Annotated in this window: 48 protein-coding genes (1 of these 48 running past the window's edge); 29 read left to right on the top strand and 19 right to left on the bottom strand. The window is 43.6% G+C overall.

The genetic code is table 11. The features are described from left to right. The 14 genes from C3B73_RS00605 to rho all read left to right on the top strand — a co-directional run. Positions 1-731, top strand: the 3' end of a protein-coding gene (locus C3B73_RS00605; RefSeq protein ID WP_103663693.1) for a RagB/SusD family nutrient uptake outer membrane protein. The gene continues 1,171 nt to the left of window position 1, outside the view; only the last 731 of its 1,902 coding nucleotides appear in the window; the start codon falls outside the window, past its left edge; it ends in the stop codon at positions 729-731. A gap of 26 nt (positions 732-757) precedes the next feature. Then, positions 758-1,819, top strand: a complete 1,062-nt coding sequence (locus C3B73_RS00600; RefSeq protein WP_103663692.1) for a SusE domain-containing protein — start codon at positions 758-760, stop codon at positions 1,817-1,819. Positions 1,820-2,010: 191 nt separating this feature from the next. Further along, entirely contained in the window at positions 2,011-3,024 is a 1,014-nt protein-coding gene (locus C3B73_RS00595; protein ID WP_103663691.1) for a LacI family DNA-binding transcriptional regulator, read from the top strand. Between the two features lie 10 nt (positions 3,025-3,034). Then, positions 3,035-5,950, top strand: a complete 2,916-nt coding sequence (locus C3B73_RS00590) for an alpha-amylase family glycosyl hydrolase (RefSeq protein WP_198597243.1) — start codon at positions 3,035-3,037, stop codon at positions 5,948-5,950. 12 nt (positions 5,951-5,962) lie between these two features. Next, the gene (locus tag C3B73_RS00585; protein ID WP_103663689.1) at positions 5,963-8,335 is read left to right on the top strand and encodes an alpha-amylase family glycosyl hydrolase; all 2,373 of its coding nucleotides are present in this window, start codon (positions 5,963-5,965) and stop codon (positions 8,333-8,335) included. A gap of 173 nt (positions 8,336-8,508) precedes the next feature. After that, a complete protein-coding gene (locus tag C3B73_RS00580) occupies positions 8,509-9,882 on the top strand; it encodes an alpha-amylase family glycosyl hydrolase (RefSeq protein ID WP_103663688.1) in 1,374 nt (457 codons plus the stop codon). 171 nt (positions 9,883-10,053) lie between these two features. Continuing rightward, a complete protein-coding gene (locus C3B73_RS00575; RefSeq protein ID WP_103663687.1) occupies positions 10,054-11,598 on the top strand; it encodes an MFS transporter in 1,545 nt (514 codons plus the stop codon). Between the two features lie 68 nt (positions 11,599-11,666). Next, the gene (locus tag C3B73_RS00570) at positions 11,667-11,984 is read left to right on the top strand and encodes a hypothetical protein (RefSeq protein WP_103663686.1); all 318 of its coding nucleotides are present in this window, start codon (positions 11,667-11,669) and stop codon (positions 11,982-11,984) included. Further along, complete coding sequence (locus tag C3B73_RS13875; RefSeq protein ID WP_157939379.1) at positions 11,932-12,354, top strand: type II toxin-antitoxin system VapC family toxin; 423 nt, start codon at positions 11,932-11,934, stop codon at positions 12,352-12,354. Before C3B73_RS00570 ends, C3B73_RS13875 begins: the two co-directional genes overlap by 53 nt. Before the next feature lie 2 nt (positions 12,355-12,356). Further along, the gene (locus tag C3B73_RS00560) at positions 12,357-14,141 is read left to right on the top strand and encodes a glycoside hydrolase family 13 protein (protein ID WP_103663684.1); all 1,785 of its coding nucleotides are present in this window, start codon (positions 12,357-12,359) and stop codon (positions 14,139-14,141) included. Between the two features lie 30 nt (positions 14,142-14,171). Beyond that, positions 14,172-14,702 carry a TlpA family protein disulfide reductase gene (locus C3B73_RS00555; protein ID WP_103663683.1) on the top strand — a complete coding sequence of 177 codons (531 nt, stop codon included), beginning with the start codon at positions 14,172-14,174 and terminating at the stop codon, positions 14,700-14,702. Further along, positions 14,692-15,546 (top strand): aminotransferase class IV, encoded by an 855-nt coding sequence (locus tag C3B73_RS00550; RefSeq protein WP_103663682.1) that lies wholly within the window; start codon positions 14,692-14,694, stop codon positions 15,544-15,546. Before C3B73_RS00555 ends, C3B73_RS00550 begins: the two co-directional genes overlap by 11 nt. Continuing rightward, the gene (locus C3B73_RS00545) at positions 15,543-16,796 is read left to right on the top strand and encodes a bifunctional folylpolyglutamate synthase/dihydrofolate synthase (protein WP_103663681.1); all 1,254 of its coding nucleotides are present in this window, start codon (positions 15,543-15,545) and stop codon (positions 16,794-16,796) included. The genes C3B73_RS00550 and C3B73_RS00545 overlap by 4 nt, the downstream gene beginning before the upstream one ends. 120 nt (positions 16,797-16,916) lie before the next feature. Beyond that, a complete protein-coding gene (gene rho / locus C3B73_RS00540; RefSeq protein WP_103663680.1) occupies positions 16,917-18,458 on the top strand; it encodes a transcription termination factor Rho in 1,542 nt (513 codons plus the stop codon). Between the two features lie 147 nt (positions 18,459-18,605). Here rho and C3B73_RS00535 read toward each other — a convergent pair whose 3' ends face one another. The 5 genes from C3B73_RS00535 to sppA form a co-directional block, all read right to left on the bottom strand. Further along, positions 18,606-18,836: a hypothetical protein gene (locus C3B73_RS00535; protein ID WP_103663679.1), complete on the bottom strand. Its 231-nt coding sequence runs from the start codon at positions 18,834-18,836 to the stop codon at positions 18,606-18,608. Positions 18,837-18,861: 25 nt separating this feature from the next. Next, positions 18,862-19,290, bottom strand: a complete 429-nt coding sequence (locus C3B73_RS00530) for a copper resistance protein NlpE (RefSeq protein ID WP_103663678.1) — start codon at positions 19,288-19,290, stop codon at positions 18,862-18,864. 21 nt (positions 19,291-19,311) lie between these two features. After that, positions 19,312-21,654, bottom strand: a complete 2,343-nt coding sequence (locus C3B73_RS00525; RefSeq protein WP_232802877.1) for a TonB-dependent receptor — start codon at positions 21,652-21,654, stop codon at positions 19,312-19,314. A gap of 172 nt (positions 21,655-21,826) precedes the next feature. Further along, complete coding sequence (locus C3B73_RS00520) at positions 21,827-22,675, bottom strand: MBL fold metallo-hydrolase (protein WP_103663676.1); 849 nt, start codon at positions 22,673-22,675, stop codon at positions 21,827-21,829. A 7-nt stretch (positions 22,676-22,682) separates the two neighbouring features. Beyond that, positions 22,683-24,473: a signal peptide peptidase SppA gene (gene sppA, locus C3B73_RS00515; protein WP_103663675.1), complete on the bottom strand. Its 1,791-nt coding sequence runs from the start codon at positions 24,471-24,473 to the stop codon at positions 22,683-22,685. 118 nt (positions 24,474-24,591) lie between these two features. Between sppA and C3B73_RS00510 the strand changes: the two genes are divergently transcribed. Both C3B73_RS00510 and alr read left to right on the top strand, forming a co-directional pair. After that, positions 24,592-26,196 (top strand): phytoene desaturase family protein, encoded by a 1,605-nt coding sequence (locus tag C3B73_RS00510; RefSeq protein ID WP_103663674.1) that lies wholly within the window; start codon positions 24,592-24,594, stop codon positions 26,194-26,196. A gap of 9 nt (positions 26,197-26,205) precedes the next feature. Beyond that, positions 26,206-27,267 (top strand): alanine racemase, encoded by a 1,062-nt coding sequence (gene alr / locus C3B73_RS00505; protein WP_103663673.1) that lies wholly within the window; start codon positions 26,206-26,208, stop codon positions 27,265-27,267. A gap of 9 nt (positions 27,268-27,276) precedes the next feature. On the opposite strand, the gene C3B73_RS00500 is transcribed toward alr, so the two are convergent. From C3B73_RS00500 to rpiB, 4 genes are all read right to left on the bottom strand, one after another. Beyond that, positions 27,277-27,762 carry an FKBP-type peptidyl-prolyl cis-trans isomerase gene (locus C3B73_RS00500; protein ID WP_103663672.1) on the bottom strand — a complete coding sequence of 162 codons (486 nt, stop codon included), beginning with the start codon at positions 27,760-27,762 and terminating at the stop codon, positions 27,277-27,279. Between the two features lie 125 nt (positions 27,763-27,887). After that, on the bottom strand, positions 27,888-28,718 hold the full coding sequence (tatC, locus tag C3B73_RS00495; RefSeq protein WP_103663729.1) for a twin-arginine translocase subunit TatC: 831 nt from the start codon (positions 28,716-28,718) through the stop codon (positions 27,888-27,890). Between the two features lie 34 nt (positions 28,719-28,752). Beyond that, entirely contained in the window at positions 28,753-30,051 is a 1,299-nt protein-coding gene (glyA, locus tag C3B73_RS00490; protein ID WP_103663671.1) for a serine hydroxymethyltransferase, read from the bottom strand. A 9-nt stretch (positions 30,052-30,060) separates the two neighbouring features. Further along, positions 30,061-30,498 carry a ribose 5-phosphate isomerase B gene (gene rpiB / locus C3B73_RS00485; RefSeq protein ID WP_103663670.1) on the bottom strand — a complete coding sequence of 146 codons (438 nt, stop codon included), beginning with the start codon at positions 30,496-30,498 and terminating at the stop codon, positions 30,061-30,063. 149 nt (positions 30,499-30,647) lie between these two features. Here rpiB and C3B73_RS00480 point away from each other — a divergent pair, with 149 nt between their 5' ends. The 3 genes from C3B73_RS00480 to C3B73_RS00475 all read left to right on the top strand — a co-directional run bounded on the left by C3B73_RS00480 (position 30,648) and on the right by C3B73_RS00475 (position 33,537). After that, the gene (locus C3B73_RS00480) at positions 30,648-31,178 is read left to right on the top strand and encodes an inositol monophosphatase family protein (RefSeq protein ID WP_269800967.1); all 531 of its coding nucleotides are present in this window, start codon (positions 30,648-30,650) and stop codon (positions 31,176-31,178) included. Continuing rightward, on the top strand, positions 31,178-31,459 hold the full coding sequence (locus C3B73_RS14125) for an inositol monophosphatase family protein (protein ID WP_269800966.1): 282 nt from the start codon (positions 31,178-31,180) through the stop codon (positions 31,457-31,459). Before C3B73_RS00480 ends, C3B73_RS14125 begins: the two co-directional genes overlap by 1 nt. 92 nt (positions 31,460-31,551) lie before the next feature. After that, positions 31,552-33,537, top strand: a complete 1,986-nt coding sequence (locus tag C3B73_RS00475; RefSeq protein WP_103663669.1) for a GNAT family N-acetyltransferase — start codon at positions 31,552-31,554, stop codon at positions 33,535-33,537. Here the strand turns inward: C3B73_RS00475 and C3B73_RS00470 are convergent. Further along, the gene (locus C3B73_RS00470) at positions 33,524-34,387 is read right to left on the bottom strand and encodes a hypothetical protein (protein ID WP_103663668.1); all 864 of its coding nucleotides are present in this window, start codon (positions 34,385-34,387) and stop codon (positions 33,524-33,526) included. The genes C3B73_RS00475 and C3B73_RS00470 overlap by 14 nt on opposite strands. A gap of 74 nt (positions 34,388-34,461) precedes the next feature. Further along, positions 34,462-35,205, bottom strand: coding sequence for a bacillithiol biosynthesis deacetylase BshB1 (gene bshB1 / locus C3B73_RS00465; RefSeq protein ID WP_103663667.1), 744 nt, complete (start codon positions 35,203-35,205; stop codon positions 34,462-34,464). Between the two features lie 137 nt (positions 35,206-35,342). On the opposite strand from bshB1, the gene C3B73_RS00460 reads away from it, so the two are divergent. From C3B73_RS00460 to C3B73_RS00425, 8 genes are all read left to right on the top strand, one after another. After that, positions 35,343-36,572: an ABC transporter permease gene (locus tag C3B73_RS00460; protein ID WP_103663666.1), complete on the top strand. Its 1,230-nt coding sequence runs from the start codon at positions 35,343-35,345 to the stop codon at positions 36,570-36,572. A gap of 1 nt (position 36,573) precedes the next feature. Then, the gene (locus C3B73_RS00455; RefSeq protein ID WP_103663665.1) at positions 36,574-37,797 is read left to right on the top strand and encodes an ABC transporter permease; all 1,224 of its coding nucleotides are present in this window, start codon (positions 36,574-36,576) and stop codon (positions 37,795-37,797) included. Positions 37,798-37,867: 70 nt separating this feature from the next. Then, positions 37,868-38,080, top strand: a complete 213-nt coding sequence (locus C3B73_RS00450; RefSeq protein ID WP_103663664.1) for a hypothetical protein — start codon at positions 37,868-37,870, stop codon at positions 38,078-38,080. A 6-nt stretch (positions 38,081-38,086) separates the two neighbouring features. Further along, complete coding sequence (locus tag C3B73_RS00445) at positions 38,087-38,506, top strand: phage holin family protein (RefSeq protein ID WP_103663663.1); 420 nt, start codon at positions 38,087-38,089, stop codon at positions 38,504-38,506. Next, the gene (locus C3B73_RS00440) at positions 38,499-38,882 is read left to right on the top strand and encodes a hypothetical protein (RefSeq protein ID WP_103663662.1); all 384 of its coding nucleotides are present in this window, start codon (positions 38,499-38,501) and stop codon (positions 38,880-38,882) included. Before C3B73_RS00445 ends, C3B73_RS00440 begins: the two co-directional genes overlap by 8 nt. A gap of 123 nt (positions 38,883-39,005) precedes the next feature. Beyond that, positions 39,006-40,385: a TolC family protein gene (locus tag C3B73_RS00435; protein ID WP_103663661.1), complete on the top strand. Its 1,380-nt coding sequence runs from the start codon at positions 39,006-39,008 to the stop codon at positions 40,383-40,385. Between the two features lie 34 nt (positions 40,386-40,419). Beyond that, positions 40,420-41,793 (top strand): efflux RND transporter periplasmic adaptor subunit, encoded by a 1,374-nt coding sequence (locus tag C3B73_RS00430; RefSeq protein WP_103663660.1) that lies wholly within the window; start codon positions 40,420-40,422, stop codon positions 41,791-41,793. A 12-nt stretch (positions 41,794-41,805) separates the two neighbouring features. Further along, positions 41,806-42,531 (top strand): ABC transporter ATP-binding protein, encoded by a 726-nt coding sequence (locus tag C3B73_RS00425; RefSeq protein ID WP_103663659.1) that lies wholly within the window; start codon positions 41,806-41,808, stop codon positions 42,529-42,531. A 96-nt stretch (positions 42,532-42,627) separates the two neighbouring features. Here the strand turns inward: C3B73_RS00425 and C3B73_RS00420 are convergent, their stop codons facing one another. Together C3B73_RS00420 and rsgA are read right to left on the bottom strand one after the other, a co-directional pair. After that, positions 42,628-43,719, bottom strand: a complete 1,092-nt coding sequence (locus tag C3B73_RS00420; protein ID WP_103663658.1) for a DUF6588 family protein — start codon at positions 43,717-43,719, stop codon at positions 42,628-42,630. A gap of 98 nt (positions 43,720-43,817) precedes the next feature. Continuing rightward, positions 43,818-44,723, bottom strand: a complete 906-nt coding sequence (gene rsgA, locus C3B73_RS00415; protein WP_103663657.1) for a ribosome small subunit-dependent GTPase A — start codon at positions 44,721-44,723, stop codon at positions 43,818-43,820. A gap of 106 nt (positions 44,724-44,829) precedes the next feature. Here rsgA and C3B73_RS00410 point away from each other — a divergent pair, with 106 nt between their 5' ends. Further along, positions 44,830-45,174, top strand: coding sequence for a DUF6122 family protein (locus C3B73_RS00410; protein ID WP_103663656.1), 345 nt, complete (start codon positions 44,830-44,832; stop codon positions 45,172-45,174). Positions 45,175-45,252: 78 nt separating this feature from the next. On the opposite strand, the gene lon is transcribed toward C3B73_RS00410, so the two are convergent. The 6 genes from lon to rsmB all read right to left on the bottom strand — a co-directional run bounded on the left by lon (position 45,253) and on the right by rsmB (position 56,590). Beyond that, complete coding sequence (gene lon / locus C3B73_RS00405) at positions 45,253-47,802, bottom strand: endopeptidase La (protein WP_103663655.1); 2,550 nt, start codon at positions 47,800-47,802, stop codon at positions 45,253-45,255. Between the two features lie 131 nt (positions 47,803-47,933). Continuing rightward, positions 47,934-49,445: a DUF5723 family protein gene (locus C3B73_RS00400; RefSeq protein WP_157939378.1), complete on the bottom strand. Its 1,512-nt coding sequence runs from the start codon at positions 49,443-49,445 to the stop codon at positions 47,934-47,936. Positions 49,446-49,471: 26 nt separating this feature from the next. Continuing rightward, a complete protein-coding gene (locus tag C3B73_RS00395) occupies positions 49,472-51,760 on the bottom strand; it encodes an ATP-dependent helicase (protein ID WP_103663653.1) in 2,289 nt (762 codons plus the stop codon). Positions 51,761-52,049: 289 nt separating this feature from the next. Further along, complete coding sequence (locus tag C3B73_RS00390; RefSeq protein WP_103663652.1) at positions 52,050-54,746, bottom strand: valine--tRNA ligase; 2,697 nt, start codon at positions 54,744-54,746, stop codon at positions 52,050-52,052. A gap of 55 nt (positions 54,747-54,801) precedes the next feature. After that, on the bottom strand, positions 54,802-55,176 hold the full coding sequence (locus C3B73_RS00385; RefSeq protein WP_232802875.1) for a GxxExxY protein: 375 nt from the start codon (positions 55,174-55,176) through the stop codon (positions 54,802-54,804). 94 nt (positions 55,177-55,270) lie between these two features. Further along, on the bottom strand, positions 55,271-56,590 hold the full coding sequence (gene rsmB / locus C3B73_RS00380) for a 16S rRNA (cytosine(967)-C(5))-methyltransferase RsmB (protein WP_103663651.1): 1,320 nt from the start codon (positions 56,588-56,590) through the stop codon (positions 55,271-55,273). Between the two features lie 551 nt (positions 56,591-57,141). Here rsmB and C3B73_RS00375 point away from each other — a divergent pair. Beyond that, on the top strand, positions 57,142-57,671 hold a 530-nt coding region (locus C3B73_RS00375), incomplete at its 3' end, for an REP-associated tyrosine transposase (RefSeq protein WP_103663727.1).

Raw genomic sequence — 57,671 nt, 5'->3', positions numbered from 1 at the left:
CCGGATACGTTTATTTTGCTGAGGGTGCTGAATTCAAATTTACTGAAGACCGAACTTGGACAACCAATTATGGAGGCCAAGACGGTAATTTGGTCCAGAACGGAAACAACCTTTCTGTAGCAGATGGTGGAGTTTACTATATGGAAGTAAACCTGAACGACCTTACCTACTCAGTTGAAAATCAGGGAGTAAATCCACTTGATGCACGCGCGATGTTCTTTACTGATGGTCAAAACAAAGAGGTAGCTGATCCGGGTACTTTTGCGGATGGTTATACTATCACCAAATGGAAAAACATCAACAGCGATGGCAGTCCTCCCCAAGACCTTGAATTTGTGGATATCGATTTTCCAATGTTCCGATTGGCTGATGCCTACTTGATGTATGCAGAAGCAACTGCTCGCGGTGCAGCCGGTGGTGATGTCAATAAAGCCGTTACTCTGGTCAACGATCTGAGATTCAGAGCTTACGGAGATAACACTGCTGATGTAACTGCACAGGAAATCACCCCAGAGTTCATTCTTGACGAACGAGCAAGAGAGTTGTATTGGGAAGGACATCGCAGAACAGATCTTATCCGTTTCGGCTTATTCACAAGCGGTGATTATGTATGGGCATGGAAAGGCGGAATTCAGGAAGGTCAGGCAGTAAGTGGTCACTTTAACATTTATCCGCTGCCTTCTTCTGACGTAAATGCGAATCCAAACCTGGTGCAAAACCCGGGTTACTAAAACCAACAATTTTTTAGGACAGAATCATGAAAAAATTAAATCTATTCATATTTGTTTTAGCAGGCCTGTTTGTCTTCACATCATGTGAAGACAGCTTTGGGCCGACCTACAGTACCAATGTTGAAGGTCCGACATTTACGACTTCTCCAGCCGGTCAATCTCTTGTTTTGACAGAAGAAAACAGTGAGGAAGTGGCCTTTGAGTTAGAATGGCGTAAACCGGGGGTAGGGTTCAGAGCTCCGGCTGAATACACCATTGAAATGGCTGAGGCAGGCACTGATTTTGCAGCTCCTGCCACATTGCTCAGAACTAATTCGAACTCAGCAACAGTAATGGTGGGCGAATTCAACAATTCATTACTTACCGCTGGATTTCCGGTAAATGTTGAAAGTGCAATTGACCTGCGAGTGGTAGCAGACATCAATGATAATGTTGAGGTGCTTCACTCAGCAGCCGTTTCATTTGCAGTAACTCCATACTATGTGGATATATCTTATCCTCAGATCTTTGTTCCAGGTGGTTATCAGGCTGCCAGTGGTTATGGCAATGACTGGACTCCGGGTGATGCTCCACCGTTGACCTCACTACAGGATAATGACCGTTATGAGGGCTATGTTTATATGGCCAATGGTAATAATTACTTTAAGTTCACAGCCGAAAGAAGCTGGGATCTCAACTGGGGAACTCCTGATAATAATGGGAACCTTGAAGAAGGCGGGATCGGTAACGACCTGTATCTCGAAAATCCGGGTTATTACAAAATGAACGTAAACCTGAATACCCTCACTTATACTCTTATGAATACACAGTGGGGTGTTATCGGAGATGCCACACCGGGTGGTTGGAGTACAGACACCGACATGACCTACGATCCGGCTGAAAAAACCTGGTCCGTGGATATTACATTATCTGCCGGCGAGATGAAGTTTAGGGCAAATGATGACTGGGCTCTTAACTACGGCGACGCTGAAGGTGATGGCTTCCTTGATCAGGATGGAGCCAATATCCCAGTTCCTGCATCGGGTAACTATACAGTGATACTGGATCTTAGTGAAGCTCCGTATACCTACGAGTTGATCCAGAACTAAAAGATTGAATAAACTGCCTGGGGTTCACTCAGCATAGAGAGACCCCAGGTTGGTTTATAATTTTCAAGGTTACAACACATGTTTCCAAAAGAAAGAATGTGTTTTATCTGGCAAATACGTAAAGTGCATCTTTTATAATAACTTAAAGATACTCCAACAAACTGATCCGGTAATACTTAAAGAGATTTGATTTGGCAGCTACAATTTACGATATCGCAAAAAAGGCCGGAGTAAGTATAGCCACCGTTTCCCGCGTTTTTAACAACAGCGGTAACGTATCCGACAAGGCCCGTAAAAAAGTATTAACCGTGGCAGACGAAATGGGATATCACCCACAGGCATTTGCCCAGGGTTTGGCTAGTCGTAAGAATAACACGGTAATGATCGTGGTACCCGTTATCTCCAACTATTTTTTCATGGAGATCCTCGGTGGGGTACAAGATAAGTTGAGTGAGGTGAACTACGAGTTGAGTATATTCAATATTTCACCCAATAAAGACCTTAAAAAACAAGTAGAACACGTACTCAAGCGTAGATGGGCAGAGGGTTATTTATTTGTCTCTATACATCTCGAAGATAAAGATTGGGAAAGTCTTCAAAAATATAACGTCCCCATTACCTTGGTGGATGAGTATTTTGGAGGATTTGACTCTGTAAGTGTGGATAATGCGCAAGGAGCATACAGAGCCGTAAAGGCACTTCATGACTGCGGACATCGGCGAATTGCGATGTTATCGGCCATGGAAACTTCCAAACCCATAAAAGATCGTTTACGAGGATATAAAAAAGCTCTTGGAGAACTTGACATCCCTTTCGACAAGCAACTGGTTGTTAAGGGAGACACCATGAACAGGGATGGTTTTACTGAAAGAGCCGGCTATGAGGCAATGATAAAGATGCTAAAGATGGATCCGATTCCGGATGCCTGTTTTTGTGCATCTGATATTCAGGCTGTAGGAGCATTAAAAGCCATGCAGGATACCGGCAAGTCAATTCCTATCATTGGCTATGATGATATTGAACTGGCCGAATATATGGGATTGTCAACGATTCGTCAGCCCATGAGGGAAATGGGATTTTTTGCTACTCAAAATCTTATCGACAGGATGAATAACCCGGATAAAACTATATCACAAACCATTTATACCCCAGAACTTATTACTCGGTCTTCTACAAAAGTAAACGGAAGAGCGGTTGATGTTTAAAGATATTACAATGAAAGTAGTTAGATCCCTGTTAGTTTTTTTACTGATCCAATGTTTAGGGTCGGCAGTGCTTGCGCAAATCATCGTCACCGATCCTATTTTTCCAACAGAGTCAGGTCAAGTTACTATTACCTATGACGCAACAGAAGGTAATGGTGGTCTGGCCGGATTTACCGGTGATGTCTATCTTCATACCGGAGTTATTACCAGTGAAAGTACCAGCAGCAGTGATTGGAGATACGTGCCGTTTGACTGGAATACTCATGATGAGTCCATGAAAGCAACACCGCTCGGCAATGATAAATGGGAATTCACTTATGGGCCTTCTGTACGGGAATTTTTTGGAGTTACCGATGCAGGAGAAGTAATTGAGCAAATCGCGATTGTATTTAAGGGTGTTGAAGGCGGAAGCGTTACTGCAGAAGGAAAGGATACCGGAAATTCAGACATATTTGTAGATCTTTATTCCGGTGAGACCAATGCCCAGTTCATTACTCCTGCTGATGATGTTGTAATTCTTAACAGAAACGAAACCTTTGAAATTGAAGGCGCGGGTTCAACTACATCAGGAACAATAAGCTTAACGCTTCAAAAGAATGGGGATGAAGTGCAATCGGTTTCAACCGAAAGCCTTACCTACAGTTACACACCGGAGGCTAATGATACCGATGTAACGTTTGAGCTGATCGCAGACGATAATCAGGGGACCAAAGATACAGCTTCCGTATTCTTCACGATCAAAGATAATAACGGGCAGATATTAGACCGTCCCGCAGGGCTTGAGGATGGGATCACCAGAAATCCCGATGGTTCGGTAACGCTTTCACTTTTTGCTCCTTCTAAAGAATATGTATATGTGATAGGAAGTTTCAACGACTGGACTCCCAGTTCTGATTATTTGATGAATGTAGAACATCAGGGGACCGACAGTACCTGGTTTTGGATCGAATTAAACGACGGCAGTCTGAGTTCCGGTGATCACGCATTTCAATATCTTGTTGATGGTAACCTCAGGATCTCAGATCCTTATTCTTCGTTGGTACTTGATCCGTACAATGATCAATATATCAGCAACACTACTTTCCCGAACCTCATGCCATATCCTTCTGAAGAAACCGAAGGATGGGTTACCTACCTGAGACAAGAGCAAGAATATACCTGGGAAGCCACGAATTATCAGCGTCCGGCCAAAGAAGAGCTCGTTATCTACGAATTACTGATCCGTGATTTCCTTGAGGAGGGTAATTTCCAGACACTGACAGATACCCTCAATTACCTGGAAAATCTTGGAGTGAACGCTATTGAATTAATGCCCGTAAATGAATTTGACGGAAATCTAAGCTGGGGGTATAATCCCAATCATCACCTGGCACTCGATAAAGCTTACGGCACTCCGGAAGCCTTCAAGAAATTTGTGGATGAGGCCCATAAACGGAATATCGCAGTGATCCTCGATGTGGTAATGAATCACGCTACGGATCCGAACCCACTTTACCGGCTCTATGGAAATGATGATAACTATTATTTCAACTCTGTGGCCCGGCACGCCTATAATGTTTTCAATGACTTTGATCATTCATATTCTGGCACTCAATACTACAACAAACGTATGATCGAGCATTGGATCGAAGAGTATAAGATCGATGGTTTTCGGTGGGATCTGACCAAAGGATTTACTCAGAATTGTGCGGGAGACGGTGGAAGTTGTACCGGAAGCTTTCAGCAAGACAGAGTTGATGTCTTAAAAAAATATTCCGATTACCAATGGGCCGCAGATCCTGAGTTTATTGTAATTTTTGAGCATCTGGGAGGTGAACAGGAGGAAGCCGAATGGGCTAATTACCGTGTAGATGAAGGCAAAGGAGTTATGTTATGGGGGAACATGAATGGGAACTACAGTGAAGCCACCATGGGTTATCATGACGGGGGGAAATCGAATTTGTATCGTGTACTTTCCGAATCTCGCAGCAGTTTTCAGAAGCGACACCTCGTTGGATACATGGAAAGCCATGATGAGCAATGGCTGATGTTCAAGAATCTGAACTACGGTAATTCTTCCGGAAATTATGATATCACTGAGCTTGGAACAGCACTTCAGCGTCAAAAACTGGCCGGAGCATTTTTCTTTACACTGCCCGGGCCGAAAATGATATGGCAATTTGGGGAACTTGGTTATGGAGGAGGTCCCGGAGAGTGCCTTAAGCCAAGTGGTGATGGAAGTAATGGAGATTGTCTTTCTTCTGACCCGATCAGAGTAGGTGAAAAACCCATTCGCTGGGATTATTATGATGACACTGAACGGAAGAAACTGTATAAAGCCTGGAGTGCATTGATCTATCTAAGAAAAAGCTCTCCCGTCTTCACAAACCCTGATATGCTTGAGCACAGCTTATCAGGTTCGGTCAAAACAGTCACTTTACAGCATTCTGATTCAGATGTTGTAATTGTAGGTAATTTCGGTGTAGAAACGGCAACTCCTACGGTTTCTTTTCCATCTACCGGTACGTGGTATAATTATTTTGGCGGGACTTCGGAAACCATCTCCAATACAGAGCAGCAGATTCCTTTAGGTCCGGGTGTATTTGAGATCTTTACAACCAAAGAATTTGCTACTCCGGATGGCGATATCGTAACCTCAAAGGAAGAGGGGGAAGAGGTGCCTTCTTCCTATAAGTTAGGACAGAACTATCCGAACCCGTTCAATCCAACTACTTCATTTACCTATAACGTGCCTCAAACAGCGGAAGTCAAACTCGAAGTGTTCGATATGCTGGGCAGAAAAGTGAAGGAATTGGTAAATGAGCGTAAAGCAGCCGGCAGCTACACCGTATCATTCGATGCCAGCGATCTTAGCAGTGGTATGTATATCTACCGATTACAGGCAGCCGAAACCGTTCTCTCCAAGAAAATGACGCTCATTAAATAAACAAGTTTAAGTATGATCTCAGTTATAAAAAGACTTTCAGTAGCACTCTTAGTAACCTTTGTTATTGCCGGGTGTACGGCTCCGATCGACGCTCCCCATAATTCAGAGATCATTGGATTGGCTTCTCCGGTAACCCTGGGGCATGATACCACTCAAATCATTACGGCAGATTATTTCAAATCTCACTCACTCATCGATTCCATTCATGCTCCAGCCGGCCTGGACGCGAAATTAAGCCGTGATAAAAGCACCGTTACTCTCACCGGCTCAATCCAGGACCCGTTGGATGTATTGAAGATATGGGCCGATGGGTATGCCTACGATATGCTGTTGAAAGCATCAAACAAGAAGCAGGTAACCATTACCTTCGATCCTGAGGGAAAGAACGTCAGCTCTGTAAAGCTGAAAGGCGAAATGAATAACTGGAATCCCAATGCGGCCATTCTTGAAAGGAAAGGAGAGATTTGGGAAACAAGTATGATCGTGAATGAAGGCGTGTATCAATATGTGTTTGTGGTGGATGGGGTAGAAATGCCTGATCCCGATAATCCGAATACGGTATCAAATGGAATGGGTGGAACCAATTCGGTTCTCACGGCAGGTAATCCCGATGCTGAAAGACTTTATCTTGAAACTTATGATCATTCAGGTCCTTCGGTATATCTGAAGACGGAGTCGCCTGAAAATACCATTGTATTCTGGGAAAACTACCAGCTTGAAACCCGCCATCAGGACAATATGGTAAGTTTTCAGATTCCCGGTAACGCCAGAAGCATGCAACGTTCAAGTATCAGGGCCTGGACCTTTGATGAAAATGGACGGGTTTCAAACGATGTACTGATACCGCTAAATAACGGATGGGTAGTGGAATCTGCTTCGGACCTTACCCGTAAGGACTATCACAACTGGAATATGTATTTCGTGCTCATCGACCGGTTTAGTGATGGCAATCCTTCCAACACCAGAAAAGTGGATGACCCTGATATACACCCCAAAGCAAATTACTACGGCGGTGATTTTGCAGGGATCACACAAAAGATTGAAGATGGATATTTTGAAAGTATAGGGGTGAACACACTGTGGTTATCGCCGATCACCAAAAACCCTGAAGGTGCCTATGGACTTTGGGATAAAGGGGGAGTGACCACGAAATTTTCCGGTTATCACGGATACTGGCCGATCTCATCTTCAAAACTGGATGACCGTTTTGGAACCAAGGAAGAATTTGAAACACTGCTGGACGTAGCCCATGAAAATGGAATGAGTGTGATCCTCGATTATGTGGCAAACCATGTACACGAAGAGCATCCGGTCTATCAGAGAAACCCGGACTGGGCAACGGACCTGTATTTGCCTGACGGTTCACTGAACACTGAAAAATGGGATGAATACCGCCTTACCACCTGGTTCGATACCTTTATGCCAACCCTTGATTTCTCTAAGGAAGAAGTGATAGAGACCATGACGGATTCCGCTTTATTCTGGGTGAAGGATTTTGACCTTGATGGATTCAGGCATGATGCCACCAAACATATTCAGCTGGAATTCTGGAGGACCCTGACCCGCAAGATCAAGGATTCAGTGACCATCCCGACCGGTGAACAGATATTTCAGATCGGTGAAACTTATGGAAGCCGCGAGTTGGTGGCCAGCTATATCAATTCGGGAATGCTGGATAGTCAGTTCGATTTCAACATGTACGATACTGGCCTCAATACCTTTGGTCAGGGTAATACCTTCGAAAACCTACAAACCCAGCTACAGGAAAGTTTTAACTACTACGGCTATCACAACCTGATGGGCTACATTTCGGGTAATCACGACAAAACCCGATTCATCACTTTAACCAGTGGAGAAGTAAGCTGGGATGAAGACGGTAAGTTAGCCGGATGGACCAGGGAAATTGAAGATCCACAGGCTTTTGCTTACAAGAGACTCAGTATGTTTCATGCCTTTAACCAAACCATACCGGGCATTCCGGTTACCTATATGGGGGATGAATATGGTCAGCCCGGTGCCAATGATCCGGATAACCGACGATGGATGGAATTTGATGAAAGCGAGCTGACAGAACCTGAGATCGCAAATAGAAATATTTTCAGAAAACTCACAGAGCTCAGAAACAATGAAATGTCACTGACCTATGGTGATTTCAGATTCCACACCGTAGGTGAGGATAAGTTAGCATACTCAAGGGCATATTTTGAGGATCAGTCTATTGTGGTTTTCAATAAAGCGGACTCTGATCAGGAAATTAGCCTGCAGCTTCGGGATGAATTCGATTACACCAACCTGAAAGCCCATTTTGGCAATGATTTCCGCGTTGAAAATGGAAGATTATATGTAACCCTTCCATCCAATACATTTGAAATTTTAACCTTGTGATTGTGACTCAAGATAGGAAAGTTAGCAAACTCGAAGCGTCCGATAGGACCTGCGAGCGTTGCGAAAAACGAGGAAGATACTTTTAACCGAACGCTGCGAGGTCTTGAGGACGCTCGCAGGTTCTGCAATTTGCTTGCTAAAAAATTTATCAACAAACATTACATAAAACACTCATGAATCGATTTAAAAACCTGTTTTTAGCTTTTATAACCATTTCCACGCTGATGCTGTCATCCTGTGCTGCTCCTGAGGTTGATACCAATGAAGCACAAATTGATGCCATTACGGCTCATCCTGAATGGAGTAAGGATGCCAGTATTTATGAAGTGAATATCCGTCAGTATTCAGAGGAGGGGACCTTCAATGCATTCCGCAAAGATCTTCCTCGTTTGGAAGCTATGGGCGTTGATATCCTTTGGCTGATGCCAATTCACCCGATCGGGGAGAAAAACCGAAAAGGTCCTTTGGGAAGTTATTACTCAGTTCAAGACTACAAAGCCGTTAATCCTAATTTTGGAACAGAAGAAGATTTCAAAGCTTTGGTCAGTGAAGCCCATGATCTGGGAATGAAAGTAATTATTGACTGGGTAGCCAATCATACTGCATGGGATAGTCCATGGACCGAAAACAAGGATTGGTATGAACTGGATGAAAATGGCAATTTCATTCCTCCAAGAGGAACAGACTGGACGGATGTCATTCAACTGGATTATGAGAACCAGGAAATGAGAGCGGCTATGACCGATGCCATGGAATACTGGGTTCGTGAATTCGGTGTGGATGGTTACCGTTGTGATGTGGCCGGTATGGTTCCACTCGATTTCTGGAAGGATGTACGAACCAAACTGGATGAGATCAAGCCGGTGTTCATGCTGGCAGAAGATGAAGGACCTGAAATGCATGAGGCCTTTGATATGACCTATGCCTGGACCTATGCACATGTCATTCGCGAAATAGCTGCCGGTAACGACGATTTTGGTACGCTTGACAGCCTGATGGAAGTGGAAGAAACCAAATTCCCTGAAAGTGCTTATCGCATGTATTTTACAACCAATCATGATGAGAACTCCTGGAATGGAACAGATCCCGGAATGTATGGAGACAATTTTGAGAACTTCGCGGTACTGTCTGCAACCTTAGACGGTATGCCTTTGATCTATAATGGGCAGGAATCAAACCTTGATAAGCAACTCGAGTTCTTTGAGAAAGATGAGATCGAATGGAAGGAATACGAATATCAGGCATTTTACACCATGCTTTTTCAGCTTAAAGAAGATAACGAAGCTCTTTGGAATGGACAGTATGGCGGTGACCTGAATATCTTTGAATCACCTGAACAAACCTATGCCTACAAACGGGTTAAAGGTGATGACTGGGTATTCGTTTATTTGAATAACAGTACAGAATCTATTAATGTGCCACTTGAGGATTATGAGATCCCAGTTGATGCATCAACCTATGAGATCTATTCAGAACAGTTGCCACCAACAGAGAACTATTATTTTGAAGTGGCACCAAATTCATGGTTGCTGATCGCGAATGATTGATCGATCTCAAGTTTACGGTCCGGCGGTTAAAAAATACCGTCAGGCCGTTTTATTTTTAACAGGTACGTAATGTGACAGAACCGTTCAATTGGTCACGTTGACATTTTGATGGTTCATTCTGCACAATTTCTATAACAAATAGTTAACCAATAATTTAAAAATATTCGGCTTATGTCTGACCAACTTTTAAACAAAAGACCAAAGCTCAGTTTCTGGGAAATATGGAACATGAGCTTCGGATTTCTGGGAATTCAATTTGGCTTTGCCCTGCAAAACGCCAATGTAAGCCGGATCTTTGAGACATTGGGAGCCAATGTAGATGATATTCCAATTCTGTGGATCGCAGCACCGCTGACCGGTCTGGTTGTTCAACCCATTATCGGTTATTTCAGTGACCGAACCTGGACAAGGCTGGGCAGAAGGCGTCCTTACTTTTTATTTGGAGCGATCGCTGCATCGGCAGCATTGATCATCTTGCCTAATTCACCGGTGCTTTGGGTGGCAGCCGGTATGCTTTGGATCATGGATGCCTCCATTAATATTTCGATGGAACCATTCCGTGCCTTTGTTGGTGACATGCTGCCATCCGAACAGCGAACCAAAGGATTTGCCATGCAGAGTTTCTTTATAGGAACCGGTGCGGTAGTTGCTTCTGCCTTGCCGTGGATGCTGAACAACTGGTTTGGCGTTGCTAACACAGCTCCGGAGGGAATGATCCCGCCATCTGTGAAGTGGTCATTTTATTTAGGTGCCATTGCATTTATTGGAGCAGTTATGTGGACAGTGACCAAGACCAAAGAATACTCTCCTGAACAACTGAAGGCATTTGAAGATGCCGAAAAAGAAGAGATCGAGGATAAAAATGCCCTCAGGGAAGTACCTATTGAAGCCGGAGATGGACAGAAGAAAGTTGTAATTGGGATATTATCAGCTCTATTTGGAGCTGTGACCACCTGGTTGACCTATCACTACGGATTGGACAAGGAAGTGTATGTAGCAACCGGTGGTATAACGGTGGTTGGTTTGGTGATGATGGTAGCAGGGTTCCTGCAACGTTCAGGAAAAACCGAACAAGGCCTGGTGGTGGTTATGCACGATTTCATTCATATGCCAAAAACCATGAAACAGCTGGCTTTGGTTCAGTTCTTCTCCTGGTTTGCTTTGTTTGCTTTATGGATCTATACAACCTCAGCGGTAACTTCCCACATCTATGGAACCAGTGATACCACATCAGCTCTATACAACGAAGGGGCTGACTGGGTTGGTCTTATGTTTGGTGTTTATAACGGAATTGCAGCACTCGTTGCGTTTGGGTTGGCGCCAATGGCCAAATTGTTGAGTCGTAAATGGGTGCATGCCATTTCATTAATGCTGGGTGGAGCCGGACTTATAATGATCTACTTTATCTCTGACCCTATGATGATGATCGTATCTATGGTTGGAGTTGGTGTAGCCTGGGCATCCATTCTGGCCATGCCATATGCCATTCTGGCCGGTTCCATCCCTGCTAAAAAGATGGGGCTGTACATGGGGATCTTTAATTTCTTTATCGTACTGCCACAGCTTATTGCTGCCACCGTATTAGGTTATGTGACACGTACCTACTTTGGTGGTGAGGCCGTTTTTGCCCTCGTACTTGGAGGAATCGTACTGTTCATCGCTGCAGCCACGATGTACTTTGTGGACGATGTGGATGAGCAAGTTGACAAAGCTTAAAAGCCCGGTATTAGTAAAAGTTGCAACAAATTAGTAATTTCGTTGCAACGAGAAATAATTCGAGAGCAATGAGCAAGAAAGACAAAAATAAAAAAGACATTGTCTGGTTCGGGATGAAGCTTACCCCCGAGGAAAAGGCCAAGATCAAAATGCTGGCTAAAAGGAAAGGGGTATCTCAAAAAGAATTGATCTTAAGTCTTGTAAATGAAGAGATGATGGAGTATGAAGTTGAACCGAAACCTGGTTCGTTGCTGGATCGGATGCAACATCTCGTAGGAATTATAGAAGACGGACCAACGGATCTATCCACTAACCCAAAATATATGGAAGACTTTGGTAAAGACAGTCTATATAGACGCCGGCCCAATAGTAGCGATTCTAAGTAAAAGGGATGAACATCACTTTTGGGCTTCAGAACGAATCGGTGAAATTGAGGAAAATTTAATTACCACCTCAATTATTGTTGCTGAAGCTTTTCATATTTTGAAAAAAGTGCCGAAAGGTGTTTCCGGACTCTTTCAAACTATTGAGGAAGGATTCATTCAAGTTGAAGAGTCCTATCCGAAAAACCTTCGCTATATCCATGAAGGAGTATTAAAGTATAGTGACATTCAAGCTTCTTTGGGTGATTTAAGCCTTCTTTCAATGATTGATGATCCTAAGTATTCCAGAGTTTTTACTCTGGATTATGATTTTAATATTTATCGGGATCGCTCTGGAAACCCGTTAAACCTAATATCTCCATACAATTCTTGATAATGAAAAGAACGCTGATCGCAATAGCATGTATATTTTCATCCGTATTTCTATGGTCGTGTGCAAAACCAGACAAACCGGATGAGAAAGCAACTTATAATGCTCCCGAGTGGGCAGAAGGCATAGTCTGGTATCAAATATTTCCTGAGCGTTTCAGGGATGGGGATCCCAATAATCAGCCTAACCGGGAAAGAGCAAGAGGACCGGAGGGATGGGAGATCACCGATTGGACTCAGGATTGGTATAAACGGGATCAATGGGAAAAGGATCATACCGATGATTTCTATGACATAGTTAGGGAACGCCGATATGGGGGAGACCTTCAGGGTGTGATCGATAAGCTTGATTATTTAAAAGATCTGGGAGTTGGAGCCATCTATTTTAATCCCGTTTTTGATGCCCAGTCCATGCACAAATATGATGCATCCTATTACCATCATATAGATCGAAATTTTGGGCCGGATCCGGAAGGGGATGTGGCTCAGTTTGAATCTGAAGATCCGGGAAACCCCTCAACCTGGACATGGACTTCAGCGGATTCATTATTCCTTACACTCATTGATGAAGCGCATAAAAGAGATCTTAAAGTGGTTATTGATGGGGTTTGGAATCACACCGGTACGGAATTCTGGGCCTTTCAGGATCTGGTAAAAAATCAGAAAAATTCACAGTACAAAGACTGGTACATCGTGAATGCTTTTGACGATCCTGCAACCCCCGACACCAACGAATTTGACTACGAAGGCTGGTGGGGCTTCAAAGGACTTCCGGTATTTCAGGAGCAAAACGGAACCCTGATGGATCCGATCAGAGAGCATATTTTTGCAGTCACAAAACGTTGGATGGATCCCAATGGAGATGGCGATCCTTCGGATGGCGTGGACGGCTGGCGACTGGATGTAGCCGAAGAAGTTGGTAAGGAATTCTGGATGGAGTGGCATGGCTTAGTTCACGAGATCAATCCGGAAGCCATTACCGTGGCAGAGATATGGACAGATAAAGCCAGGGAATTCATCCATGCTGACATGTTTACTTCGGTGATGAACTACCGGTTTGCCTATGCTGCCAAGGATTTTCTGATCGATGATAAAATTACCACAGATGAATTTGTAAGACGATTGGAACAGGTTCAGAAAGATTACCCGGAAGGGGCCGGACATGTGCTACAAAACCTCATGGACAGTCACGATACCGCACGGTTGGCTTCATTCACCGTGAATCAGGGTATTGAGTATGAGGGGGAAAGTCACCCAAGGGATGGATTCAAGGTGAGAAAACCTGATGAATCTGAGCGACAAATTCAACGTTTGGTGGCGGCGTTTCAGTTTACCTGGCAGGGAGCTCCAATGATCTACTATGGAACCGAAGCCGGCATGTGGGGCGCTGATGATCCAGATGACAGAAAACCGATGGTGTGGGAGGATATGGATTATGAACCGGAAACACACCATCCTTTTGAAGAAGACCGCCCGGCTGATAACAATAATTTTGATTCAGATCTATACCGTTATTATCAGTCACTGGCTGAGCTTAGAAATTCAGAGCCGGCTTTATCGAAAGGAAGTGCCAGTATTTTAGCACACGATCCGGAGATGAAGTGGGTGTTCTTTGAACGGGTTTTTGAAGGTGGAAAGATCCTCGTTATTTTAAACCGGTCAGATAACTCAAGAGTGCTGGATATTTCTGAATGGGTCAATAAAAGCGATATCAGGGATCTTTTGTCTGGGGATAGATTCTCAGTTACTGATATTCCCATAAATCCTATTTCAGCCCGCATTTTGAAGTAGAAACTTCTCTATCTTCAAAACAAAAAATTTATGCGTCTCAAACAAGAGCAGTTTGTTCCATTTATGATCTCCATTGGTGTGATCACCATGTTGGTCATAGTGTACTCATCCTTCCATTTTAATAGCAAACAACATGAACGCTTCAGAGAGAATTTAGTACAATCTGATTCTCTGACCACCACATATATGCGACTTATTGGTGAACCGGATTCCTTATGTATCAGTGATCTGAAGGGGAAGAAATCCGTTCTGGTGTTTTGGGCCAGCTGGTCAGAGAAGTCGGAATTGATGATGGGGGAGATCGAAAAGGTTCAACTTGAATCAGAATCGTTACAGGTAGTTGCGGCATTGGTCAAAGATGCTGAGGAGTCTCTGCCGGAAGATCAGATCTACCCTGCATTTTTATACACCGATGGAACCAGGTTATTCAATGATCTAAAGGTACCGGGCTATCCCAGTTACATTGTTTTTGATGAAGAGTCTGAAGTCATTCACTCACAGGTGGGTTATCAGAAGGGTGTGGGCTACGATTCCCTGAAAGTGTATTTAAATGAAAAATGACCATTACATATCATTGAATGGGTCACTTATTAAAGGCAGTGAGGCAATTGTCACACCCGAAAACCGTGGGATAATGTATGGTGATGGCTGCTTTGAGACCCTCAAAAGTTATAAAAGCAGATTCCTGAAATGGGATGATCACATGGATAGACTGAAGGAAGGATTAGCCTACCTTGATCTTGAAATGCCGGTCAAATCAGATGAACTGAAGAAGGAGGTTTTAGAAGTCATTGATGCCAATCATTTGGTTGATGATGAGGCGATGGTTCGAATACAATTCTGGAGAGAAGGCGGGCGTGGTTATAAAAGTACTTCAAAAACATCCTCCAGGATGATACAAGTGAGTGAATATGATCGGTCAACCGCAGCCCTTGATCTAATGACAGCCCAAACGCGCTGTATTCCTTCAGAAGCACTTGAAAGAAGATACAAGCTAAGTAATGGCCTCAATTACATTAAGGCTGCTCAGGAGGCTAATAAGAGCCAAAAGGATGATGCTGTCATGTTAACAGTCAATGGCTTTGTGAGTGAAACAACCATTGCCAATCTGTTTTGGATAAAAGACGACGAGATCTATACACCATCTGATGAATGTGATATTCTTCCGGGTATTACAAGAGGGATCATCATAGATCTTCTGAATGAAATGGGTCATCTGATTAATACCGGGAAGTATGCCCCGGGACCTTTATATGAATCTACCGCCGTTTTCTTAACGAATTCACTGATCGAGATTCAGGAGGTTCAAACGATTGATGATATAAAGTTTAAAACCGGTCACTCAACCGTTGAGAACCTGCGAAAGGCCTTTCAATCGTATAAAATGGAAAACCTGAGTAAATGAGTAGATTTGACCGCATCGAGGATGTATGGGCGTTTCTGGATCAAATTCCAAAATTTCAGGAATCGGGGGCAAGCGCAGCGAATTTTTCGTTTGATAACCTGCTCGCTTTCTTTGACCTGATCGGTAATCCTCACCGGGAACTGCCGGCTGTTCATATCGCAGGTACCAATGGTAAAGGTACTACCGGATATTTGCTGGAAACGGTTTATCATGAAGCCGGTTATTCCACAGGCTTGTTTACGTCTCCCCATCTGATTCGATATAACGAACGGATCAGGGTTGATATGGAAGAGATACCAAATGAAGCATTGCTTGAATTTTTCAATGCATGGGGCAATCACCTTGAGGATATTAGGCTTAGCTATTTTGAGATAAGTACCGTTATTGCCTTTTGGTATTTCAGGAAAATGAAGGTGGATCTGGCGATCATAGAAACCGGTTTGGGAGGGAGGCTTGATTCAACAAATATCATTCAGCCTTTGCTATCTGTCATAACCAGTGTGGGGCTCGACCATCAGGACATTCTGGGAGATAGCCTCGAGGAGATCGCAGGTGAAAAGGCAGGGATCATTAAAAAATCGACTCCCGTTATCATTGGGAAAATGCCTGAAGCCGCGGAACAGGTTTGTGAAGCAGCAGCTCGGAAAAGAAAAGCTCCGATTGTTTACGCAAGATCTGCTCAACCCGAGTGGAATGAAGGTGTTATTTCGCTCAATAAACCGGAAATTTCGTTTGTCACTCACTTCAGGGAATCCATTAATATGTGGAATATAGCAACGGTTTGGGAGGCCAAAGAAATTCTGAGTGATCGATATCCCGTGAGTGATCCCTCGTTTAAAACGGCCATTGAAAACTTTAAAGGGGCACCGGGCAGGTTCGAAAAGATTCACCCGAAATATGACTGGTATTTCAGCGGTTCACATAATAAGGATGCTCTTAATTCATCGTTGAACGCGGTTAAAGAGCTGAAAGCACCTGAAGAAACCGTTCTTGTGTTCTCAGCTATGAAGGACAAGGTAACAGCGGATTTCCTTGATAATTTCAGGTATTTTGGCAAACGATATTTTGTAGAACAAAGCGGAGACAGAGCCGCTAAATTTGACGATATTAAGAAACAGATCTCTACCCTGCGGATGGATGAAAGCAACGCAGGAATTATTTTAAATGAATTGAAGTCAGAGTTAGTAATTTTTATGGGAAGTTTTTACTTTTATCCCATCGTTAGGCGATGGACACAAAACGTATCATAACTATACATCGCTAATATCCTTACCTGATTGAATATCCTTTACCGCCGCTTGGTACAACAGTTGGCACGATGTTCACCCCAAAATTCAGTAAGAATCATATATTTTTAACAGCCACATTTTATGTCAGATAATCAAACTGCCGGAATCTCGGCCGGGGAGTTGGAATCCTTAGAGGGTAAAAAGCTTCACGAGTTACAAACCATTGCAAAATCTATTGGTATTAAACGGGTTACCGGAATTCGTAAAGTTCAGCTGATCGAGAGTATTCGCGAAAAAGCTCAATCTTCTGATGAACCGAAATCCTCTGCTAAAGAGAAAAATGAAGTTGGGAGTGATTCCACTCAAAAGGATTCGGAACTGAAATCCTATGGCAGTCAAGACCATATCGTCTCATACAAGAAAAAGAATGAGAACGATGATAAAAAGTCGAAAAAGAAGCATCAGCATAAGAATAAAAAACGCAGGGCAGGGCATGAGCACAATAAATTGCCTGAGTCTGACGCAAGTACTCTGGCTGAACGCATAAAAGAGCTTGAGCCTGATCTGGGGCCGTATCTGTTTAACGAAGGAACTCTTGAAATTCTACCGGATGGCTACGGGTTCCTTCGTTCCGTGAATTATAACTACAAAGCGAGCCCGGATGATATCTATGTATCACCTTCGCAGATCAAGCGGTTTCGTTTGAAGCAGGGTGATTGCGTGATCGGTGTGATACGCCCGCCTAAAGTTGGGGAGCGTTATTTTGCGCTCTTGCGTATTGAAGGCGTCAATGGTCGTATTCCACATGATATGGATAACCGTCAGGATTTTGAGGATCTGCTTCCGGTTCACCCCGACCAGCGGTACCGCCTGGAGTTTGAGCCCACAGAACATACAACCCGATTGATCGATCTTTTTGCTCCCGTTGGTAAAGGGCAGCGAGGGTTGATCGTAGCACAACCCAAGACAGGTAAAACCACCATTCTGCGTAATATCGCAAATGCTGTGGCTGCGAATCACCCCGATACCAAGATCTTGATCGTTTTGGTGGATGAACGTCCTGAAGAGGTGACCGAAATGGAACGCACCGTTAAAAATGCAGAAGTGGTTGCGTCAACCTTCGATGAAAAGCCGGAAAACCACATTGGGTTGGCAGAGATCGTTTTTGAAAAAGCCAAACGCCTCGTTGAAAGCGGGCATGATGTGTTGATGCTCATGGATTCCATCACCAGACTTGCCAGGGCCTACAATGTCGTAGCATCCAACAAAGGCCGCACAATGAGTGGTGGTGTTGATTCAGAAGCACTGAAGGCTCCAAGACAACTATTTAGTTCTGCCAGAAATATTGAAAATGGTGGTTCTCTAACTATCATGGCTACCGCTCTCATCGACACCGGCTCACGTATGGATGACGTGATCTTTGAAGAGTTCAAGGGAACCGGTAACATGGAGATCTACCTGGATCGCCGAATCTCTGAAAGAAGACTCTATCCTGCCATCGATATTTTCAGAAGTGGAACCCGCCGCGAAGAACTGCTGGTTTCAGAGGCTGAACGTGAAAAAGTGGTATTACTACGCCGTTATTTGACGAATATGAGTCCGTATGAAGCCATGGACTTCCTGCTCGATAAGATCAAGGGCACCAAGAATAACGAGGAATTCCTGATCTCTATGAATAAGTAGTTTACAGTGATCAGTTAACAGTGAGCAGTAAACAGTAAACAGAGTTTCGTCGTATTTAGAACGGTCTGTAAGTTATAAGCCTGTCAGGCCTTTTTTCTTTTCACAGTATATTGTTGGGTGAAGCGATAGTGGAATGAATTAAAAAGACTATCTAACGGAACGGGACATCATCCACTTGATCAAACCGCCAAATAGTAGTCCGCCAAATAAGGAGAGGATGAATATCATAACGTAAACAATGAGGCGGTTTGCTAATTCAAGCGTGCTAAACTCAAAGGGATCGGTTACAATGATCAGTAAAAAGATAATGAGGGAAGGTGTACCAATTATAATGGCATTAAAGATGGCGGGATGTTCTTCCTGAAAAGATTTCAGCATGTCGGTTTAGTTTAATAGGGTACTTTTAATCTTTTTGTAAAATATACATGTTTGCAAGATCACCGGTTACACGGTTTCCTTCCATATCCAGCTTTGCGATATAATTTTCCCCCACATAATATTGATTTGGAGCTTCCTTATTTTCCAGGGTGATAGTGTTGCCGGCTTCATTCCAGCTAAAGGATCCTTGCGTTTCAAAGGTATTCGGTTCACTTTCACCGAGGTAGTTCAAGGTTAGGGAATACGAGCCATTTGCATTCAAAACAAGCGTAGTTTTGATGCCTTCACACGAGGCACAGGGTAAAAGACCTGAATAGCTGCCATACCAATCCAGAGCATTTTGTGACGTATGATCGTCAGGGATAGCCTGTGGAACTTCAGGATCATTACTCTGATTCTTTTGCACACACCCAATAAGCATCAATGAAATTAGGATCAGTATCAGTGTCTTCATATCAGGTGAGTTTTTGGGTGATCAGATATTGACACTCAGAGAGATAATGAAGTTTCTACCGGGAGCAGATACACCGGAACTGTATGGGCGATAGCGCTGATCCGTAATATTCTCAAGTCCGGCAGTGATACTATAGTTTGTTCCCACTTGATACAATGCCTTGAAGTTTAAGGTGTACCAGGCCGGGGAGTAGGTATTTCCATTATCATCCAGTGCGTAGATCTCGGTTTTACCCTGTTCACTAACGGAAAGGTCAATATGGGATTTCTCTCCCTGATATTGCGAGTTGAGTTCAAGGGTAAGTTTCGGAAGCTCATAGGTCAGTCTGCTAACACCAAACCAGGGTGCTGCATGTCTGGATGGACTGCTGCTGCCATCATCAAGCTCTTCCTCGCCTTTTTGGAAGTTTATGTCTGAGCTTAGACCCAATTCTGACGAAAGGTTAGCCTCAATACCAAACTGTACACCGTAAACATGGGCCTCAGCTGCATTTTGAAGAGCCTGAATACGACTCATGACTCCATCATACATTAAACTGTCAGACCCATTCAGGCTGTAATTTCTGCGTACGATAGCATCTTCCAGGATCGTGTAATATCCGGTTACGTCTGCTTTCAAAAAATCTCCAAAGGTATGGGCAATTCCCAGATCAGCATTGTAGGCATACTCAGGTTTTAAATCCGGATTAGGTACCACCACAGCACCTGGTTCAGAATCAAAGATCTTACCGATATCATCTACGTTAGGTGCCCGGAATGCCGTGGAAAGATTGGTACTGATGATCCAGCTGTCGGAAGGGCGAAGTACGGCACCAAGGCTTCCTGTGAGGGATCCGTTGTTTATGTTCGCTTCTTCAAAAGGGAAAGGATAAAAATCAGTGTTAAAATCGGCATCGATCATGATCTGATTGTATCTAAGTCCGCCCTGAAGGGTCAGCAGGTCTGATACTTCAAATTCATTATTTACATAGGCCGCAGCCGATTGCCAGATCGCCTGAGGATAACGTGAGGGACCGGGTTGTTTATCGCCGCTAAAGATCTCTTCATCGATCCCTTTGGAATCAACATCATTTTGGACGTACTCAAATCCATAGTACAGAGTTTTCCTTTCACTGATGATCTTTAAAAAATCAATATTAGCTGAGTAGGCATATACATCCTCAATTCTATTCTCACGGGTTGAGCTATTCAAGTCACGGCTGATCCTGCTTTCCTCAAACACCTGATGTGCCAGGCTCAGACTCAGGTTATCAAATAAAAGATTCTGATTCACATAATCTGTCTTAAGATGATTCATCAACCATTTTTGAGGCCCATAATTCCATTCTCCGTAACGCGGGAGATCATTTCTGATCCGGTTGTGGCGATCATAGCGACCATATGGAGTGGTTTCAGAAAGGTGGAATCCATAATTGAATTCGAGCTTATCAGAAGCCTTGAAGCGTATCTTTTGCATGGCATTCAACTGGGAGTAGGCCGTAGGGATCTGTATCAAAGGATCATCCTGCAGGATCACTTCATCGTTATTCAAGCCGGGTTCCACATAGTATGGTTTTATGTAATCATCAGGACCATTGCTTCCCTGACGAAGGTGACCGTAATCATAATAGGTGAGGCTGCTTAAAATAGCCCATTTCCCGGAGCCTACACTAAGGTCAATATGCCCCGTATTTTCATTATTAGCTGAAGAATACCTAATAGACGCTCCTAAATGAGTAGCTATTTTATCATTTCTGGAGAGGGCAGGAGTGAGTGTATTGAAACTCATCACCCCGCCTATGGCATCACTCCCATAGATCACCGAACCGGGACCAAAAAGGACTTCCGTACTTTGAATGGCATAAGGATCGAGAGAGATCACGTTTTGAATATTACCTCCGCGAAAGATGGCCGTGTTCATGCGCACGCCATCAATGGTATAAAGTAAACGGTTGGTAGCAAACCCGCGGATCATGGGGCTGCCTCCGCCTTGCTGACTTTTTTGTATGAAAACCTCACCCGACAAATTAAGCAGATCTGCGGCTGTTTGGGGATTCTGTAGTCTTACATCCTCAGGACTTACTGTAGAAATTTTAGATGGTACGTTTGATGAACTTTGCGACCAGCGGTTGGCGGAAACCACCATATCATTAAGATCGAAGGCCACTGCCTGCATTAAGATCTCGAAGCTGTCTGCTTCGATTTGTGAGTAACTCCGAACAATGGTTTTGTACCCAAGCATCCGAACCTGAATTCGATCAATTCCTTCAAAACGGGCAAGATCAGCTTTGCCATTTTCATCGGTAGTAACAAAATAGGTCGGGTTTTCACTGCTGAGAGTAACTGCGGGAAGGGGTTCTCCTGTTTCTGCATCTTTAACAGTCACAGTCTGTGCAATAGCAAAAAAAGGTACAACAGTAAAAATAAATAGAAGTGAAATGCGCTTCATTTGCGGTAAACTCTTAGATGATAAATTATTGACCTGATATTATTGAAAAGAAGACAGGATATTTATCAAATCTTGCAAAATAAATAGGCAGTTAATGCGATAGAATCATCTATCGGATGTCTTTAAGCGCAAACTTTTTACTCTGATTCAGTACCAGTTTACCGGCTTTGGCATGAAGTGAATGATAGAACAGTAACACCGCATTCTCTTTGAGAGCCTGACGCAGGATCAATGTTTTAGCCTTTTTCGATTCGACGGCATTCACATCCATTTTACGCATGGCATAATGGTTCAAATGAAATTCGCTTGGAATAAGGTCTCCCAGGAAATATGCGGTTTCACCTGCATCCTGAATCTTTACGATCTGATGCCCTGGCGTATGCCCACCTGTACGGATGATCTGAATACCCGGTAAAAGCTCAAACTGTTGATCGGTGATCAAAACAAGTTTGTCTTCTGCGGCCAGTTTATACAACTCATCCAGCTGATATCCGGCTCCGGGTCGCTGATGACCTCTGGCGGTTTCTTCCAGGGCAAAATACCATTCCTTTTTCTGCAAAAAGTAATTGGCATACGACATGGTGGGCTGGGTGGAAGTGTTATGATCCACATACGTGGACCCTGCTGCATGATCGTAGTGAAGGTGGCTTAAAACCACATGGGTAATGTCAGCGGGGGTGAGGCCGAAAATATCGAGGTTGGTGAGCAGGTTAGAGGTATCCGTGTAGGAACTACGGTGATCAAGGCCCCATCCGAGGCCGGTATCTACCAATACATTATGTTTGCCATCGCGTATCAGTAAAGGGTTGATCCCTATATAATGAGAGGATTCTTTTACTCCCGGTAATCCCGATTCCTCTTTGATCTCAGACAAGGTTGATTTCTGTATCAATCCATCCTCAAAGATCTCAAAAATGCCTTCACTTAACTGCTCTATTTCAAATCGGCCTATGTTCATAAAATACTTACCGGATTGAGATCTCTGTTGGCAGGATCATCCAGTTTTGGCCGGCCGGTTGATTCATCAACATTCTTAAGTTTCTCACTTCTTCATGACTCGTGAACGGGAACCAGCTGTTTAGGTAACTGTACACTTTGGCCTCGGTGCCGGACATCAGTACCTCAAATAATCCTTTCTGCTTTGGATAATTTTCAATGCGGTATTCTTCCATTCCTGCCATTTCAGCGGCAATGGCAATGGCATCATCGATCGATCCGATCTCATCCACCAAACCAACTTCCTGTGCGGCTGAACCGGTCCAAACGCGACCCTGAGCTAATTCATGTACTTCATCTCTGGTCATTCCCCGTGCTTCAGCTACGCGATTCAGAAATACCTCGTAACCATTTTCCACATTTTGCTGAATGACACGGCCTTCTGCTGGGGTGAAGGGAGTTGTGAGATCAAGCAGATCCGCATACTGATGCGTTTTTAAAATTTCGAAGTCCAGACCGATCTTGTCTTCAGTCAATTCTTTTACGTTAAATAAAAGGTTAAAGATCCCAATGGAACCAGTGATCGTATTTGCATTCGCTACAACCGTATCAGCACCCATGGCCATATAATAACCACCTGATGCTGCAACGCCACCCATTGAAGCCACAACAGGTTTTTTCTCAGAAGCGGTCTTCAGGGTGTTCCAAATGAGATCAGATGTGGTAGCTGAGCCGCCGGGGCTGTTTATATGAACCACAAGGGCTTTAACAGAGGAGCTGTTTAATGCCTCGTTGACCTGCTTTTGGATGTTTTCTGCTGTGATCGTTCCGGATGATCCTAATGGATTGTCAGTGCCCAGATCCGGCATAATGGCTCCATCAGCGTAGATCACCGCGATGCGGTCAAAGGTAGATGGACTCTCAACACCGGCAGAAGCAGCGGGTATTTGACCATATTTTTTGAATGAGATGCGGTTCAGGTCGTAATCTTTTGTTAAGCCAACTCTTTCTTTGATCAGGTGTTCCACTTCATTCTCAAATAAAAGATCGTCGATGAGTCCAAATTCATGAGCAGTTTCGAGTCGGTTGACGGGGGCACTGTTCATTAATTCTGTGATCTCTTCAACAGAACGTCCGGTTTTGGCGGCCACAGCTTCCGTAAATGTGGAAGTGGCTGCGTTCAGGATCTCAGAGATCTGTTGCCGGCTTTCAGGGGAGGCTGAAGTTTCCAGGAAGGGCTCCACAGCAGATTTATATTTACCAACTCTGAAGATCTCAGGTTCAACCCCGATCTTATCCAGCATGTCCGTATAAAAAGTGAATTGAGAGATAAAACCATCAAATTCAAAGTTAGTGTAGGGTGGGCTGAAAACACTGTCGGCCACCGTAGCCAGGTAATAGGACTGCTCATTCATTCCAATATCATCTGTACTGAAATAGAGAAACTTACCGCTCTCTTTGTATTCCTTTAGATGATCATAAGCCTGTTCAAGGTTTGCCCACGGGGCACTCATTAAATTAGCCTTGATCCAAACACCCTTGATGCGGTCATCAGCGGCGGCCTTGGCCAGGTTTTCCTTCAGGGTAACCAAAGATAGTTTATTGCCTGCAGCAGGGTCAAAGTAGGTCTCAAATGGACTGGGCAAGACACGGGCCGGCAGGTTGCCTGTCATTTCAATGGTAAGGACACTGTTATCTTTAACATCAGGCAGTGGTTGTGACGAACTGGATACCAAAAAGATGAAGAATACCAGCATCAGCAAAATAACACTTACAAAAATGCCAAGGCAGGAGGCTAAAAAGGATTTAAAAAAAGTCATGATTGTGTATTATTTAAAGTACTTTAGAATACGTGTAATGGAATGAATATAAGTTTGGTTTCTGTTAGCCCAACTTAGTAAAAGTTCCACTTCATTCCATCCAAAAACTCATAAATCTATGTCAACTTTTGATGCCATCGTTATTGGTTCCGGTCACAATGGCCTGGTAACAGCTTGCTACCTTGCAAAAAACGGTTATAAGGTCCTTGTACTTGAAAGGGATACCACTATAGGTGGTGCGGTTCGAACCGAAACCATGTTTTCATCGGATGAAAACCCTAACGGTTTCAGGATGGATGTTGGTTCTTCGGTTCATATCATGATCCATCAAACCGGCATTATTGAGGAACTTGAACTTGAAAAATATGGGCTGGAGTATATTGACATGGATCCTATCATGTCGTATCCGGTGCCAACCGGAAAAGGGGTCATACATTTCTGGAAGGATGTGGAACGCACCCTTGAATCTATTGCTAAAGTAGCACCTGAAGATGTCAAGAACTATAAGGAATTTATAGATTACTGGGGGAAGATCAACAAAGGAGTATTAAAAGCTTTCATGACCACTCCAACTACCGGTGGATTGTTTGCTGAAATGACCAAGGCACAGATCAAGGATGGAGCCATGTTCAAAAAGGGAGAGCAGGCAGCCGGATTACAGAAGATATTTTCCAGCTATGGTAAAGTGGTGGATGATGCCTTTGAAAGTCCCTATATGAAAGCTGCTATCCTTTGGTTTGCGGCTCAATCAGGGCCATTACCAGACCATTCAGCAACCGGAGATTTTGCCGGCTGGCAATCGATGTTGCATCAAAGCGGGGCCAAACACCCCAAGGGCGGTAGCGGTATGCTGACTCAGGCTATGAAGAATATGATCGAAGCACACGGTGGGGAGGTCAGAGCCGGGCATCCCGTTCAGGACATTCTGATCGAGAATGGAAAAGCCATTGGGGTTAGAACCGAAACCGGTGAAGAATTCAGAGCCAAAATCATAGTTTCAAATGCCCATGTACAAACCACCATGCTGAAAATGGTGGGAAGGAATCATCTGGATGATTCCCTTTTTACCAAGGTAGAGAATATCAATGTAGGAAACGGTTTTGGTATGGTCATACGCTGTGCGGTTGAGGAACTGCCGGATTACACAGCCGCCCCGGGTGATCCGGATATCCACAATGGAATACAGCTTTTGGCTCCCTCGGTTCAGTATATGAATAATGCCATCGGTGATTACACAAAGAAATTACCACCTGAAAAACCGGCGGTGTTGTGTATGACCTTTTCCAAAATTGACCCGGAAGTGGCAAAAGATGGAAATCACACCTTATTTGCCTGGGCACAATGGCATCCTTATGAACTTGCTAATGGATTAAATTGGGATGATATTCGTGAGCGAGAAGCACAGAAGATCTATGATGTGGTTACTGATTATGCTCCAAATATGAAGGGCAAGCTTATCGACTGGTACATTCAATCCCCTTTGGATATAGAACGAAAGCATGGATTACTGAGAGGAAACGTGATGCATGTAGAAATGAGCTTTGATCAGATGTTCATGTTTCGCCCAATTCCTGAAATGAGTAAATATGAAACCCCTATCCGTAATCTGTATCTTTCCAGTGCTTCATGCCATCCGGGAGGTGGTGTATTTGGAGCAGCCGGACATAATGCCGCTCAGGTGATCCTGAAACAACATCGAAAAAAATTCTTTTCATTTAGTTAATAACAAAGTTTGAGTTCCACTTTATACATACATCTCGGTAAGATCCTCAATAACCTGAATGCGGTTAAAAACAAAGTAGGTGAGGAGGTAATATGTATGGCTGTCGTCAAAGATGAAGCATATGGACACGGAATATTACCGGTAGCAGAGTTTTTAAAAGATAAAGTGGAATGGTTTTGTACTGCAAAGCTGGATGAAGCCGTAAGCCTTAGAGAAAACGGCATCGAAAATGAGATCCTGGTTTTTGAAATACCACCGGTCGGAAGAGAACAAGAATATAAGTCATACGATATAACGGCTTCCATTTCAGACCTATCTGTTTTTGAAAGGTTAAAACCTGACACCAAAGCTCACCTGCATTTTGATACCGGGATGTTTCGGCTGGGCATGCTTCCGGATCAGGTAAGCGAGGCTCGCCAAAAAATGGCAAATCATCCACTCAACTACACCGGTATCTATACGCATTTTGCAAATTCTGATGTTAATGATCATCCAAGAGTTAAAGAACAACTGAGTACGTTTCGAAGTATTCGGGCGGAGTTTCCTGATGCGCTCATGACACACACAGCAAACAGTGGCGCGATCTTTTATTATGGAGAGGAGGATCTATATTACGATGCCGTCCGCCCCGGTGTTTGTTTATACGGGTATGCTCCCGGTGAAGACGAGATTCCCGAACTGGAACCGGTTATAGAATGGAAGTCGAATCTGGTTCAGGTCAAAAAGATTCTGAAAGGAGAAATGGTGGGATATGGAAGTCGCTGGACGGCCTCAGAGGATGGGTGGATCGGAGTGGTTCCGGTTGGCTATGCAGATGGAATTTTCAGGGGATTAACCAACGGGTTTCAGGTTGAGCTGAATGGAACCCTGATAGATGAGGTGGGAACCATCAGCATGGATTATTTTATGGTATTTGTAACCGGTCAAAAACCGGATATCGGGGACGAAGTGGTGATCCTTAGAAACAAGGATCTGTCGGCTAATCTATGGGCAAAAAAAATGGGGACTATACCGTATGAGATCACAACGGCCTTATCCCCAAAGATAAAAAGAGTATATCTGGATCAGTAAGAAAGTACTCTAATCGCTGATGATCTGATCCAGTTCTACATCGAAGCGAAGGGTGTCATCACTTAATCTTGAAGATGGTGAGTTGCCATAACCTAATTCAGGTGGAATGATGAGTACTCTTTTACCGCCTTCTTTCATACCAATGAGACCTTCACGAAAGCCTGCAATCAAATTTTCAAGAGATGCGAAATCAGTTGGGCTTGTATTTTTGTTACGGTAAGAGCTGTCAAAGATCTCGCCGGTATTGTTGATCCGCCCGGTATAAAATACCTGTACTCGATCTCTTCTTTGAACCTGGAACTCACCGGTTCCTTCTTCAACAATATAATAGATCAGGCCGGTTTCGGTTTCAACGCGTTCTGCATTGCTGATGTCAAAAGGTTCAGGTACCTCAGAGTAATCCACTTCAAAAGGATCATCATTGTCACAGGATATAAAACCGATGGTAAAAAGAGATAGGAGAAATAAGGAAAAAATACGTTTACTGATTGTCATTGTAAGGTTTGAGTGGTTAATTGAAATGTCTTGATGATAACTTTTCGATAGCTTGTTTATTATAACTTAAGATAAGGCTTCAAATCCATAATGCCACATCAGGCTTTCATCCAGTGATTCTTACCTTAAGCTTCTTTAACTCCTGTGATAGCTTCATCCAGTTCCTTCTTTCGTTTTCTGTTGGCGTATCCGCTTACCCATATTGATATTTCGTAGAGTATGGTTAGTGGCAGGGCGATCAGAATTTGTGAAATTGGGTCGGGTGGGGTCAGCATGGCCGAAATGACCAGACATAACACAATAGCGTGTCGGCGGTAGGTTCTCAACAAAACAGGGGTTAATATTCCGATCTTGGAGAGTGAATAACTAACCACAGGGATCTGAAAGATCATGCCACAGGCCACCACCCACATGGCAACAGAACTGAAGTATTCATTGATATCAAAATCATTGCGTATGATGTCAGATATCTGAAATTGTGCAAAGAACTGTAAGGCAAAGGGCACCAGTATCAGATACCCGAAGGCCACACCGAGTAAAAAGAAAAAGGTAATGAAGAATGCACTGAAGAAGGTTTTTTTCTTTTCCTTGCGTTCAAGGGCAGGTTCTATAAATGACCACATCTGAAAGATGAAGAACGGTGAACTTATAATGAAGCCCATCACAAACAAGGTTCCCCAAAAAGTAAAAAACTGTCCGGGCAGGCGACGGCTCTGAAGCTCAAAGTTTTCGGCCTCCACCCGAAGTACATCATACATAAAGAAATCGGATCGGGTTGGACCCAGCATCACGTCTTCAACAAAGAAATCTGAAAAGGCAAAAGCAATGACAATACCAACTAATATGCCTACCAGTCCCTTTATGATCCTCCAGCGAAGTTCCTCGAGATGTTCGAGAAAAGACATGGTATCCGTGCGGTCAGCCGGTTTTTTAGCCTCAGGAGGAGTGCCTTGCATGATCTGCCGTTGTTCCAATGCGAGTGTTCCTTCCTTAAGTGGTTACGAAATCATAAAGTGGGAATTTATCGCACAGGTCTCTGACTTCCTGCTCCACCTTCTTGTGATTGTCTTCGTCTTCAGGCTTTTGCAGTACTTTATCGATCAGTACGGCGATCTGCTCAAATTCCGCTTCTTTTAGTCCACGTGTGGTCATTGCGGGTGAACCGATCCTGATCCCGGAGGTCACAAAAGGACTTTCGGTATCGAAGGGGACCATATTCTTATTAACGGTAATAGCAGCTTTGCCAAGGGCTTCTTCGGCGATCTTACCGTTCAATCCCTTGTTTCTAAGATCGATCAGGATCAGGTGGTTGTCGGTTCCGTCACTGACCAGATCATAACCCAGATCCATGAATTTATTGGCCAATGCTTTGGCATTCTTCTGAGTTTGTGTTTGATAGGCTTTGAATCCATCCTCAAGGGCTTCACCAAAAGCAACGGCTTTGGCTGCGATAACATGCATAAGTGGGCCGCCTTGCGTGCCCGGAAAAACAGCTGAGTCAAAGATCTCACCCCAGTTTTTAGTGCGACCTGATTTTCGTGCGGTTACACCTAAGGTATTTTCGCCGTCTTTGCCCACCAGAATCATACCGCCTCTTGGGCCTCGCAGGGTTTTATGAGTGGTGGTGGTGACCACGTGAGCGTGGGGAAGAGGATCCTTTAACTTCCCGGTTGCGATCAAACCGGCTGTGTGTGCCATATCCATCCAGAGCAGGGCTCCAACTTCATCAGCAATGTCACGAAAAGCTGCGTAGTCGTAATCGCGAGGATACGCTGAAGCTCCGATCGAGATCATTTTAGGTTTTACCTTTTTGGCCTTGTCCCGGATCTTGTCCATATCCAGCCGACCTGTATCCTTATCAACCCCGTAAAACTCGGCATTATAGGTTATGCCTGAGAAGTTAACAGGAGAACCATGAGTGAGATGCCCCCCATGAGAAAGATCAAATCCTAACAGGGTTTCGCCGGGCTGCATGCAAGCCAGGTAAACGGCCGCATTGGCTGTGGCACCGGAGTGTGGCTGAACATTGACCCAGTCAGCTCCAAATAGTTCTTTTGCCCGATCCCTTGCAATATCTTCAACTACATCCACGACCTCGCAACCGCCGTAATATCGTTTACCCGGATAGCCTTCGGCATATTTATTGGTCAGTACACTTCCCATGGCCGAAATAACGGCTTTGGAAGCAAAGTTTTCGGAAGCGATCAGTTCAAGGTTATAGTTCTGACGATCGGTTTCTTCTTCAAGCAGCTTAAAGATCTTTGGGTCCTGATCCTGTATTGACTTCATGTAAGGTTCTTATTTTGTTAGGGATTCAATTTTTTCAACACGGCGCTGATGTCTTCCACCTTCAAATTCTGTGGACAACCATACCGTTACAAACTCTTTTAACTGATCTTCATTCAGCTCTCTGCCAGGCATACACAAAACGTTGGCGTTGTTATGCAGACGGGTCATTTCAGCAGAATTTCGGGAATACACCAAACCGGCTCTTACCTTAGGGTACTTGTTAGCCGTCATGCACACACCCTGACCACTTCCGCAAATTAAGATGCCCTTGTCATACTCTCCTTCATTGATCTTTTCAGCTACCTGAACTGCGAAATCTGGATAATCGACGGAATCCTCAGAATGGGTGCCAAAATCCACAATATCGTGGCCCAGGTCCTTCAGTATCTGTATGACTTTTTCTTTGGCCGGATATCCGGCATGGTCGCTGGCAATTGGAATGATCATTGAAATAAGATTTGGGTAAGAAATTGGGCTGTGAATATCCTCATTTTTTGCATGATATTAAAGAAGGAATAGGGATTTACTCTTACAAATTGGTATTGACAGGCAGTGCTTGATATCTTTAATGCGATTAACTAACAAAAGGAAACATCTTGAGTTATAAAAAAGAGCTGGAAGTAACCAAAAAAGCAGCTGGGGCAGCTGCAAAGATCATACGCGATTTCACAAAGGATTCATCCTTTGAGATAAAATTGAAGGGTAAGAACGATCTGGTTACAGATGCGGATCTGGCTTCAGAGAAAAAGATCATCGAAACCATAATACATTCTTTTCCTAACGATGAGATCCTTGCGGAGGAATCCGAGCAAAAAGTAAGCTTGCCGGAGGGGAGAGTCTGGATCATTGACCCTATTGATGGAACGACAAATTTCGCACATGGATTTCCGGCTTATTGTATTTCCATTGCTCTTTGGGAGAATAAAACACCCGTGGTGGGTCTGGTTATGGAGGTTGCCAATGGTGAGGTCTTTCATGCAGTTAAAGGGGGAGGAGCATTCAGAAATGGGGATCCTATCGTGATATCAGAGGAAACGGATCCATCTGCTTCCCTTATTGGAACCGGGTTTCCATATAAAGACCTGGATCTGGTTGATAACTACCTGGTCTTATATTCAAACGAATGATGGGTAAAACACATGGGGTGCGCAGGCCGGGAACCGCTGCCTGGGATCTCTGCAATGTTGCCTGTGGACGTTTTGAAGGATTCTACGAGTATGGTTTAAGTGCCTGGGATGTCGCTGCCGGTTCATTGATCATTCAGGAGGCGGGTGGAACCGTTATGGATTGGACGGGTGGTAGTAACTGGCTGTTTGGGCAGAGGATCATCGCCGGAAATAAACCAATGTGTGATTTTTTGATCAAAGAAATTCAGGAATGCTTTAGGAAGGATGAGCTGACGGTTTAACCTCGTTTCAGGTAAAGAATTATTTTATACTGAACCGCATCAGGCAGTAAAAAAAGTACTATTATGGTGTTCTAAAACTCAATAACAGTACTATGGATCTTAATATCCGAAAGGGGACAATCTCAAACCTTGAATCGATCCTGAATATCGAGAAAAGTGTTTTTCCTTTATTTCAGCAAAGCTCAAGGCGTACACTGTTGCTTTCACTCAGAAGTAACTTTCAACAGGTATGGGTTGCAGATTGCGCCACTAAAGGGGACAAAGAGGTCTGTGGTGCACTCATTTTGTATGCCTATAAAAGAACTCTTCGGATATATTCGATCGCTACTTCAAAGAATTATCAGGGAAAGGGTATAGGGGATGCCTTGCTTAAGCATGCAGAGTCCATTGCAGGTGACAGTGGATTTGAAAGGATAAGCCTTGAAGCTGAAGCGGCCAATAAAAAACTCATCGATTGGTATAGGAAAAGAGGATTTGAGGTGGTTGAGCTAAGCAGGGATTATTACGATGACGGAATTGATGCTTATAAAATGGTCAAATTTGTATCCGTAAATACGTCTGCGAGCAGGATCAAGAATATAATCGTCACTGACGATCCCGGTTCTCTTAAACTTGATGTAGACAACCTGGACATTGTTTCTTCTAAAGATTACATCACCAATAAAGGGTTGTTTTCAGAGAGAGCCCTGCGGGTCTTTAATTTGTGTAACTCATACCGTTATCAAAGCAAAGGGTATTATGTGTCGTTACTGGCATCTGCAAGAGAACACAGAGCTATACCAAATGTGACAAACATCAGAGACTTGCAAAATATCAGTTTGGTCAGGTCACTGACGGAGGATCTTGATGGACTCATTCAATCAAGTTTGAAGGGGATGAAAGAAAAGGAGTTCACACTGAATATATACTTTAGTAAAACGTTATATGAAGAGTTTAAATTATTGGCGCACAGCCTTTATAATATTTTTCAATATCCTTTATTTCAGGTGGAATTTGAACGAAATGAGAAGTGGGAAATAAAGAAGGTCCGATCATTAAGTCTGAATAAAATTGATCAGGGTGATATTGCACTCGTTCAGGAAATGGCTACCGGATATTTTAAAGCCCGGAGGTATCTAAAGACTAAAATGAAGGCCTACAAATACTACCTGGCTATACTGACCGATCCGGAAGATGAGCATGCGCCTTCAAATCCTAAAGCCCTAAAAAAGCTTCGAAAAGTGGCTGACAAAATGGGAGTCTATACTGAACTCATCACAAAAGACGATTTCAATAAGCTGACCGAGTTCGATGCTCTTTTTATACGGGATACCACAAACGTAAACGATTACACCTATAAATTTTCCCGAAAAGCCTATGCTGAAGGTTTAGCCGTTATAGATGACCCATGGTCTATTTTGAGGTGCTCTAACAAAGTATTTCTTCACGAATCACTGAAATTGAATAAAATTCCAACGCCTGCCACCAAAGTCTTTATCAAAGGCTTGGTTACAGCCAATGACCTGGATACAACCCCAATGCCTGTTATCCTTAAGCAGCCGGACAGTTCATTTTCAGTAGGTGTAATTAAAGTTAAGACAGTCAATGAATTAAAATCATCACTTGACGATATGTTCAAAGGGTCTGATCTGGTGATCGGTCAGGAGTTTTTGACCTCTGACTTTGATTGGAGGATCGGTGTTTTAGATCAAAAACCACTTTTTGCATGCAAGTACTATATGGCCAAAGGTCACTGGCAGATCTACAATTGGAATTCAGGCACCAAGCCTATGGAGGGTAACGCTGAAACCATGTCCATTGATAAGGTACCGGAAAAGGTTATCCGTTTTGCTCTTAAAGCTTCAAAGCTGATGGGGGATGGACTATACGGAGTTGACCTTAAAGAGGTCAATGGTGAAGTCTATGTTATTGAAGTCAATGATAATCCAAATATTGACAGTGGTATCGAAGATAAGGTATTGGGCGAAGCACTGTACGAAAAGCTAATCCATTCATTCATAAAGCGAATTGAAGTTGCCCGGAATATCGATCGGTACACGAGCAGTGAACCGGATCTGATCACGATCACTGAGCCTTAAAATCTCTCAACATCAAATAGGCTCCGGTTAGGGAAAATGCCAAAAGAATCGGTATGATAAAAATGACAGGTATTATATGAAACCCATTGAACCCCATATAGATGATCTTAGATAACAGGGCCGTCATCATAATGCTGAGAAATACCAAGTACACACTTCCGTAAACATAACCTTCCGGTTTTTGCTTGTAGAGCAGGTACCCCAAAAGGAATGATAGCGGAAGCAGAAGGCTGAGATCAACGGCCTGAACTACCAACGTCGTGTAATGCTCTACTCCATCGGGATAGAGAGTTCCGTCCATCAAAGGTGGAACCACTATGCTCAGCCAAAGCAGGGTTATGGCAGCTCCGTTAAGGATCAAAAATATACCACCAAATGAGGTTTTTGCTTTTTCTGAAAAGGCGTACTGCACCTTTTTTAGATTTAACGAATGTAAAGTGAGCAGTAGAACAAAGAATGCAGAGGCGGTCAATAACACATAAGAAAGGAAGAATTCATTGTACATGGCCATCAGCTGATACATCAGGTATGAGACAAAAAAGTAAAATGTAGCACCTGAAAATATCAGTTGGGCTTTTAAAGAACCTTTCACCGCATAGAAAAAGCTGATCACTAATGCCGGTATTCCGATGAATAGGGTGATTATATCCTGTGCGATCCCCTGAATGGCTACCTCAAACGACATATGTTTATAGATGCCGAATCCATAAATAGTTACAGCCTCTCCTCGTATAGATTCATACACGAATTTGCCGGGGCCATCTGAGCTAAAGATCCCAAATAATGCAGAAATACTACTAACGATCACAATTCCTGATACGAGAACAGTAAGTAGTTTTTGATGTTTCATTTGACACCTCTTTAAGTATCATAAGGTGTTTATAGTGCATGAATAACGTATGAAGTTACTCCACCGAATAGAATTTAACGCTTTGGCGCGTGCTCAAAAAAGACATTCATGGAACGTAATGGAGTGGGCGACAGGTAATACTTAAAGGCTTCACCATGAGTAAAACCGGCAAGGTGACCAAAATATCGGGCACGTGCTTCCAGTTGTTTAAAATAATTCTCGGATGAAATGTAAGTTTCCGGTTCGTTGCCCGGTTCTTCCACATTGAATTGTGTATTGAATGCAAGAATTGCCTGTTTTTTGGTTTCCCAATGTTCTGAAATATCATACACAAAATCCGGGTCAAACGGTCTGTCTTGAATGTAATGCAGGATATGTGATGGTCGCCACGGTTCTTGTGGAGTGCCGGCTTCATCAGAAGTTGGGATCTTTTTCAACCCGGAATAAAATAACGCATCAAGTACCAGCGAGGTACCCTTACCGTGGTCAGGATGGCGGTCGAAAGGAGCCCCTGCAATACAAATATGCGGCCGGGTCTTTCGTACTTGTTCAATGATCTTGATCTGATTTTCACGGGTGTTAGGGAGGAGGGAATCTCCCAGGTCCAGGTTGACCCTGAAACTCACTCCCATAACCTCATTCGCTTTTTTAGCCTCTTTTGCGCGGGTTAACTCAGTACCCCGGCTTCCCATTTCACCCTTTGTGAGGTCAATAATGCCTACTTTCTTTCCGGATTTAGTGAGCGAAGCTATGGTACCGCCACAGCCAAGTTCAGCATCATCTGGGTGTGAGGCGAAAACAAGTACATCTAATTTCATAAACGATCAGGTTGCTTATTCTGGTTGGCAAAAAGATAACAGATATTGTTGTGAGGTTCGTAAATAAAAAATCACCTTTTTGGTGCAACGAATTGTTTTTTTATCCGTAACCTTACAACGAACCACGAATAACATATATGAGATTTCTAAATAGTTTTAGTGAGGGAGCCAAGATCGCTTATGGGGCTCTCAAAACGAATAAAATTCGATCCACGCTCACAGCTTTGTGTATCATTATCGGCATCACCATGGTAACTGTGGTGGATTCCGTAACCACAGGTATGGACATTACCTTTGAGAAAAGTATGTCTATGTTAGGGCAAAATGTGGTGTATGTAGAGAAGTGGCCCTGGGGAATGGGAGGTGAGTACAAGTGGTGGGAGTACAGAAACAGGAAAGAAATGGATCTCGATTATATTGAACAAATCCGTGAGTACAGTGAATATGCGACCAATGTGGCGGCATCAGCAAGCCGTGGGGTAAGTGTCAGATACAAAGAAAAAAGTGCGGAATCTGTAGGATTGAATGGGGCCACTGCAAATTACCTTGAAATTCAGGGTTTGAATATTGAAGACGGTCGAATGTTTGTGGATCAGGAGGTAAGGACGGGGTCAAATGTAGCGGTGATCGGTAACACTCTGAAAGAATCGTTATTTGAACTTGAAGTTCCCTTAGGTAAACAGATCCGCTTAGGGGGAAAGAGATTTACTGTGGTTGGAGTACTTGAAAAGCAAGGCAAGTTCATGGGACTGGAGGATACGGACAACCGGATCATTATTCCGATCTCAGCCTATCAAAATATATATGGGTTAAGAAGCGGTTTACAGATCGGGGTCAAATTTGAAGATCAACAAGCCATGCTGGAGGGAGAATATGAGCTTGAAGGAATTATGAGAAGAATTCGGCAACTTGATGCAGCAGAGGATAATGACTTTTCTTTGAATAAGCCTGAAGCCTTTAAGGAACAGCTGGCCGGAATGAAAGCCGGTATATATGCAGTGGGTTTTATTCTAAGTGGTTTATCCCTTTTGATTGGGGGTATCGGGGTTATGAATATTATGTTCGTATCGGTCAGGGAAAGAACCAAAGAGATCGGAATCAGGAAAGCTGTGGGGGCTAAATCATGGGAGATCCTGCTTCAGTTCCTGATGGAGGCCATAGCCATCTGTTTGCTTGGTGGTGTGATCGGTGTGGCGTTAGCAGGTGGATTAACTATTTTGATCAATCAGGCTTTTGTTGCAGTCATGAATGTTGGTGTAGTAATTCTCGGATTCAGCATCTGTACGGCTGTTGGAGTGTTATTTGGATTTATCCCGGCCTATCGTGCAGCTAAATCAGACCCAATTGAATCCTTAAGGTTCGAATAATATGCAGATAAAAGAAACGATTAGTCAGGCTTACGATTCGATCAAAGCCAATAAACTCCGCTCAGGTCTTACATTACTGGCTTTGGTCATTGGTGTATTTTCAGTGATCGTCTCTACAACAGCGGTGGCTGTGTTGGATAATTACTTCAAGAACACGATGAGTATCATGGGAAGTAATGTGATCGTCGTGACCAAAACCCCAGCTGTACAGATGGGTTCTCTGGATGAAGATGTGCGCAACCGTAAAGATATTACCTTTGAAACTGCAGAGCGACTTGAAGATCAGATGCAGCTTGGACGAGGCATGAGTCCTGATGAATATTTTGACACAGCTGAGATCTCCTTCATGGAAAACGAAACAGAGCCAAATGTCGGTGTAAGAGGGAGTAATGAGAATTACCTTGATAATAATTCATATGAGATAGATGAGGGTAGAAACTTTAACAGTGATGACATTCAATATGGCAGGAATGTGGTAATTATCGGTAAAGATGTATCCAATGTTTTGTTTGATACCCAGTACCCGATCGGGAAGGAAATCCGGTTCAAGGGAAAACCATTTCAGGTCATTGGAACCTTAAAGGCCAAAGGCCAAATATTCGGGCAATCATTTGACAACTTTGTGTTGATCCCATACACCACAGCGATGAACATGTACGGTAAAAATCGCAGTATCTCAGTTCAGGTAAAAGCACCGGAGATCGACTTGATCGAACGCACGGTTGATGAGATCACGGGTATTTTGCGAGTGATCAGAAAGGTAAATCCCGGAGAGAATAATGATTTTGAGGTTTCAACCAATGAAAGTCTGGCGGGTACTTTCGATACGTTTACCTATGCGCTCTTTGTTGGGGGTTTTGCAATAGGTTTTATAACCTTGCTGGGAGCAGGTATCGGGGTCATGAATATCATGCTGGTATCTGTATCGGAAAGAACCCGCGAGATTGGAATCAGGAAAGCTGTTGGTGCCACGCGCAGGGCCATAACCAATCAATTTTTAATGGAAGCCGTCTTCATTTGTCAGCTTGGAGGTATTATCGGTATGATATTTGGGATTGGTGTCGGGAACCTGATGGCAGTTTGGATCGAGACCGAAGTGGTAGTACCTATCTGGTCGGTAGTTGGGGGATTTGTAGGGATGCTGATCATCGGACTTTTGTTCGGGGTTTATCCGGCATTTAAGGCAGCTAAGCTGGATCCGATAGAAAGTTTACGGTATGAATAACTTTTTGCAATTGATCGATTTAAGCATCCGTTTCAATTTGTTATATTAAAAGAAAAAATAGGGCAATGATATGAACGAAGAGATCCTGCAAAATTTAAATGAACGCTTAGATAGTGCAATTGAACGGGGACGGGTTATTCTGGAAGATGAAGAGCTTCAGATGAGACTCGATGAGATCAAAAACAGGACGGAAGATACGATCCGTCGTAATCCAATTAAATCTGTAGTATTAGGGTTAGCTGTTGGATTTGTGGTTTCAAAAATTTTCACTTCTGAAGATTAAGGTATCATGGATGACCTGGGAAAACGCATCAAGCACGTGACTCACGAGCTTAAAGAATATGTAGAAAAGAGGATGGAGCTTACCATTCTGAATATCAGTGGTGAGATCACCTATTGGGTAGGAAGGTCGGTTCAAAGTTTGGTCGGATACACGATCCTTGCACTCGGATTGGTATTTGCATTGATCGCCATGTCCATTTTTATTGGGGATCTGGTTGGGGAAGAATGGGCCGGATTTGCCATTGTTTCTGCGCCTATCATACTTGCCGGATTGGTTTTGGTTATCGCCAAGCCTAAATCGATCGTTAAAAAAATTCAGGATCAGATGCTTGATGAACTTCTGACCTCTATTGAGAAAAAGGAATTGGAAGAAAAAGCAATGCTCACCGAAAAAACTTCTAACAAAGAATCCGAGAATAATGTCTGACGCTAAATTGTCAAATCTGGAAAAGAAGAAAAAAGAACTGGAAACCGAACTGGCCAACATTCAGTCCGATCTGGATAGATCTATCGACGATGTGAGGGAAGGGGTTTCATCCAATATGGATCCAAAGAATATAATTCGAAGATATCCGCTTCCAATTGTCGGAGCTTCAGTTCTTCTGGGATTTTTCCTGGGCAGAGACCGCAAGAATTCTTCGGGTTTATCATCAAACACACAAAGCGGGAGCAGTGTAACTGATTCCGGCATTTCGCGTGAGATCAAAAAGGTGCTTGCAAAAAAAGGACTAAGCTTACTCTTAGACTACCTGGATGAAAAAATTGCTGAATTAAAGCATAAAGACACATCTGACCGAAATTGATCCGGGGTTAAAATCTGTTCTCACCTGTAAAAGGATATAAATTTCGAAAATAGGGCAACTAAAGTGTAACTATTTTCGTCCATTATCGTGTACCAACCTGTCAACACAAATCGAATATTAATCATGAAAAGATTTTTACCATCATTACTGTTATTTGCTCTGCTGTTTGTTACCCACAGCGCCGTTGCGCAAGACTCGCGCACCATCACACTTCAGGAAGCCATAGATATTGCTCTTGAAAATAACTATCAGCTAAAGCAGGCTAAGAATAATCTGGACCTGGCTGAATACAGGGTAAAAAGTGAATATGCAGATTTTCTTCCGTCCGTGAACAGCAGTATCAACGGTTCACGAAGAACCGGTCAGCAGTTTATTTCCGATCGTTTTAGTGAAGGCCTTGACCCATTTGTTGATATCACTTCAAAATCGATCTCAGGTAATATGAGTGCCAATATTCCGGTATTCAGGGGATTTGAGAATATAAATTCACTTAGAGCGAGTCAGCAGTCTAAGATATCTGAAGAAGAAAGTTTTCAAAGAGCAAAAGAGCAGGTGATCTTTAATACTGCTTCTAACTATTTGCAGGTATTGTTAGCCATGGAGCTGCTGGAGATCAGAAAGGAAAATCTTGAAAATTCCCGCAAGCAATTAGAGCAGGTTCAGGCTCAGGTGGAAGTAGGATCCCGACCAACGGTTGATCTGTACAATCAAGAGGCTCAGGTAGCCAACGATGAGTTATTGCTCACCCAACAGGAAAACACCCTGAAGTTCAACAAATTATTATTGATCCGTCAGCTTCAGATCGATCCTCTGGGAGATTATGAATTTGAGATCCCGGAAATTGAAGCAGAAGTATCATCAGCCAGTATGCAAAGTTACTCTCTAAGTGAACTGATCGATCAGGCTTTACTTAGCCGTTCTGACCTGAAAAGTGCTATTGCTAATATCAGAACCTTAGATTATCAGCTAAGTATAGCCAAAGGAAGTTTATATCCATCGGTTTCCGCCAGCTTTGGACTCTCAAGTTCATATAGTGATCAATACTCAGTACTTGGCGAAAGTGTTGGGTTCAGCGATCAGTTCTTTGATCAGCGTATTAACCGTTCACTTGGCTTTTCCGTAAGTATTCCACTGTTCCAGAACTGGAACCGTATGACGAGCATTCAGTCAACCAAAGTTCAGCTCAAGAATGCTGAGTTGAATCTTGATAACTCCAGATTGCAGGTTATTCAGGAAGTAACACAGGCCTATAACGATTACAGCTCTTACGTTCAGCAGTTATCTGCATCCGAGAAATCACTGAAAGCCAGCGAACGCGCCTTCGAAACTCAGCAGGAACGCTATAATGTTGGGTCGAGCACGCTGATCGAATTAAGTCAGGCTCAGGCCAACTATGTAAGTGCTCAGTCTGACTATACACAAGCTATTTACAATCTCATCTTCCAGGAAAAACTTCTGGATTATTATCTGGGTAAACTCAGTAGTGAGACCGTAGAATTTTAATTAACGCACACGAACTGACAGGTTAGGTACACATATGTCGAATAAAAGATCATCTGCAAAGAAACCCCTTTTCTGGATACTTGGTGTTTTAGGTATTGTAATTGCGGTAGGGTTGACTCTGCGATTCACCGGTGTCATTGGAAATACCAATGAAGGTAAAGAAGTAGAAACAGCCACGGCTAAACTTAAAACGATCACACAACTGGTTTCGGCCTCCGGAAAAGTTCAGCCCGAAATTGAGGTTATCATCAGACCGGATGTATCAGGTGAGATCATAGAACTGGCGGTAAAGGAAGGTGATTTTGTGCGTCAGGGAGATCTTCTCGTTCGTATCAAACCCGATATTTACCAGGCCCAGATCGATAACCTGAATGCGGCACTGTTAACTCAGCAGGCTCGGCTTGAGCAAACCCGTGCTGCTCTCATTAGAGCTGAGGCGGCCTACGAAAGAGATAAGCAATTATATGAGAAAGAACTGATCTCTGAAATGGAATACATTCAAACCAAATCAGAGTATGATTCTCAGAAAGCCAGTCTGAAAGCAGCTGAATATCAGATCGAAAGTGCCGAAGCACAACTTCGTCAGGCTCGTGAAGAATTGGAACAAACGGTGATCAGAGCTCCACAAAATGGTACGATAACCGGTCTTGCCGTAGAAGAGGGGGAACGAGTGTTAGGAAACTCTCAGATGGCAGGTACCGAAATGATGCGTGTTTCTCTTCTTGATCGAATGGAAGTACTGGTTGAAGTGAACGAAAACGATATCGTAAACGTGAATTTTGCTGATACTGCCCGTATTGAAGTGGATGCCTATCCTGAACGCATGTTCAAAGGTGTGGTAACAGAAATTGCTAACTCCGCCAGAATTACGGGAAGCGGAACTAACGAACAGGTGACCAATTACTCGGTTAAAGTTCGAATTACAACCCCTCACAATCTGGATAGCAGTCCTGAAGAAATGGTCAGAACCGAAGCTTCGGAAGATCCTGAAGAGATGTTCGTTCCAAACTTCAGACCAGGTATGTCGGCCACCGTTGATATTGAAACACAAACCGCTGTAAATGTGGTTTCTGTACCCATCCAGTCGGTGACCGTTAGAGATTTTGCACTGGACTCCGACTCAACTGAAACTAACAGTGATGAAGCTGAAATGATCATGGCTTCTGATCAGGACAATGACATGATGATTGAACAGGAAGATATCCGAAAGGTCGTATTTGTAGTTGAAGATGGAAAAGCGGTGCGTAAAGAAGTTGAAACCGGTATCAGTGATAATACCCACATACAAATACTGGCCGGAGTGAATACCGGTGAAGAAATTGTCACGGGAAGTTACCGCATGCTATCTAATCAGTTGCAAAACGGCGATAAGGTTACAGTAAATAATTCAAAAACGATAAATAATTAACAGGATCAGATTATGTCCAAAAAGCCTGTCATACAAATTTCAGATCTAAGAAAAGTCTACCAGATGGGGCAGACTGAAGTACATGCCCTTGCCGGTGTGACCTTTGATATTCTTGAAAACGAATATATAGCTATCATGGGCCCATCGGGATCTGGGAAATCGACCCTGATGAATATGATAGGTTGCCTGGACACCCCAACATCCGGCGATTACATACTGAATGGAAGTAATGTAAGTAAGATGGATGATGCGGAGCTGGCTGAGGTCAGAAATCGTGAGATCGGCTTCGTGTTTCAGACATTTAACTTGTTGCCGAGAACGTCCTGTCTGGCCAATGCTGAACTTCCGCTAATCTATTCCGGAATGAAATCAGCTGACCGTAAAGAACGCGCCAGAGATGTATTGACCAAAGTAGGCCTTGGAGACAGGATCGATCACAAGCCAAATGAATTATCCGGTGGTCAGCGTCAGCGTGTGGCTATTGCAAGAGCCCTGGTTAATAATCCCTCTATTATTCTGGCGGATGAGCCTACCGGTAACCTTGATACCAAAACCGGGGAAGAGATCATGATGCTGTTTGAAGAATTATACCGACAGGGGAATACATTGATCGTGGTAACGCATGAGCAGGAAATAGCAGATCATGCCCGTAGAATCATTCGCTTACGCGATGGTGTGATCGAATCGGATACCAAAGTTGAAAATCCTGTTCTCGAACATATGGAGGTAGCTGTTTAACTTACTGTTGAACCGTAACTGACATAGAAATTACTTAACATAAAAAAAGGCGCTGATTCAGCGCCTTTTTTGTTATACGGAATTTATTTCATCAAATTATCTAATGCTCAATCCAATACCGGCATTTGCCGTGAAGTAATTGGCAAGGGTCGCTTCACCATAGATAGCAAGAAAGCCCAGTTTTAGTCTGAATCCTGCCAGGGCATGTACCGAAGTCTCACTGTCCATTGAAAACCCAATGGGATCTGAAACTACGATGTAATCATCACCGGGGGTAAGAGGGTTATAAGACGGAACAGGATAGTCTCCATTCATATTCAGATCAAAGGTCGCTTTCTGATATCCCAAACCACCATATACACTTACAAAAGGTAAAGATTTACCCACCAGTGCATTCAACACAAAGGTCTCGGTATCTGTAACCACTTCCTGTGAACTAAAGTCTGGGTTAGGATTTGAGGTCAGATTTGGATCATTCGGGTCGCGGGTACCGTCTGCGGGCAGTTCAAGTCCGGCATCAACACCAATTTTGTTGTAACCAAGCATCACTGAGATATCCACAGGCAGAACATTACCACCGGGTAACCATTGGGTGATATCATGCTTGATGGCTCCGCCAAATACGCTGAATTTTCCAAAATCGCTGATGTCGGTTTCAGGAAAATATCTGATACTGATATCCGTGTTCTTGATCAATCCGATGTTAGCCTGAATGGTAGGTGCAGGCACAAATGCGAAACCGGTTCCTTCCGGCATGTTGAACCGAGTGAGCTCATTCCCATTACCGTCCGAAACGATCATTTCAGGTCCCGGTGAATCATTACCGGCAATAGTGGGAGTGATAGGGCTGTTTCCCGGAGCTACCTCCATATTGGTCAACCCCAGTGTAGAAATATCAAATTCCTGATCAGAAGATGGGACAATAGCCAGTGAAGAACGGATCTGTAAACTGAACCCAAGTTTCTTTTTTGGAGCTGCTTCCTCACTCCAGCCTGCGTTCAGACCGGTACCAAATCCGGTGGGAAAAGGTTTGAGGTATTCCTTGGTCAGAATGGAAGCATCATCTGCACCCGCTCTGAGGAAAGCTCCAATATCACCCAGTTGGGCATATACCGTTCCGGTTGCAATAAAGGCCATGATCATACAAGAAAAGCCAATTTTTAGAAAACGTCTGTAGAAGTGTAGCATAGATTCACCTGATAGTTATTATTTGTTACGTGTAATATCTGTAATTATAGATAGAGACAACATTAAGAGTTGAGATAACCTGAAACGTTACGAATTTGTCATAATGAGTCCAGCATATTCAGGTATGACTGATATCTGCTGGTTGCAATTTCTCCGTTCTCAAAAGCCTCGGCCACTCCACACTTAGGTTCGTGGTTATGTGTACAGTTATGAAATTTACAATGTTCCCGGGGTTCCAGCATTTCAGGAAAGAAGAGAGACAGCTCCCACGGCTCAATGTTCACCAATCCAAATTCACGTATTCCGGGCGTATCGGCTATATATCCACCAAATGAAAGGGGGATGAGCTGAGCAAAGGTAGTGGTATGTTTGCCCTTGTTGGAGAAATCAGAGATCTCACCGGTTTTAAGCGTATAATTGGGGTCAACGGCATTGATGAGACTTGTTTTACCGACTCCGGAAGGTCCAATAAAAGCAGAGGTTTTGTCCTTCAGAAGTTCCTTAAGGGCTTCCAGTGAATTACTATCTTCAATACTTGTTAACAGAACCGTATATCCCAGACCGGTATATAGTACTTTTAATTCCTGAGCGAATTCTTTGCCACCTTGCTTAGCCAGATCCATTTTGTTGATGATGATCACAGGTTTCACCTCATATGCCTCGCAGGTAACCAGAAAGCGGTCAATGAACCCTTCTTTTAAGCGAGGTTTTTTTATGGATTGAACCACGCATGCCTGATCAAGATTTGAAACCAGTATTTGTTCACCTCGTTTACCGTGTGTGGCCTGTCGTGTAATGTAATTTTCCCGGGTATCAATGTGCTCGATGTTACCGGTGCCATCTTCATTTACAGATATTTCCACATGATCACCGACTGTGACAGGGTTAGTCACTTCCTTTTCATCCAGGCGAAAACGACCGGGTAAACGGCTTTCCACAATTTCTTCCCCGGTATCCACAAGATACCAGCTGCCGGTTGATTGTATGACTCTTCCTTTTTGCATGCGCCAAAAATACGGAACAAGAGGGGATTAACAAGAACAAATCATAAGTAATGACTAAAGAGATTATAAAATGGACTCTTGATCATATTTAGGCTAATTTTTGAGAATGATCCACATAATTCTGCACTTTATCATTCCTATCCTGATCGGATTTACTTGCTACAACAACAGATGGAAGTTTGCCTCCCTAATCATGATCATAACGATGGCGGTTGATGTGGACCATTTGCTTGCTGACCCTATTTATGACCCGACACGGTGCTCGATCGATTTTCATCCGCTACATACCTATGAAGCGATCTTTTTCTATGGCCTGATGTTTCTGATTCCTTTGTACTACAAAAAAAGATCAGATACCAAAATTACACACGACAGGTTGGAAATCGTTGAGTTGGCAGGTCTTGGACTGATCATCCATATGGTTTTGGATGCCATAGATTGCTGGGTTTGATTCATACTTTGAACTCTATCCCATAAAAAAAGGCAAGTCTGTAAAGACTCGCCTTTTGAATTTCTGTGATCAGTGTGATCACTGATCCTTTTTACTATCTCTGCTTGCTACTTCTACGTCGTCAGGTAGTTTTCCATTATTTCCGGAAACAGCAGCTTTATGTGCGTCACTTACTTTGAAGAACTCCTTCGGTTCGATCTCAGGTTTATCCTCAAGCACTACATCCAGCAGGGGATCCATGCGTTCAAGGTATTGAACCTCCAGGTCACCAAGTACATCTTCTTCTATCTCAGCTACATCTTTCTCATTTTTCTTGGGCAGAAGGACTTTTTTGATGCCGGCCCGTTTGGCTGCCAATACTTTTTCCTTGATACCTCCAACAGGTAAAACAAGTCCACGCAAGGTGATCTCACCCGTCATGGCGATCGTTCCTCTTACTTTCCTTTGTGTAAAGATAGAGGCAATAGCAGACATCAGCGAAACACCGGCAGATGGACCGTCTTTAGGTACCGCACCAGCCGGTACGTGAACGTGAAGGTCCCAATATTTAAAGGCTTCTTCCGGGATCCCGATCTCATCAGAGTGTGCTTTCAGATATGAAACCGCCAGCATGGCTGATTCCTTCATGACATCACCCAATTGACCGGTGATATTAAGTTTTCCGGAACCTTTTGAGACACTTGCCTCAATGAACAGGATGTCACCACCATAAGGGGTCCATGCCATACCGGTAGCCACACCTGGAACGGTAGTCCGTTCCGCGGCATCACTGAAGAATTTGCGTTTACCAAGAAATTCTTCAACATCATCTACACCCACGTCAAACTTCTCGATCTCGTTTGAAGCGATCTTAGCCGCAACACCACGACAAACACCTGCGATCTGACGCTCCAGGTTTCGTACACCGGATTCACGGGTATATTGATCGATAAGACGTTCAATGGCTTCATCAGAGATCGTGATCTGATCTTCTTTAAGTCCGTTTTCCTCTACCTGTTTAGGTATGAGATACTTCTTGGCAATCTGTGTCTTTTCCTCAAGGGTATATCCACTGATATTGATTATTTCCATTCGGTCGCGCAAAGGAGCCGGAATGGTATCCAATGAATTTGCCGTGGCGATGAACATGACCTTGGAAAGATCATACTCCAGTTCCAGGTAATTATCAGTGAAGGTATCATTCTGTTCAGGATCCAATACTTCCAGCAGGGCAGAGGTAGGGTCACCACGATAATCAGCTCCAACCTTATCGATCTCATCCAGCATGATCACAGGATTACCTTTTCCTGCTTTTTTCATGGATCGGATGATTCGTCCCGGAAGGGCACCGATATACGTTCTGCGGTGACCGCGTACTTCAGCTTCATCACGGATACCACCCAGACTGAATCGCTCAAATTCACGATTCAAGGCTCTTGCAATGGATTTACCAAGTGAGGTCTTACCAACACCCGGAGGCCCATAAAAACAAAGGATAGGAGCCTTCATGTCTTTTTTCAGTTTCAATACGGCCAGGTACTCAACAATACGTTTTTTGACTTTTTCCAGTCCATAGTGATCCTCATCGAGCACTTTACGGGCAAATTCAAGATCCAGCTTATCTTTGGAAAATTCATTCCACGGCAGGTCGAGGATCCATTCCACATAACTGTAAATGATACCATAATTAGGGGAGGCGCTTGGAGTCATTTCCAAACGCTGTAATTCCTTTTCAGCTGTTTCACGGACTTCCTTAGGTAATTTCTTTTTAGCCAGACGCTCACGCAGCTTTTCAATATCCTGCTGCTCGGCATCTTCACCCAGTTCTTCCTGAATGGCTTTCATCTGTTGACGGAGGTAGAATTCCCTCTGTTGATCGTCAATATCAGATTTTACTTTTGTCCGGATCTTCTCGCTCATATCAAGAACCTGAACTTCCTTCTCAAGGAATTCCATGACCTTGTCCAGATTGTCTGAGAACTTTCGGATTTCAAGCAGGGTCTGCTTTTCATTTACCGAAACATTCAGGTTAGAGGAGATGAAGTTTAGCAGGAAGGTCGGGCTGTTGATATTATCAACGGCAATAGAGGCTTCCGAAGGAATATTCGGGGACATATTGATGATCTTTGCCGCTGTTTCCTTGATGTTGCGAACCGAGGCATCAAGTTCAACTCCCTCGATATCCATTTCTTTAGGATATGGTTCAACATCAGCCTTGAAGTAAGGATTACTTTGAGTGAAATTCTTGACCTTGAAATTGGATTTACCCTGGATGACAATACTTTTACTGCCATCGGGCATTTTGATCAATTTAAGTATCTGGGCAACGGTTCCAACCGTATGAAGATCCTTATATTCGGGTTCTTCTATATCCTCGTTCTTTTGTGTTACCACACCGATGATCTTATCGCCTTCGTAGGCTTCCTTTACCAGGGCCAAAGATCGATCTCTGCCAACAGTAATGGGGACTACAACTCCGGGGAACAGTACGGTATTCTTCAGGGGTAAAATAGGGAGGGATTCAGGAATTTCAGCTTCAGTCAGCTCTCTTTCCTCTTCCTCAGACATTAACGGTATTGCCTGTTCAAAATCATCGAAATTGTCGTCAGAATCACTCAAATTTTGAAATAGCTCAAAACGTTGTTTCATAGGTTGTTTATTCTAAAAAAAGATTTTTTTGTTTTTATTCATTAGGCAAATACAAAGCCATTTTATGGCATGGAAACAAACCGTCATATGTACCCGCTGCCTGTCAGGAAAGTAGGGCAAAGTGTCAGTCTTTAAAAATGAATTCGCAGTGCGGAAACCACGCCTCCCGTTAAAGAAGGTCGCTCTGACAGGGAATTGGGTTTAAACATAGCCGCAACGGAAATATCGAATCGCTCGCTCTCATAAGCGGTACCTGCACTTATGAAATCCGGTCTTTGTGCTTCAAATCTGATTCCGCCACGCAGAGGTAAAAAAGAAAATGGACGTAATTCCATTCCAAAAGAAGATATCAGTTTGGTTGAGTTGAAGGCGTTGTTGGTAAGGCCAACGCTGACATCCGCCATCAGTTTCAGTCGGTTAATTTCAAGTAAGGCGCCGCCGTGAAGAGCCATGGGTAACAGGGTAGAGAAGGTATTATCTTCAGGTGTAGGGCTCGTGCTAAATGGATCGGACTCACCGAACATATCTATAAAATGAAGATATTGACCTTTTGATCCATTGAAGGATTCATTGGCCGTGGTGGTTGGGAGCGTCGCATTTTGTGTGGTATCAGATGGGGTTGATATCGATAGGTCATCGGTAAAGTATGAAACCAATCCAATATCGGTCATAGCGAATGACACCCTAAGTGAGCGTCGTGTTGGTTGACCGTCTCTTCGGATGGCGGAGAGGTCATCACCCAGTGAAACCAAATAGGTAACTCCGATATCAAGTCCGGCACCAACTCCATTTATATCAAAAGGATCTTTAGTAAAAACCTGATTCGACTGTCTGATCGTGTTACCGTTTAAATACCGTGTTGTTGCTTTTGCATGTTCCCCTGTGGCACTGTAGTAAAAGCTTTGTGTGCGTTCTGCGGAGGTGTTGTTAACCGACCGGTACTCGTTATTCCATTCGGCATTTTCGTATTCGGTTCCAATGATCACTTTTGGTGCTATACCAATTATAAAGTTATCAAGCCGTGAGGTTAATCCGGTTAAGAAGTCAAAGGATTCTGAGTATCCAAATGAGATCTCGTACATACTCTGCCGGCGATAGATGAGTGAACGGTCCACCAGGTCTTGGCCTTCAGAGTTGGTCTTGTAATTCGTATCAAACCACCCAAGCCCGACATTATAGGAACTGGAAGTTCGGCTTCTCAAAGCAATGGCATAAGAGCGGTCGTTTCGGTGCCATTTTACTCCTGCAAGCGTGATATCTGACCGGACCCTGTTGCTTGAAAGGGTTGAACGCCCCGGGTAATTATTATCTAAAATGTGCTGCCTTTGGGTATTGTCAACTGTAAGAGTTCCGGGCCGGTAGATCTCGAAATGATCTTTGATGTGATCAAATTGAGTTGTGATCGATTTATGGTTGATCAATTGATCAGCATAAACACCTGAGACACCAAGTCCTACGGTAAACGTTCTGTCCTTATCAAGGATCAAAAGGTTAGCGGGATTGTAGAAATTTGCATTGAAATCAGTGATATAGGTACTTCCGCCACCTCCTAAAGCCATGTTTAGGGGAGTTAGAACAGGCTGGGCCAGGCCCAGGGTATATCCTGATAACATAATAAGCAGTGCTGTTAAAACCTGCTTCATTTAACCTTCCTTCGCTGATAAAATAACTAATCTATTACCTGAAGAGGAGCCGCCTTTAGCATGAGTTTCTTTTGTCCTCTGTTCTTAAAAAATACAACAACTTTTGCATCTGTGCCTGATCCCGTTCTTGAAATGATCTTACCGGGACCAAATTTTTTGTGCAAAACATGAACGCCCACCTGAAACGGATCCTCACCTTCCTCATAATCATAATGGATCGTGGCAGAGGGAGATTTATACGTTTTTTTCGTTTGGTCTTGTTTCCAGTCGTATTCTACTTCATAATTTGAGGAACCGGAATTACTATTATTATTGAACCGATCTTTCTTTTGGGTGATGGTGGCACCGGTTTCCGTTTGAACCACGCCGGGATCCACTTCATCCAAAAATCTGGATCGCGCCTGCCGGGTTTCTTCACCAAATTTAAAACGGCTTCTGCAGTGACTGAAGTACAAACGTTGTTCGGCCCGGGTAATTGCCACATAAAATAATCGGCGTTCTTCTTCTATATCCACATCAAAATTATTGCGTGCCCCCATTGGGAATAGGTTTTCCTCAAGACCCACAATAAAGACCACAGGGAATTCGAGTCCCTTGGAAGCGTGCACGGTCATTAAGGTAATGGCCGGTTTATTTTCGTCAAATTTATCCTGATCCGTAATGAGGCTTATTTCCTGTAAAAAGGCACTTAGGGAAGCATTAGACTTTCCTTTCTCGAAATAGGAGATCGCATTCTGAAGTTCTATGATGTTATCACGCCGCATCATGGATTCATGGGAATTCTCTTCCACCAATGCCCGCATGTAGCCGGACTGTTCAAGAACAGATCGGGTGGTATCGGTCAGAGTGGCTCCGTTTTCAAGGTTGTGCCGCAGATTGTTGATCATATCCACAAATTCACGCACCCGGGCTTTGGCCGGCTTGTACACATCAAGTTGTTCAACATTCTGAATAATGCTCCAGATGGATGAACCTTCTTCACGGGCTTGTTTTATTAGATCCTGTATGGATTTATTACCGATTCCCCGACTCGGCTCATTGATGATCCTTAAAAGATTGGTTTCATCGTGCGGGTTCACCAAAAGGGTCAGATAGGCCAGTACATCTTTGATCTCTTTACGTTGGTAGAAAGAGAGTCCGCCCACCAACTGATAGGTCAGGTCCTTTCGTCGCAAAGCCTCTTCAAACACCCTCGACTGATAATTGGTGCGGTAAAGGATCGCAAATTCGTTGTTTTTATATCCCTCTCGCATCTTCAGGTTTTGAATGTGACTGGCAATACGATTGGCTTCATCCCGTTCATCGAAATTCTCGAGAAGGGTAATACGCTCTCCGTAATCCTGTTCGGTCCACAGGGTTTTATCGAGCTGTTTGGTGTTTTGCTTGATGATGGAATCCGCACACTGCAGAATTGCTTTGGTGGACCGGTAATTCTGCTCTAAAGGAACCTGAGTCGCATCTTCATAATCTTCCTTAAAGTTCAGAATGTTGGAAATATCAGCGCCTCTGAACGAATAGATACTCTGGGCATCATCCCCAACCACACAAATATTTTCATACTTATCGGCGAGCATCCTGGTGACTTTGTACTGTGCATGGTTAGTATCCTGATACTCATCGATGAGGATATATTTGAACCGGTCCTGATACTTCTCAAGGATCTCAGGATGCTTCTGAAACAACTCGATCGGTTTCACCAACAGATCGTCAAAATCCATGGCATTACTTTGTTTGAGCCGTTTATTATAGATCTTATAGACCCGTGCGGTAATATCATCCAGTGTACTGCTGATGAATTTCTCCTGAAAGGTATCGGCAGTGATCAGCTGATTCTTTGAATCACTGATCTTATTGTGGATGGTTTTCGGTTTGATCTCCTTTGGATCGAAATTCAATTCCTGAAGGATCTGCTTAACCACCGTTTGTGAATCATTGGAATCATAAATGGTGAAATCTGATCCATAACCGATCTTATCGGCTTCAAATCTCAGGATCTTTGAAAAGATAGAGTGGAAGGTACCCATCCACAATTTAGTGGCCTTATCACCGATCAGATTTCGGATTCGCTCTTTCATTTCACGGGCTGCCTTATTGGTAAAGGTCAGCGCAAGGATCTGCTCAGGAGCGGCTTTATATTGTTGAAGTAAGTATGCAATGCGATAGGTCAGAACCCGTGTTTTTCCTGAACCGGCTCCGGCTACGATCAGCAGGGGGCCGTCGGTATGCGTTACCGCTTGCTTCTGCTGTTTATTCAATGAAGCCAAAAAATCAGGCCGGCCCTTGGGTTCTTCAGATGGAAGTGAAAATGTTTTCATAAAATATAATTTACCACTCTAGTGGAAAACGGAAGTGGGTTTTACAACTCATAAGTTAAATTTATTTCCGACACACATCCCTCTGCTTTGGTTGCTGAAGCAACAAAGCGGTCTCCCTTCAAAGGGAGAATTACTTGATACTAAGATTTAAAATGATCAAAACTAACAGGTCGATACTACATCTAAAATCCACTAGGAATAATTCCCTCTTTGAAGAGGGACCGAAAAATCAGCGTGCTGATTTTTCAGGGGGATGTGAGTGGGGCTGTCAAGTCTGATTTCCTCCAACTCAACTTTCAAAATCCTTAAGCTGATCCTTAAGTTTTAAAAGGCTTTCTTCGGTGTCTGCCTTCTTTTTCTTCTCTTTATCAACGACGGCTTCCGGAGCATTATTTACAAATCCGGCATTGTTTAATTTACCGTTTATGCCTTTCAGGAAACCTTCCAGCCGGTCAATCTCTTTTTGGATACGCTCACGCTCTTTCTCAAAATCCACGAGTCCTTCCAGCGGTACATAGATCTCATTTCCATCTACCATAGAGGAGGAGTAAACCTTGGGCTTTTCAACCCGTGTGCCTACTTCAAGACTTGAAATGCTTTCCAGTTTTTCCAGCACAATTCGGTTCGCTAAAATTGATTGAGCGGTCGATTCGTCTTTCGTGTTGATGAAGACTCTTAAATCTTCTTTTGGCGATACGTTGACCTCAGAGCGGATATTTCGCAGTGATGAAACCATTTCCTGAAGTACCGCAAAGGTTTGAATATCATCTTTACTCATCAGGGATTCATCCACTTTGGGCCATTCAGTAACCAATAAGGCTTCTTCAGTGGAACGCTCCTGAATATGCTGCCAGATCTCTTCACTGATGAATGGCATGAAAGGATGGAGGAGTTTCATGAGCTGCTCAAAAAATCCGAGCGCGGTGTTTAGTTTTTCCTTTGGAATATTTTGTCCGTATTCCTCAGGTTTAGCCAATTCAATGTACCAGTCACAGAAGTCATCCCAGATGAGTGAATAGATCTTCTTGATCGCATCGTTCAGCTTGTAGTTATCAAAATCTTCATTCACCCCGGAAATGGTTTCCTGAATACGGGCAGCCATCCAACGATCGGAAATATCCTCTTCGTTGATCTCCGAAGTCGGCTCGTAATCCGCACCCTCTTCCATATTCATAGTCAGGAAGCGGAAGGCATTCCAGATCTTATTACTGAAATTCCGGCCTTGTTCACAAAGCTTTTCATCGAAGGGGAGGTCGTTTCCGGCAGGTGTAGCAAAGAGCATTCCCATGCGAATTCCATCCGCACCATATTTGCTGATCAGTTCGATCGGATCCGGAGAATTCCCGAGGCTCTTGCTCATTTTACGGCCTTTCTTATCACGCACAATACCGGTGTAATACACATTATCGAACGGTTTGTCGTCCATGTACTCATAACCGGCAATGATCATTCGGGCTACCCAGAAGAACATGATCTCAGGGGCTGTAACCAGGTCTTTGGTCGGGTAGTAGTAATCTAATTCCTTATTCGGCTTTCGCTCCCCATATTCTCCGATATATTTCGGATCAAAAACAGAGATCGGCCATAACCAGGAGGAGAACCAGGTATCGAGCACATCTTCATCCTGACGGAGGTCCGATACTGTAAGATCTTTATTGCCTGACTTTTCCTGTGCTTTTGTTAGGGCTTCCTCTTCTGTTTTAGCCACTACAAACTCGTCATCGCCTTCACCATAATAATAAGCAGGGATCCGATGTCCCCACCAAAGCTGACGGGAGATACACCAGTCACGTACATTCTCCATCCAGTGGCGATAGGTATTCTTGAATTTGGCAGGGTGAAACTCAACCGTGTCGTCCATGACGTTTTCGAGGGCAGGTTGTGCCAGCTCTTTCATGGAAACCCACCATTGAAGGGATAGTCGCGGTTCGATCACAACGTCGGTTCGTTCCGAATAACCGACTTTGTTCTTATAATCTTCTACTTTCAGCAGGAGTCCGACTTCTTCCAGGTCCTTGGCTATTTGTTTACGAACCTCAAAGCGGTCCATCCCGATATAAAGCTCACCGTCTTCACTGACCGTTCCATCTTCATTCAGCATGTTGATGGTTTCAAGGTTGTGCTTTTGACCGAGATTGTAGTCATTTTCATCATGAGCCGGAGTTACCTTCAGGCAACCGGTTCCAAATTCCATGTCCACATAATCATCCTGAATGATCGGTACTTCACGATCTACCAAAGGAACTATGACCTTCTTTCCGTGAAGGTGTGTGAAACGTTCATCCCCAGGATTTATACAGACCGCAGTATCACCAAGAAGTGTCTCTGGCCGGGTCGTGGCTATCGTGACAAAGTCATCCTCGCCAACGATCTTATATTTGATGTGATACAACTTGGAATTGACTTCCTTATGAATAACCTCCTCATCACTAAGGGCGGTTTTGGCAGCCGGATCCCAGTTGATCATCCTTGCACCGCGGTAGATCTTTCCTTTCTCAAACAGGTCAATAAATACATCGATGACGCTTTCGGAATACTCGGGATCCATTGTGAAATTGGTACGATCCCAGTCACAACTGGCTCCTAATTTTTTGAGTTGTTCCAGAATGATGCCGCCATGCTCGTGTGTCCAATCCCAGGCGTGTTCCAGAAATTCATCCCTTCCGAGATCGCTTTTTTTGATGCCTTTCTCACGAAGTCTTCGAACCACTTTAGCTTCAGTAGCAATGGATGCATGATCGGTTCCGGGCACCCAGCAGGCATTATAGCCTTGCATACGAGCTCTGCGGACCAGTACATCCTGAATGGTATTGTTGAGCATGTGTCCCATATGTAGCACACCCGTAACGTTGGGAGGAGGGATGACCACGGTAAAAGATTCTCGTTCATCCGGCTCAGAATGGAAATAATTGTTTTCCATCCAATGCTGATACCATTTATCCTCAACTTTGGAGGCGTCGTATTGTGCGGGAATTTCTTTACTCAAGTCAACAATGTTTTTAACCACAGAGGGCACTGAGGTGCACAGAGTGGTAGAATTATTAATTAATTACTCTTTTAATGCCATTTTTCATCAACGAAACGTTGAAGTTTAGAAGCAACCCAAGTGGAAAATTTCCTAGTTTCAGATAGCTGAGAACTTGGGCAAAATGAACTTTATTAAGATTTTCAACTGCTTTTAGTTCAAGTACTAATCTTTTTTCAACCAAGAGGTCGATCCTGTAGCCACAGTCAAGTTCCACGTCTTCAAATTTAATTGGAATAGGCTTTTCTTTTTCGACCAGTAGACCCTCTTTTCTCAAAACATAAAATAAGCACTCTTGGTAAGCAGATTCCAACAAGCCGGGGCCAAGTTCTTTATGAACCCGAATGGCTGAACCAATCACTTTATCAGTAAGCTCATCCAAAAGTATCATTGATAGTATATTTAGAAAATAACGGTACATAAGGGAATAGAGTTTTGAGCAAACCTACTCATACTCAGTGTCACTCTGTGCCCTCCGTGGTTAATTATTTCACTCGTTTCAGCAGCACACCAAAGTGACCGTCACAGCCATGCTTATGAGGAAGTGTTTGATAGGAAAGTTTATCTTCAGCAAGCACTTCTTCAGGTAGATAATCATCTAACGGCTCCAGCTCAAAGTTGTCATACTTCTCGAGGAACTTCGTTATCTGTTCCATATTTTCTTCCGGTTCAAGAGAGCAGGTGCTGTACACCAATCGGCCACCACGTTTTACCATGTTGGCAGCTTCTTCCAGTAATTCCTCCTGAAGGGCAACGGCATTTTTCAGTCCTTCTTCATCACGTCTCCAACGAAGGTCGGCACGTTTGCTAAGAACACCGGTTCCTGTACAAGGGGCATCCAGAAGCACGGCATCAGCAAGACCAAGGTTGACTTCACGAACATCTCCACCACGGATCTTGATATTTTCGGCTCCATAATTCAGGGCACTTTCAGCCAGTTTCTGTAGCCGTTCGGTCGATATGTCCACAGAAGTGATCTCACCCTCCGCCTGCATCAGGTCAGCCATCATAATTGATTTGGTACCGGGAGCTGCACACAGGTCAAACACTTTTTCGCCGGGTTGCGGGTCCAGAACCGTAGGCGCAAAACCTGCGGCAATATCCTGAACCAGGCAAATTCCTTTTCCAAGTAACCCTTTTTCAATAAAAGGTTGAACCGATTCTACACGATAGTAATAAGGCAGCCAGTCACTTGCTTCATAAACCACATCCATTTTGTCCATGCGAAGCTCAAAATTCTCCGGCTTGGTACGCAGGCTATTTACTCTAACATAGTAATGAGGGCGTGAATTATTAGCCTGCATCAGCTGAAAAGCTTCCCGCTCACCAAATCGTTTTCTCCATCGGGCTACCATCCACTCAGGGTGTGAAAAGGTGGTGGCAACTAACTTGTTTCGGTCTTTAAAAGCCGGTTTAGGAAGATTTTCACGATCTCTTTGCAGGTTACGCATGATCGCATTGACCAGGTCTCCGGTTTTGGAACCGAGTTTCATTTTAGCGATCTCAACGGCTTCATTGATAGCGGCGTAGTCAGGCGTGCTATCCATAAATAGCATGTCATAAATGGATAACCTGAGAATATTCTTTAATCCCGGTTTCATTTCTGCCACTGAAACGCTGGAAAATTCATCGATCAAAAAATCCAGATAACTTCTTTTTCTTAGGATATTCTGTACGTATTCACGTACCTGAGCACGTTCGCGGGTTTCGAGTTCATCCGCTTTAGAATAATCCAGTCGACCGTTTTCGTCGAAATCAATGAGAATGTCTACACTTACTGAGCGTTCTGATAATTCAGTTTCCAAAGGAGTCAGATTTTTAAAATTGTGGTTGCCTGCTATAAAAAAAGGTGATTGTAGTCACCTTCTGCACATAGATAAATTCGTTGCATGAAACCAATATTCCTATGTGGCTTCAATAGCTTCGAAAGATAAAATTTTAACGCGGGACTTGCTAATGATAAGTAAGCTGTTTTTGTAGGTTTTTTATTGGTAATCGATATTGTCGCTCTGTAACCATAAGCTATTTCTCGGTCTGACGGCTAAAGTCCGTCTGACCGATGGTTGGATTCTACCTGCCAAGCCTGCCATACATTAACCTTATTACGGTGCTCTGCTCCGTAATGCCCCACCGAGGCTCTGCCTCACGATGTATGCCAAGGCTACTGATCTAATCTATCCCAAACTCCTCCGCGGCTAAGTCCATACAATGAAGCTCCAATCCCAAAATCTAATCTACAGTCAAAAGTAGGTTGAGGCAGAGCCTCACATGGAAGTTCCGCAGCAGAGCGGCGGAACCAGTACGTATCTTTTTATAGAAAATTTGTAAGGATTTGCAGTGTAAGAGCTCTTACTAAATAAAAAGAGCCAACAAAGGAAGAAGTCGCTATAAATTTCACGAAGACCACTATCCATATTTTATCACAAGTTCTACTGTTGAGTGGTACCCTCTATTCATGGATACAAAGATTTGTGAAATCATACTCGATGCACTGAAATATGTACAAGAAGAACATGATATAACATTGTATGGGTATGTTATCATGCCCAATCACATTCATATGGTTGTAGAGGGTAAAGCATTATCTGCCCGACTCAGAGCGTTCAAATCATATACCGCTCGAAGTATTATTAACTATCTAAAAGCGAACAAGAAGACAAGGACGTTAGACCAACTTAAGGCAGGTAAGCTGGATAATCATAAAGACAGTGAATTCCAGGTGTGGCAGGAGGGTTTTCATCCCAAACAGGTTTCAACTCAAAAAATAATGAGACAGAAGATCAATTACATTCACTATAATCCGGTGAAATCCGGTTTCGTTTCTTCCCCGTTATATTGGCGATATTCATCGGCATTAAATTACGAGGGTGAAGAAGGTTTGATCTC

Source organism: Gracilimonas amylolytica (assembly GCF_002911695.1).
GTDB classification, from domain to species: Bacteria; Bacteroidota; Rhodothermia; order Balneolales; family Balneolaceae; genus Gracilimonas; species Gracilimonas amylolytica.
The sequence above is the reverse complement of the archived record's forward strand: the minus strand, read 5'-3'. Positions and strand labels throughout refer to the sequence as shown.

Coding starts and splice junctions, on each gene's coding strand:
- C3B73_RS00600 (WP_103663692.1), top strand. CDS start 758: ATGAAAAAATTAAATCTATTCATATTTGTTTTAGCAGGCCTGTTTGTC.
- C3B73_RS00590 (WP_198597243.1), top strand. CDS start 3,035: ATGAAAGTAGTTAGATCCCTGTTAGTTTTTTTACTGATCCAATGTTTA.
- C3B73_RS00585 (WP_103663689.1), top strand. CDS start 5,963: ATGATCTCAGTTATAAAAAGACTTTCAGTAGCACTCTTAGTAACCTTT.
- C3B73_RS00580 (WP_103663688.1), top strand. CDS start 8,509: ATGAATCGATTTAAAAACCTGTTTTTAGCTTTTATAACCATTTCCACG.
- C3B73_RS00575 (WP_103663687.1), top strand. CDS start 10,054: ATGTCTGACCAACTTTTAAACAAAAGACCAAAGCTCAGTTTCTGGGAA.
- C3B73_RS00570 (WP_103663686.1), top strand. CDS start 11,667: ATGAGCAAGAAAGACAAAAATAAAAAAGACATTGTCTGGTTCGGGATG.
- C3B73_RS00560 (WP_103663684.1), top strand. CDS start 12,357: ATGAAAAGAACGCTGATCGCAATAGCATGTATATTTTCATCCGTATTT.
- C3B73_RS00555 (WP_103663683.1), top strand. CDS start 14,172: ATGCGTCTCAAACAAGAGCAGTTTGTTCCATTTATGATCTCCATTGGT.
- C3B73_RS00550 (WP_103663682.1), top strand. CDS start 14,692: ATGAAAAATGACCATTACATATCATTGAATGGGTCACTTATTAAAGGC.
- C3B73_RS00545 (WP_103663681.1), top strand. CDS start 15,543: ATGAGTAGATTTGACCGCATCGAGGATGTATGGGCGTTTCTGGATCAA.
- rho (WP_103663680.1), top strand. CDS start 16,917: ATGTCAGATAATCAAACTGCCGGAATCTCGGCCGGGGAGTTGGAATCC.
- C3B73_RS00535 (WP_103663679.1), bottom strand. CDS start 18,836: ATGCTGAAATCTTTTCAGGAAGAACATCCCGCCATCTTTAATGCCATT.
- C3B73_RS00530 (WP_103663678.1), bottom strand. CDS start 19,290: ATGAAGACACTGATACTGATCCTAATTTCATTGATGCTTATTGGGTGT.
- C3B73_RS00520 (WP_103663676.1), bottom strand. CDS start 22,675: ATGAACATAGGCCGATTTGAAATAGAGCAGTTAAGTGAAGGCATTTTT.
- sppA (WP_103663675.1), bottom strand. CDS start 24,473: ATGACTTTTTTTAAATCCTTTTTAGCCTCCTGCCTTGGCATTTTTGTA.
- C3B73_RS00510 (WP_103663674.1), top strand. CDS start 24,592: ATGTCAACTTTTGATGCCATCGTTATTGGTTCCGGTCACAATGGCCTG.
- C3B73_RS00500 (WP_103663672.1), bottom strand. CDS start 27,762: ATGACAATCAGTAAACGTATTTTTTCCTTATTTCTCCTATCTCTTTTT.
- tatC (WP_103663729.1), bottom strand. CDS start 28,718: ATGCAAGGCACTCCTCCTGAGGCTAAAAAACCGGCTGACCGCACGGAT.
- glyA (WP_103663671.1), bottom strand. CDS start 30,051: ATGAAGTCAATACAGGATCAGGACCCAAAGATCTTTAAGCTGCTTGAA.
- rpiB (WP_103663670.1), bottom strand. CDS start 30,498: ATGATCATTCCAATTGCCAGCGACCATGCCGGATATCCGGCCAAAGAA.
- C3B73_RS14125 (WP_269800966.1), top strand. CDS start 31,178: ATGGGTAAAACACATGGGGTGCGCAGGCCGGGAACCGCTGCCTGGGAT.
- C3B73_RS00475 (WP_103663669.1), top strand. CDS start 31,552: ATGGATCTTAATATCCGAAAGGGGACAATCTCAAACCTTGAATCGATC.
- C3B73_RS00470 (WP_103663668.1), bottom strand. CDS start 34,387: ATGAAACATCAAAAACTACTTACTGTTCTCGTATCAGGAATTGTGATC.
- bshB1 (WP_103663667.1), bottom strand. CDS start 35,205: ATGAAATTAGATGTACTTGTTTTCGCCTCACACCCAGATGATGCTGAA.
- C3B73_RS00460 (WP_103663666.1), top strand. CDS start 35,343: ATGAGATTTCTAAATAGTTTTAGTGAGGGAGCCAAGATCGCTTATGGG.
- C3B73_RS00455 (WP_103663665.1), top strand. CDS start 36,574: ATGCAGATAAAAGAAACGATTAGTCAGGCTTACGATTCGATCAAAGCC.
- C3B73_RS00450 (WP_103663664.1), top strand. CDS start 37,868: ATGAACGAAGAGATCCTGCAAAATTTAAATGAACGCTTAGATAGTGCA.
- C3B73_RS00445 (WP_103663663.1), top strand. CDS start 38,087: ATGGATGACCTGGGAAAACGCATCAAGCACGTGACTCACGAGCTTAAA.
- C3B73_RS00440 (WP_103663662.1), top strand. CDS start 38,499: ATGTCTGACGCTAAATTGTCAAATCTGGAAAAGAAGAAAAAAGAACTG.
- C3B73_RS00435 (WP_103663661.1), top strand. CDS start 39,006: ATGAAAAGATTTTTACCATCATTACTGTTATTTGCTCTGCTGTTTGTT.
- C3B73_RS00430 (WP_103663660.1), top strand. CDS start 40,420: ATGTCGAATAAAAGATCATCTGCAAAGAAACCCCTTTTCTGGATACTT.
- C3B73_RS00425 (WP_103663659.1), top strand. CDS start 41,806: ATGTCCAAAAAGCCTGTCATACAAATTTCAGATCTAAGAAAAGTCTAC.
- C3B73_RS00420 (WP_103663658.1), bottom strand. CDS start 43,719: ATGCTACACTTCTACAGACGTTTTCTAAAAATTGGCTTTTCTTGTATG.
- rsgA (WP_103663657.1), bottom strand. CDS start 44,723: ATGCAAAAAGGAAGAGTCATACAATCAACCGGCAGCTGGTATCTTGTG.
- C3B73_RS00410 (WP_103663656.1), top strand. CDS start 44,830: ATGATCCACATAATTCTGCACTTTATCATTCCTATCCTGATCGGATTT.
- lon (WP_103663655.1), bottom strand. CDS start 47,802: ATGAAACAACGTTTTGAGCTATTTCAAAATTTGAGTGATTCTGACGAC.
- C3B73_RS00400 (WP_157939378.1), bottom strand. CDS start 49,445: ATGAAGCAGGTTTTAACAGCACTGCTTATTATGTTATCAGGATATACC.
- C3B73_RS00395 (WP_103663653.1), bottom strand. CDS start 51,760: ATGAAAACATTTTCACTTCCATCTGAAGAACCCAAGGGCCGGCCTGAT.
- C3B73_RS00385 (WP_232802875.1), bottom strand. CDS start 55,176: ATGATACTTTTGGATGAGCTTACTGATAAAGTGATTGGTTCAGCCATT.